Genomic DNA, 57,158 nt, shown 5'->3' with positions numbered 1-57,158 from the left:
GGTTCTTGTTTTGACGCGTTTTCTTTACGCGAACCGGTACCCACTTCGCTCGAAAACGCTCTAGACATGCTCAAAGACCGTCCGTCCGCTGACGATGGTCCGCACCACGCGGCCTGTAAAGCGGGCTTCGTCGAATGGCGTATTTTTGCAGGGCGATTTGAGATCGGCGGGATCTAGAATCCAAGGCGTGTCGGGATCGATCACGATGACATCCGCCGGGCTGCCGACGCGCAGGTTTCCCCCGGGCAGGCCCAGAATCTCGGCCGGCCGGGTCGACATCGCACCGATCAGGGTCTTCAGTTCCAGCTCGCCATTGTGCACCAGCCGCAAGCCCGCCGGCAGCATGGTCTCGAGCCCGACCGCGCCGGGGGCGGCTTCCGCGAACGGCAGGCGCTTGCCCTCCACGTCCTGTGGATTGTGGTCGGACATGATGACGTCGACGAGGCCGGAGGCGACGGCGGCGACCAAGGCGCGGCGGTCGTCCTCCGAGCGCAGCGGGGGCGACAGCTTCAGGAAGGTCCGGTAGGGGCCAATGTCGTTCTCGTTCAGCGCCAGATGGTTGATCGAGACCGAGGCGGTGACGGGAAGCCCAGCATCGCGGGCGCGTTTGAGGATGTCGAGCGAGTCGGTGCAGGACAGCGAGGCGGCGTGATAGCGGCCGCCGGTGAGCGCGACCAAGCGCATGTCGCGCTCCAGCATCACAGCCTCGGCAGCGTTCGGGATGCCCATCAGGCCGAGCCTGGTGGCGAACTCGCCCTCGTTCATGACGCCTTCGGCGACCAGCTTGGGGTCCTCGGTGTGATGCACGATCAGCGCGTCGAAATCGCGCGCATAGGTCAGCGCCCAGCGCATCACCTGTGCGTTGGTGACGCTTCTGTCGCCGTCGCTGAAGGCGACCGCGCCTGCGGCCTTCAACAGACCGAACTCGGTCATCTCCTCGCCGTGCATGCCCTTGGTGAGCGCCGCCATCGGCAAGATGTTGACGATTGCGGTGTCGCGGGCGCGGCGCATCACGAAGTCGACCGTTGCCGAATTGTCGATGACAGGCTCGGTCTCGGGCTGGCAGATGATGGTGGTGACGCCGCCGGTCGCCGCCGCCTGGCTCGCCGAGGCAAATGTCTCGCGATGGCTGAAGCCGGGCTCGCCGACAAAGGCGCGCATGTCGACCAGACCGGGGGCCACGATCTTGCCGGCGCAGTTGACGATGTCGGTGCCTTCCGGGACGCCGGCCGCGCCGATGCCGCGGCGGGTCTCGCGGATGGTACCGTCGGCGATCAGGACGTCGGCGATGCCGTCAAAATCCCGGGAGGGATCGACGACGCGGGCATTGGCAAGCAGGATGGGGCGTCGATCAATCAGCATGGCCATCACGCGTTCGGCAGGTTGCGGGCGAGCGCTTCGAGTACCGCCATGCGCACGGCGACCCCCATCTCCACCTGTTCACGGATCAGGGACTGCGCGCCGTCGGCGACCGCCGTATCGATCTCGACGCCGCGGTTCATGGGACCGGGATGCATCACCAGCGCGTCAGGCTTGGCGTAGGCGAGCTTCTTCTGGTCCAGCCCGAAATAATGGAAATATTCTGATGATGACGGCACGAAGGAGCCATTCATGCGCTCGCGCTGGAGCCGCAGCATCATGACGATGTCGGCGCCTTCCAGCCCTGCGCGCATGTCGCGGGTGACCTCGACACCCATCCGCTCGAGCCCGGGGGGCAGCAGCGTGGAGGGCCCGACGACGCGGACGCGCGCGCCCATGGTGTTGAGCAGGATGATGTTGGAGCGGGCGACGCGCGAATGCAGCACGTCGCCGCAGATCGCGACGACGAGGCCCTCGATGCGGCCCTTGTTGCGGCGGATGGTGAGTGCATCCAGCAGCGCCTGGGTCGGATGCTCGTGCGCGCCGTCGCCGGCATTGATCACGGAACCGTCAACCTTGCGGGCCAGCAGTTCCACCGCGCCGGACGCGTGATGCCTAACCACCAGGATATCCGGGTGCATGGCGTTCAGCGTCACCGCGGTGTCGATCAGCGTCTCGCCCTTTTTCATGGACGAGGAGGACACCGACATGTTCATGACGTCGGCGCCAAGGCGCTTGCCCGCAAGCTCGAACGAGGATTGGGTGCGGGTGGAGGCCTCGAAGAACAGGTTCACCTGCGTCCGTCCACGCAGGACGGTGCGCTTCTTGTCCACCTGGCGGTTGAGCTCGACATATTCTTCGGACAGGTCGAGCAGGCCGGCGATGTCGGCAGCGGAAAGGCCCTCGATGCCCAGCAAATGCCGGTGGCCGAGGACGAAGGTCGATTTCGATGTCATTAAAGCGAGAGCTATAGGCGGGGATGGCCGGGGGGGCAAGGGCCAAAGCCGGGGCGGTGAGTTATCCCCTGATCTGTCGGTGCGGGCTCATCCTCTCCGTCATGCCCGGATAGAAGCGCGAAGCGCGTCTTCGCGCTAGATGTCCCGGGCATCCACGATCTTCTATCGCATTTAGCATAAAAGGACGTGGATGGCCGGGACATAGGCGAGCGGGAGCGAAGCCGTCCTTCGGACGGCTATGCCCGGCCATGACGGTGTGGGGGCTTCCGTTGAAGACAACTCTGACAGCGTTCTTGGTCGCAGCATTTGTTGGCAGTGCCCACGCCCAGTCGCTCCCCGGCGGCTTCGTCTATTTGCGCGACATCGATCCCAGCATCATCCAGGATATCCGCTACGCCACCTCAAACAATTTCGTCGGCCGTCCGCTGAGCGGCTACGGCGCCGGCGAATGCGTGGTGACGCGGGAGGTGGGGATGCGGCTCAGGGCGGTGCAGCAGGAACTGGCGGCGCGGAACCTGTCGCTGAAAATGTTCGACTGCTACCGTCCGGCGCAGGCGTCGCGCGACATGGTCGCGTGGTCGCAGAACGGCCACGAGACCGCCGCCGAGCGGCGCTACAATCCAAAAATTCGTAAGACCGAGCTGTTTCGCCTCGGCTACATCGCGAGCCGCTCGCAGCATTCCACCGGTGCCGCGCTCGACCTGAGCCTGGTCGATCTCAAGGCCGACAATTCCGCCAAATACGATCCGGCGAAAGCCTATGCGGACTGTACGGCGCGGGTCGAGGCGCGGGCGCCGGAAGGCAGCGTCGACATGGGCACGGGCTATGACTGTACCGATGCGAAAGGGCATACCTCGGCACCGTCGATCACGCCGGATCAACGCGCCTGGCGCAGGCGGCTGGTGGCTGCAATGGCCAAGCAAGGCTTTGTGAACTATTCGAAGGAGTGGTGGCATTTTTCCCTGCCCGGAGCAGGTGGGGCGGCCTATGATTTCCCGATCCAGCCGCGGCGGAACTGATTCCGATCCGAGGAAGCAAGATGACGCAGCCCAGCTTCGCAACCCACGAGGTTTTTAACCAATCGCCGCCGTTCGAGGACGTTGACCTGTTCGCTCTGGATCGGCCGCTGGTCGAGGCGGTGAAGGCCAATGGCGGCGCGGCGGCGGAACGGGAGCTGTCCGACTTCGGGAAGCATTGGGGCTCGGCCGCGATGGCCGAGCGCGGTCGTCTGGCGAACGAGAACACGCCGAAGCTGCGGACCTTCGACTCCAAGGGTAACCGCCGCGATCAGGTCGAGTTTCATCCGGCCTATCACGAACTGATGGCGCACAGCGCCCATGCCGGCGTGCACAGTTCGACCTGGAGCGCCGACGGCAAGCCGGCGGGCGATGCCGCCGAGGTCATTCGCGCGACCAAGTTCTACATCGCCGCGCAGGTCGAGACCGGCCATCTCTGCCCGATCACCATGACGCGCGCCTCTGTCGCGGCGCTGGCGATGCAGCCGGACCTGCTCGCGCGCGTGATGCCGGTGCTGTCGACCAGGAGCTACGACCCCAACTTTGCGCCCTGGTGGGACAAGCGCGGCATGACACTCGGCATGGGCATGACCGAGAAGCAGGGCGGCACGGACGTGCGCGCCAACATGACGCGGGCGGTGCGCGATGGGGATGCCTATCGCATCACCGGACACAAATGGTTCATGTCGGCGCCGATGTGCGATGCGTTCCTGGTGCTGGCGCAGGCCGAGCAGGGGCTGACCTGCTTCTTCATGCCGCGCTTCGCGCCGGATGGTTCGGTCAACGCGATCCAGTTCCAGCGGCTGAAGGACAAGCTCGGCAATCGCTCCAATGCTTCATCGGAGGTCGAGTTCGTCGGCGCTTATGCCGAACGGGTCGGCGAGGAAGGCAAGGGCATCCGCACCATCATCCAGATGGTGCAGCTGACGCGGCAGGATTGCGCGATTGCCTCCAGCGGCCTGATGCGTTCGGGGCTTGCGCACGCGCTGCATCACGCTCGTCACCGCAGCGTGTTCCAGAAACATCTTGCCGATCAGCCCTTGATGCAGGCGGTGCTGTCCGACATGGCGCTGCACGTCGAGGCCAGCGTCGCGCTGGTGATGCGGCTCTGCCGCGCCTTCGACCGCACCCCGCACGATGCGGCTGAAGCGGCCTATATGCGGCTGCTGACGCCTGCGATCAAATACTGGACCTGCAAGAGTGCGCCGGCATTCCTGTACGAGGCAATGGAATGCCTCGGCGGCAACGGCTATGTCGAGGACGGCATTTTGGCGCGCCACTTCCGGGAGTCGCCGGTCAACGCGATCTGGGAAGGCTCCGGCAACGTCATGTGCCTCGACGTGCTCCGTGCGCTGGTGCGCGAGCCGGATGCGGCGATGGCGGTGCTGCAATCGCTTGCGACCGAGACGAAGGGCTTGCCCGGAGCGGGCGATGCCGCCGCGTTCATCGGCAAGAGCTTCCGTCGCGTCGACGGCGAGCGCGTCGCGCGGCTAGCGGTCGAGAAACTGGCCCTGCTTGCGGCAGCCGCCGCGCTCAACGGCGTGTCGCCCCGCCATGCCGAACTGTTCGCCGCCACGCGGCTCGCGGCCAACCACGCCGGCATGTATGGCGCGGTGGAGCTGGAGAGCGGTGAGATGCGTGCACTGCTGGAGCGGGCGCTGCCTTGATCGGGGTGTACTCTCACCACTCGTCGTGGCCGGGCTTGACCCGCCCATCCACGTCTTGCCGCGCGGCACGAAGAACGTGGATGCCCGGGACAAGCCCGGGCATGACGGCCTCTCGACAGTTTGCGCGCCTAACGAAAGCCATCTGATGGACACCCTCAATCCCGACCATCCGCCGCTGATCATGACGCCTGCGGACCACACGCCGGGCGTCTGGAAATTCTGGGGCACGGCGCTGTGGGGCCTGCTGATCTTCGCCGCGATGTTCGTCGGCCAGGTCGGCGCCATCCTGCTGCTGGTGGTACTTCGCGGCATTCCGATCAACATGGCCTCGATTCAAATTGTCGGCAGCGAGCCGCAGGCGCTCGCACTATCGGTGATCGCAGGCTTGCCCGCGACGCTGGCGATGGTGTGGCTCGCCATCCGCATCAAGCAGGCATCATTCGCCGACTATCTCGCGCTGTGCTGGCCATCCTGGAAGCAGCTCCTGCTCGGCGCCGTCGGTCTCATCCTGCTCGTGCTGGCCTGGGAGACGGTGTCGCGGAGCCTGGGCCGCGAGGCGACGCCGGGCTTCATGACCGATCTCTTGAAATCGGGCCGCGACAACGGCGCCGCGCTCCTGCTGCTGCTCGCCTTCAGCGTCGCGGCGCCGATGTCGGAAGAAGTCCTCGCCCGCGGCTTCCTCTTTCGCGGCTGGTCGGCAAGCTTCCTGCGCGTGCCTGGCGCGATCGTGCTGTCGTCGCTGGTGTGGACGGCCGTGCACCTGCAGTACGACATGTATTTCCTCGCCGAAGTCTTCACCATTGGCGTCTGGTTCGGCTACATGCGTTATCGGGCCAATTCGCTGTGGCTCACCATCGTGCTGCACGCGCTGAACAACATGACCGCGGTGGTGCTGACGATGTGGTTGGGCGGCTAGGCCAGCTATCATTACAATTGCCGCCCTAACGATCCTCCAATATGTTCAGCAGGAAACTTCACGTACCCTAAATCTGCCATCGCAAGTTCTTGGTGATCAGAATGACTCTGATTGTAGGGTATGCCAACGAGCACATCGGCTTCTTGCTGGGCGAAACTCTTTCTTACGCCTCTGCTGGAAGTAATGGGCAATCCAATAGGCCCTGTGAATGGCGAATTTCATGGGTTAAAGATCCAGATAATCGACGATAACAATGCCGTCGCCTTCGCCTCCTCTAACGCAGCTGATTTAGCGCTTAGGATCATAGCCGAGGTCGCGAAAGACCTTCAAGAAAATGCTCATTTGGATGTGGTTGCGAACGTACACGATCGCTATGTCGCGCACCGGAATGGAGCTCAATACGATCCGCCGGATTGTGACTTCCTCGTACTCAAAATAGAGGGCGGCAGGAAACGCTTGGCAGAGATAAGAGACGGCAGCGTGAGGTACGTCGAGCGGGCATACATTGGGGATCCAGCACAGTACAAAAGGCTCTTGGAACTTCGAAAGCCTTTCGAGGGTCCAAAGCAACAGACTGTAGTGAACCCTGACGGCTCGACGAAGATCGAGCCAATAGACTACGACAACGGTCTACGAGAATTTATCGAGCTGGGATTTGCTCTCCAATCTTTGGTGGAGCAGCGTAGAAGGGATGGTGTGGGCGCAATCGCGGGCAACATTATTCGGATCGTGGATGCCCGAATATCTCGCAAGTTGGAGTATCTTCAGACCCACGAGGCAAGCGTTACAGGGGCTGAAGGGGCAGGTGGATACTCGCTGTTGGCCTCCAATTCCGGGAAAAGGGGAATTGGCATCTATTACGTGGCAGGGAGGCTTGGGTTCGTCATGATCGCCGGAGATACGGAGAGTTGCCGCAAGCTTGACGCAGAGTCGCTGGACATGTTCAAGCAGTTGGCGGAAGACCAATTCGGGCTAAATCTCTCCTAACAAAAATTGCTGTATTGTGAATGGTAGTAAGGCCACAAGCGGCCATCATCTTTCTGAATGGTTGGGTCTTAGATTTAGGGACTGCTTGCCACTAGCGCGATCGCGATCGGCATCGTGATCGCCGCCAAAATCGTTTGCAGCGTGATGATCTGCGCTAGGAGCGGCGCGTCGCCGCCCATCTGGCGGGCCAGCACGTAGGCGCTGGGCGAAGTCGGCACCGCCGCGCAGATCGCGACGATCGCAAGGCTGTCGCCGGACAGGCCGAACCATGCGGCGAGCGCCAGCGCCAGCACCGGCATCAGCACCAGCTTGAACGCCACGCCGATCGACGCGCTCACGCTCGGGCGCAGCAGGCCGTTGAGCTGTAGTCCGGCGCCGGTGACGAGCAGGCCGATGGCCAGCGACGAGCGGCCGAGTGCGTCAGCGACCTCGTGCCAGATCTTCGGCAGCGGCAGGTGGACGATGTTGACGAAGAGGCCGATGGCGCAGGCCCAGATCAAGGGATTGCGGATCACCGTCATGACAATCGCGAGCGGAGATTGCTTCTTGGGCGATGCATAGTGCGCCAGCACTGCGACGCTGAACACGTTGACCAGCGGAATGATCGCGACCATCGCGACCGAGGCCAGCGCCAGGCCGACATTGCCGAACATGTTGGCGGACACCGAAAGCGCGACATAGGTCTGCCAGCGCGTCGCACCCTGGAAGATCGAGGTGAAGGCGGGGCCGTCGATGTCGAGCCGCGCCAGGGCAGGGCGGAGCGCGAGGCACAAGAGCGAGATCGCGAGCACCGACAGCAGCAGCGCGCCGCCGACGCCGGCGACCGGCACCCTGGACAGGTCCGCCTTCACCAGTGTCTGAATCAGCAGCATTGGGAACAGCACGAAATAAGTCAGCCGCTCCAGCCCGTGCCATTGCGTATCCAGCCGCATCAAGCTGCGCTTGAGCACGACGCCGAGCACGATGAGGATGAAGACCGGCAGCAGCGCCGCGATCACCACGGCCATGGGTCAGCCAGGCCCCGAAGTTGCGCGAAGATTGGCGAGCCGATCGAGCGCACCTTGTAGGATGAAGATCGCTGCGTGCTCGTCGATGACCTCGGCGCGCTTGGCGCGGCTGACGTCCATGCCGATCAATTCGCGCTCCACTGCGGCGGTCGACAGACGTTCGTCCCAGAGCCCGATCGGCAGTGTGGTGAGGCCGGCAAGATTGCGGGCGAAGGCGCGGGTCGATTGCGCGCGCGGGCCCTCGCTGCCGTCCATGTTGATGGGCAGGCCGAGCACGAAGCCGACGGCCTTGCGCTCGGCCGCAATCGCGAGCAGGCGGGCGGCATCCTGCTTGAAGGCCTTGCGCTGGATGGTCTCGACGCCGGTCGCCAGCCGTCGGTCCGGATTGGACACTGCGACGCCGATGGTCTTGGTGCCGAGGTCGAGGCCGACCAGCCCGCCGCGTTCGGGCCAGTGGGTTGCAGCATCGATCAGGGGCAGGATAAGAGCCGGCATGGCATCAGCGCATAGCATGCGCCGCGCTGCGGAGTGAACCAGAACAATGGATGCACTGACACTATTCGGCCTGGTTGCCGTGACCGCGATGCTGGTCTGCTATGCTTTGGAGGACCGCAGCCACTGGTTCGTGCTGCTGTTCGCCGGGTCCTGCGCGCTCGGCTCGGCCTACGGCTTCCTGCAGGGCGCCTGGCCGTTCGGCGTGGTCGAGGCGATCTGGGCCGTTGTGGCGCTGCGGCGATGGCATCTGAGAGGCTAGCGATGGGCCTCAAGACGTGTCCCTCGGGCGCGGCACTTGTGAAATCGCATTGCGCACACGCGAGAACATCGATCATTTGTTGCATACTTCACACAAGCGAAGTCGCATTCCATGACATGATGTCGCGCGCTCGGCAGCCGGCATCGGTTGACGCGTTGGTTGTAGAGCGATAAGCTTATCAGGCTAAGGTAGTTGGAGTGACGACCCCCGATTTTGAAGAATTATTGGCAGTGGACGGCTGATCAGGCCGCGCTGCAGTCTCGGCGCAATTTTTTAGGCGCCCGTACGTCCAGTACTCATCCGAATTTTCGAGAGGTCATTATGTTCATCAAGCCAAGCCTGATCGCGGGCTCAGAAAGGCGATTCAAGCAAGCCGAGTTTTCACCCGATGCATTGAACCGGAAATTGGGCGACGGTCCGATCGAGATGACCGTCGAAAAGAAGCGCTTGCGCCAGCGCCAGCTCTTCGCCGAGACACGGGACGTGCAGGCGGCCGAGATCGGCCTCGAGCGGATCATCGAGGGCAATGATCTCGACAGCATCAACTATCTCGCCAAGGGTACGGCCGCCTCACGTCCGGTTTGCCGTATTCAGCTCAGGGATCTCAAGTCAAATCTGATCGGCTATGGGTCGGGCTTTCTGATCGGGCCCGGCCTGCTGCTGACGAATCATCACGTCTTCGGCAAGCCGGCCGACGCAGCCAATTCGATCGCCGATTTCAACTACGAATTGGACATTTCGGGAGAAGAGCGTGTGCCGGTCAGATTCGCATTCGAGCCGGGCAAATTCTTCTACACCAACGACGGTCTCGATTTCTCGATCGTCGCGGTGGCGCCGACGTCGCTGTCGGGGAGCGGGCGGCTCGTAGATTGGGGATGGTTGCCGCTCAGCGGAGCGGCGGGCAAGGCGGATCCCGGCGAGTACCTGACCATCGTCCAGCATCCCAGCGGGCAGATGAAGCAGGTCTGCGTCCGCGAGAACAAGTTGCTCAAATACGTCGGTGACTTCCTCTGGTACAAAACCGACACCACTGCCGGGTCATCGGGCTCGCCGGCGTTCAACCGCTTCTGGCAGGTGGTCGCGCTACACCACAGCGGTGTTCCGAGGAAGGATGCGCAGGGCCGCACGTTGACCAAAGACGGCAAGGTCTGGGATGCGTCGATGGACGAAACCTCGATCGATTGGATCGCCAACGAGGGCATCCGGATCAGTTCGATCGTCGCCGATCTCAAGATTGCGGTTGGCTCTCATCCCTTCATCAGGCCAGTGCTCGATGAGGAAGAGCCGCCAACCCGGCACGAGGTCGAGAGAGTCCTGCCGCCGGCCGCCGCAACTCCGTACGGAGCCAATGTCTGGGTCGAGCAATCTGTCGACGGGACCTCGCTGGTGGTACCGATCCGCGTGCCATTGCCGATGTTCAGGAAGGAACTTCCGATGGCCGCGCTGGCGCCCGTGCCGAGCCCCGCGGGAAGCAATGGCGGGGCTTCGAACGGCGGCATGCAGAACGGCAGCATGCCCTTAATCGCTCCGCCGGCCGGCCTGCTGCCCCGCATCAGCGCGAAGAACGGCCTACCCATGGAGGCCGTTCACATCGATCAGGCGACGCTGAAATCGCGTCCCGGATACAAGGCGAATTTTCTCGGCAGCGGCAAATTCTCGGTCGCCTTGCCGAAGATTCCCGCCTCCCTCAAATCCAGGGTCGCGATGTTGAAGGGAAGATCCAAGCAGTCCGAATTGAATTATTTCAATTATAGCGTCGTTATGAACAAGGAGCGCAGGCTCGCCTTCTTCAGCTGCGTCAACATCGACGGCGGTAAGCAGCAGGACGTCGGCAAGCGCGAAGGCGATTCCTGGCTGCGCGATCCGCGCATCGATGACGATGCCCAGATCGGCGACGAGTTCTACCGCAAGCAGGCCACTTTCGAGGCGGATCGCAGCAAGAACCCGTTCGACCGCGGTCATCTCGTGCGCCGCCTGGATGCGACCTGGGGCGATACCGTCGCCGAGGCCAAACAACACGGCGACGATTCCTTCCATTTCACCAATTGCTCGCCGCAGTTCTTCTCATTCAACCAGGGCAAGCAGCTCTGGGCAGGACTTGAGGACTATACGCGCGACGTTCTGCTCGACGGCGAGGAAAAAGGCATCGTGATGAACGGGCCGGTCTTCGACGGTCCGGATGCCGATGGATCCGATTTGCCTAATCCGGCCGGCCGGCCGCACACGGATCCGAGCTTCGGCGGCGTTCAGATTCCGAAATATTTCTGGAAGATACTGGTCCGACGCGATGACGGCGGTCTCAAGGCGGCGGCATTCCTGATGAGCCAGACGAAGTTGGTCATGGAGATCGACCGGATCCAGGAGGCGGATCTGCTCAAGCGGATGTCCGAAGAGGATGTCAGCGTGTTTCAGGTCTCGATCGCGGACCTGGCGAAATTGACCAAGCTCGATTTCGGCAATCTCGCCGACGCGGATTCGCACGAGGCGACCTCGGTCGGCCCGCGTCGGATCGAATCCTATGAGGACATTCGAATCTAGGGCTTCGTCCTGATACGAATGACATAGGTTGCGGAGGCGCAGAGCGAGACCCGACGCGGTGTCCAGCGATCCGGGCGAGGGTCATGGTGTGCTCTGTCGAGACACACAGCAAGACCCTCACCCGCGTGTCGATGAATTTCGCGCGCTGGAATGCGGTGGTCAGGCCGCGATGACGTCGTCGTCTTTCTTCAGGCAGGAGATGAAACCACCGAGCGCGCTGAATTGATGTCCGGCACGGCGCTGGATGAAGAGCGTCTCGACGCGCGCGTGCGATGGGCTCAGCGTGTGGATCGACACGCTGCCGTTCATCGCGTTGCGTTCGACAACGGTGCGCGGCAGCAGCGTGACACCCATGTCGGCGGCAACGCAGCCGATCATCCCGTCAAGCGTGCCAAGTTCGAAGCGCGCGGCCGACGGCCAGCCGAACTCGACGAAGATCTGTTCGAGCCGCTGGCGGTAGGTGCAGCCGGTGCGGAACACCAGCGCGGTTGGACCGGACTCCGGCGTGCCGGCGCGCAGCTCGGCAAGCGAGCTCCAGCGCCGCGCGCTGACCAGAACCAGCTCCTCGCGGAATGCACTTGTCGCGGTGAGGTCGGCATGCGCGATCGGACCTGCGACGAAGGCGCCGTCGAATGTTCCTTCGAGCACGCCCGCGACGAGGTCGGCGGTGGTTGCCGTCCGCAGGCCCAGCCGCACGGCGGGAAAGCGGCGGTGGAAATCGGCGAGCAGGGGCGGCAACCGTACCGCTGCCGTGGTCTCCATCGAGCCGATCGCCAATGGTCCTTTGGGCTCGCCATCGTCACGGGCGGCGAGCACGGCTTCGCGCGACAACGCTGTCATCCGTTGCGCGTAAGGCAACAGCCTTTTGCCGGCGCCGGTCAGGGTCATGCCGCGGCTGTGACGCTCGAACAGCGGCGTGCCGATCTCCGCCTCCAGCGCTTTCACGCGCTGGGTGACGTTCGATTGCACCGTGTTGAGCTCTTCGGCGGCGCGGGTGATGCCGCCGGTGCGGGCCACCGCGGCGAAGGTCTGGATGTCGCTGAGTTCCATGGCATCGTTTCGCTTTAGAGATGGCAGCGTTCGCTAGAATTCAATTTCCGCGAATTCTAATCCGGCCTAACCTTGCTGTCGAGAGTGGAGGAGCCATGTCGATCACGACGCCTTTGACCCAGCTCCTGGGGATCAAGCATCCGATCCTGCTAGCGCCGATGGACATCGTTGCCGGCAGCCGGCTTGTGACGGCCGTCAGCCGCGCCGGCGGCTTTGGCATTCTGGGCGGTGGTTATGGCGAGAGGGAATGGCTGGAGCGAGAGACGGCGAAGCTCGCCAGCTTGTCAGCGCCGTTCGGGATCGGCTTCATCACCTGGAGTCTCGCCAAGCGGCCTGAGCTTCTCGACATCGCGCTCGCCGCAAAACCATCGGCGATCATGTTGTCGTTCGGCGATCCCGCACAGTTCGCATCAAGGATCAAGTCTGCAGGTGCGCGCCTGATCTGCCAGGTGCAGGACGAGGCGATGGCGCGGCAGGCGCTCGATGCCGGCGCCGACATCCTGATCGCGCAGGGGACGGAGGCGGGCGGTCACGGTGCCTCCCGCACAACCGTCGATCTCGTGCCCGCGATCGTCGATCTCGCGGCTGGCCATGTGCCGGTGGTCGCGGCGGGCGGCATTGCCGACGGGCGCGGGCTTGCCGCGATGATGATGCTGGGGGCAAGCGGCGTGCTGCTCGGCACGCGCTTCTATGCGAGCCAGGAGGCCGACGGCGCGGAGGAAGCCAAGCGGCGCATCTGCGCGGCCAATAGCGGCTCGACCGTGCGCGGCATCATCTTCGATCTCTCCCGCAACAATGTGTGGCCGGCGCCGTTCACCGGAAGATGCCTGGTCAACGACCATGCCAGGCGCTGGATCGGCCGCGAGGTCGAGCTGATGCAGAATGTCGCCGCGGTCGCAGCGGAGTATGCTGCGGCAAAAGCGGCGGGCAATTTCGCCGTCGCGGCGGTGATCGCGGGCGAGGCCGTCGGCCTGATCCATGATATTCCACCGGCGGCAGAGATTGTGGAGCGGATCACGGTTGAAGCTGAGCAGCTGCTTGAGGGATGGCGAAATTCAGTGGGTGTCTACCCTTTCTCCCCCTGTGGGAGAAGGTGGCGCGGATGCAATCCGCGCCGGATGAGGGGTCTGTCTCCGCGGACACAAACCCCTCACCCGTCTCGTCGCTGCGCGGCGAGCCACCCTCTCCCACAAGGGGAGAGGGATTTCAGCGAGCGAACAAGTGAGACGCAACCATGTGGCCTGACCATCGATTGATCGATCTCTTCAAGACCGAATTCCCGATCGTGCTGGCGCCGATGGCCGGCGTGATGGACGCGGAGCTGGTGATCGCCGTCGCGGAAGGCGGCGGACTCGGCTCGCTGCCGAGCGCGATGCTGTCGCCCGAGAAGGCGCGCGAGCAGGTCAACATCATCCGCCAGCGCGTCCGGGCGCCGGTCAACATGAACTTCTTCTGCCACACGCCGGTCGAGCTTGATGCGGCGGCGGAAGCGCGCTGGAAGGCGCGTCTTGCGGGCTACTACAAGGAGTACGGACTCGACCCGGCGGCGCCGATCAATGCGGCCAACCGCGCGCCGTTCGACGCCGGCTTCTGCGCGGTTGTCGAGGAGCTGAAGCCGGAGGTCGTGAGCTTCCATTTCGGACTGCCGGATCAGGCGCTGCTCAAGCGGGTCAAGGCGGCGGGCTGTCTCGTGATTTCCTCGGCGACGACCGTGAAGGAAGCGGTCTGGCTCGAGCAGCACGGCGCCGATGCCGTGATCGCGCAAGGCGCGGAGGCGGGCGGCCATCGCGCCATGTTCCTGACCGAGAACATAAGCGAGCAGCCCGGCACCTTCGCGCTGGTGCCGCAGGTGGTGGATGCGGTGAAGGTGCCCGTGATTGCAGCCGGCGGCGTCGCGGATGGGCGCGGCATCGCAGCCGCCTTCGCACTCGGCGCCGCCGGCGTGCAGATCGGCAGCGCCTACCTTCGCTGTCCGGAATCCAAGGTGAGCGCGACGGGGCGCGCCGCGCTTGCCGCGGGGCGCGATGATTCCACCGTCATCACCAATGTCATGACCGGGCGGCCGGCGCGCGGTGTCCAGAACCGCCTGATGCGCGAAGCCGGCCCGATCTCGCCGGATGCGCCGCCGTTTCCCCATGCCGCGACCGCGCTGGGGCCGCTGAAGGCTGCCGCGGAGAAGCAGGGCAGGGTTGATTTCACCAATCTCTGGGCCGGCCAGGCCATTGCCATGGGTCGCGAGCTGCCGGCGGCAGAATTGACCCGGGATCTCGCGAAATCGGCCCTGGCGCGCCTGCGCCAGATGGCAGGCTAGGGCGCGATGAGATTGAGAAGAGTGATCATCGCGCCTTAGGTTATTGTTTAAGCATGATCTTTTCGGAAAACCGCTGCGCACTTTTCCGATCATGCTCTAGAGCGCCGGTTGCGGCGCAAAACCGGCCTCTGCTATACGGCGGTTAGGTATTGCCGTGAGAGGCCTTATATGTCCGTCGACGCTGCTACCGTCCGCCGCATCGCGCATCTGGCGCGCATTGCGGTCTCCGAGGACGATGTTCCGCACCTGCAGGGCGAGCTCAACGCCATGCTCGCCTTTATCGAGCAGCTCTCGGAGGTCGATGTCGCGGGCGTCGAGCCGATGACGTCGGTCATCCCGATGCAGATGAAGAAGCGCGCCGATGTGGTCAATGACGGTGAGATCGCCGACGATATCGTTGCCAACGCGCCCACGACCGAAGGCCATTTCTTCCTGGTGCCGAAAGTCGTCGAGTAACTACCTCAATCAGGACCGTGTCCGATGTGCCTGCTATGCGACGATGAGAAGGCCTATCAGGCCTATATGAATTATCTCGACAAGATGGAGCGGCAGGGCAAGGCTGCCGACCCCAATGTGGCCGTCAATGCCATCCTCGACGAGATCGAGGCGGCTGCGAAAGCTTCGTCCAAGAAAGACGACCCGGCCAACGACAAGACCCTGTCTCCATTTTTCTGTAGCCCGATCAATAAATGACCGATTTGACATCACTGACGCTCGCCGAGGCCCGCAAGGGCCTCGCGGCCAAGACTTTCACGTCACTCGAGCTGACCGATGCGCATCTTTCCGCAATCGAAGCCGCGCGCGCGCTCAACGCCTTCATCCTGGAGACGCCGGACCAGGCCCGTGCCATGGCGCGCGAGGCCGATACCAAGATCGCCAAGGGCGGCGGCGGCCCGCTCGCCGGCATCCCGCTCGGCATCAAGGATCTGTTCGCGACGAGGGGCGTGCGCACCACAGCGTGCTCGAAGATCCTCGGCAATTTCGTGCCAACCTATGAGTCCACCGTCACCTCGCAGCTCTGGCGCGACGGCGCCGTGATGCTGGGCAAGCTGAACAACGACGAGTTCGCGATGGGCTCGTCGAACGAGACCTCCTGCTTCGGCCCGGTCGGCAATCCCTGGCGGCGCGACGGCTCCAACACGACGGTGGTGCCGGGCGGCTCGTCCGGCGGCTCGGCGTCGGCGGTGGCCGCACTGCTCTGCATGGGGGCGACCGCGACCGACACCGGCGGCTCGATCCGCCAGCCGGCCGCCTTCACCGCGACCGTCGGCATCAAGCCGACCTATGGTCGCTGCTCGCGCTGGGGCATCGTCGCCTTTGCCTCCTCGCTCGACCAGGCCGGTCCGATCGCGCGCAGCGTGCGCGATGCCGCGATGCTGCTGCGCTCGATGGCCGGTCACGATCCGAAGGACACGACATCCGTGGACATTGCCGTGCCGGATTACGAGGCCGCGATCGGCAAGTCCCTGAAGGGCATGAAGATCGGCATCCCCAGGGAGTATCGCCTCGACGGCATGCCCGCCGAGATCGAAAAGCTTTGGGAAGCGGGCGCGGCCTGGCTCAAGAGCGCCGGTGCCGAGCTCGTCGAGGTGTCGCTGCCGCACACCAAATACGCGCTGCCGGCCTATTACATCGTGGCGCCGGCGGAAGCCTCCTCCAACCTCGCGCGTTATGATGGTGTGCGCTACGGCTTGCGCGAGCAGGGCAGGAACATCACCGAGCTGTACGAGAACACCCGCGCCGAGGGTTTTGGCGCCGAGGTCAAGCGGCGGGTCATGATCGGCACCTACGTGCTGTCGGCCGGCTACTACGACGCCTATTATCTGCGCGCCCAAAAGGTGCGCACGCTGATCAAGAAGGATTTTGAGGATTGCTTCGCCAAGGGCGTCGACGCGATCCTTACCCCGGCGACGCCGTCGGCCGCCTTCGGCATCGGCGAGAAGGGCGGCGCCGACCCTGTCGAGATGTACCTGAACGATATCTTCACGGTGACGGTGAACATGGCGGGCCTGCCGGGCATTGCGGTGCCCGCCGGCAAGGACGCACAAGGCCTGCCGCTTGGCCTGCAGCTGATCGGCCGCCCGTTCGACGAGGAGACGCTGTTCTCGCTCGGCGAGGTGATCGAGCAGGCCGCAGGTCGCTTCACGCCCGCGAGGTGGTGGTGACGCTGGCGGCCTACATCGCCAGCCTCGACGGCGCTTCGTCTGCGCCGGATCTCAGCGCGCCGCTTGCCGGTCTCTGGTGGGCCGCCAAGGGCGACTGGGACCAAGCGCACAAGATCGTCCAGGACGACAACAGCAGCGAGGCGGCCTGGGTGCACGCTTACTTGCACCGCGTCGAAGGCGATCTCGGCAATGCTGGCTACTGGTATCGCCAGGCCGGCCAGCCCACGGCAAAGGATTCATTGCAGGTGGAGTGGAAGCGGATCGCTGCCACGCTGCTCGGGAGCAAGACATGAGCACGGCCACGCACAAGCTTCTCAAGGGCGCCACCGGCGACTGGGAGATGGTCATCGGCATGGAGATCCATGCCCAGGTGACCTCGAACTCAAAGCTGTTCTCCGGTGCCTCCACCGCGTTCGGCGGCGAGCCGAACAGCCACGTGTCGCTGGTCGACGCGGCGATGCCCGGCATGTTGCCGGTCATCAACGAGGAATGCGTCAGACAAGCTGTCCGGACCGGGTTGGGGCTGAACGCACAGATCAACCTGCGCTCGGTGTTCGATCGCAAGAACTATTTCTATCCGGACTCGCCGCAGGGCTACCAGATCAGTCAGTACAAGTCGCCGGTCGTCGGGGAGGGCGAGGTCGAGGTCGAACTGGACGGCGGCAGGACCGCGACCATCGGGATCGAGCGGCTGCATCTGGAGCAGGATGCCGGCAAGTTGCTGCACGATCAGTCGCCGAACATGTCCTATGTCGACCTCAACCGCTGCGGCGTGGCGCTGATGGAGATTGTCTCCAAGCCCGACATCCGCGACGCCGAGCAGGCCAAGGCCTATGTGACCAAGCTGCGCTCGATCCTACGCTATCTCGGCACCTGCGACGGCGACATGGAGAAGGGAAGCTTGCGCGCCGACGTCAACGTCTCCGTGCGCAAGCCCGGCGCGCCGCTCGGCACCCGCTGCGAGATCAAGAACATGAACTCGATCAACTTCATCGGGCAGGCGATCGAGTACGAGGCGCGGCGCCAGATCGAAATCCTCGAGGACGGCGGCCAGATCGATCAGGAGACCCGCCTCTACGACCCCAACAAGGGCGAGACGCGCTCGATGCGGTCCAAGGAAGAGGCGCATGACTACCGCTACTTCCCCGATCCCGATCTGTTGCCGCTGGAGTTTTCGCAAAGCTTCGTCGACGAGTTGAAGGGGAAGCTGCCCGAGCTGCCGGACCAGAAGAAGACGCGCTTTGTCGCCGACTTCGGCCTGTCGGCCTACGATGCGAGCGTGCTGGTCGCCGAGCGCGAGAGCGCTGTGTTCTACGAGACCGTGCTGGACAGGCTCGCCAACCGCGCCCGCGATGGCAAGATGGCGGCGAACTGGGTGATCAACGAGCTGTTCGGCCGCCTCAACAAGGAAGGCCGGGATATTACGGGCTCTCCGGTTAGCGCCGAGCAGTTAGCTGCGATCGTCGATCTGATCGGCGAGGGCACGATCTCCGGCAAGATCGCCAAGGATCTGTTCGAGATCGTGTGGCAGGAGGGCGGCGATCCCCGCGCGCTCGTCGAAAGCCGCGGCATGAAGCAGGTCACCGATCTCTCGGCGATCGAAAAGGTGGTCGACGACATCATCGCGGCCAATCCCGACAAGGTCGCGCAGGTCAAGGACAAGCCGCAGTCGCTCGGCTGGTTCGTCGGCCAGGTCATGAAGTCGTCGGGCGGGAAGGCCAACCCGCAGAGCGTCAACGACCTGCTCAAGTCCAAGCTCGGCATCTGACGTCGCGCGTTCGAACGAGGTGACGGATACTCCGTCACCTCGCTTTCAGTTCGAGATGCGACGCTCGCGCGCGTCGCCGACGGCCAACACCATCCCGCTCCAACCGTGAAGTCGCGACCGAATCGCCGCGACGCGATTCGCGCAAAAAGGTGACTTGGACGCGCTCCGGCCAGCGTTCGCGCCGTTGTGCACGAAAATATTTTCGTTGCCAAAATTCGCGACTCAGAGTCCGCGGAACGCCCTTGCGGCACGATCAAACGAACGGCGATGCGCATCATCGCGTCGATCATGCGCAATGCATATGCGCAGAATAATACTTGCAGCATAGAGTTTTCTCGCAATCGCTGCCTTCGCTAACGTTGACGCGACGGCGCTGTTTGCGATCACAGGCATGCGCCACCTCGCGCACTTCCATCGAGCGCGCGAGGCGCAAGCCCTTTGCGTCGTCAACACTTCCTTAAGCGAGACGCTGTTTTTTTCGTTGTGTTGGTGTATTCGGGATGTAGTGCATCTCGATCCCCGAGTGCACGCAGCGATTAAAGCCATCTCACACATCGGAGGGCAACATGGCCAAGAAAGCGAAGAAGGCGAAGAAGGCGAAGAGCGCAGTGAAGAAGACTGCGAAGAAGACCCGCAAGGTCGCGAAGAAGAAGAAGTAACTTCGACTTCTGAAGTTGCCGGCTCCTAGAGAGCCGGCACGTCATCAGCGCCTCCTAGAAAGGTTCTGGTCGACGATAGAGGGTGTCGGCGAGACATCAGGTCAACGGTCGGATCGTCCTCTTCCGCGGGTTCGCTCGCCGAAGTCCGGTCCGGCAGAAGAAACGAGTTTTCTTCGTTCGGTGCGGGTGTCCTTCACGGGGCTCCGCAATTTCACCGGCGGCCTACAGGCCAACGTGGAATCTGATCCTGACGTGTTCGCCGACGCCCTCGTTCCTTGAGGCCGGGGCATTGCCGGCATTTCCTTTCCCGACATTGCTGATCTGACCGTGACGTGGCAGCGCTGGCCCTGGGGCAGGCGAGAGCCGCGGCTTTGTCGTACGCGACGTCGTGCACCGTTTCGCCATTTGCGGTGTCATCGCCCGGCTCCGACCGGGCGATCCAGTCCGCCGCGGCGGTCGTTATCAATCCCGGAGCCTCTGGAATACTGGATTCCCCGCCTGCCGCCTTCGCTAAAGCTTCGGCGCCCCTGGATCTCAACCCCGGCGAAGCCTTGGCGTAGCCGGGTCGTGGGGGGACGGAGTGGGGTGCGGCCACGGCCGTGCGCATCTGACCATGCACGATGGTTATCGTTGTCCGAAAATCACAAGGTAAACCGACTCTGACGAATCGCAGAAGTGCCCGTCAATTGCGGACTTCTTGCATTCCGCTTTCGCGCGTGGAACTCGCGCGTTTACGTTGCCTTCATCGCGATGCTTAAACTGCCATTCAAATTTGCCCGCCATCATCGCTGCCAACAAGCCGGCAAACGGCATGGGGATGAGTTGAACAGCGCATGATCCCGGAAAACTGGTTTTGCGGTTTTTCGGGACGGATCATGCACCAATCAGAGTTGGACGGGAGCCGCGCTCGGGGGAACGAGGCGGCACAAGAAAAAGGGGATGCGTGATGTTTCAGGGTACTTTCGATCTGGAGACGGCGACGCCGATCGACGGGAGCGCGCTGTCGGACGTGCTGTTCGAGCGCGGGATCTATTGGGCGAGCGGCCGCTCCGGTCTCGTCGATCTCGTCGCCGCGCACAAATGGTTCAATCTCGCCGCGCTGAAGGGCCGCAAGGACGCCGTGGAGCTGCGCCAGGAAATCGCCGGGCAGATGTCGGACATCGAAATCTCGGCCGCGCAGCGCGAGGCGAGGGCGTGGGTCTGCGCGCATTGAGCGGAGAAACGCATCGGCCCCGTGCTTTTGACGGGTGGGCCTGGTCGCGCCGAAACAAGTTCGTTCACGGTGCTGCCGCCCAGCCCAACGCGGCATGGGTGGCCCAGACAGGTCCGACAGGACTGGCCAGTGGGTGCCGATTCAGGTCGTGCCCGACGAATGCGATCTGGAACTCGGACGGCCGCACAAGGCTGGCGTCGTGCCCCAGAGCGTTCCGACGGCGCAAGTTGGGCGTCTGATTCAAGGTCTGGCGGCGAAGCGGTGCTGATTTTGCCCCCGCATTGGCGGATTGGTCGATCCCGCCTCTCTACGGGCGCGCACATATGCACATATGCACATATGCACATATAGAGAGGGCGCGAATCGGGCTGCGCTCGCGACCCGCAGATGCTTTGGCCAGGCTTGCGCGTCCGGTCAATGGCGGCTTTTAGGTGAAAGAACGCTCCGACCTCAATTCTGCCGCTTGCGGGTCGCCGCCGGGTCGGGCATACCCCGCATATTGGAGACGTGGCCGAGTGGCTGAAGGCGGCGGTTTGCTAAACCGTTATAGGCTTGTAAAGGCCTATCGAGGGTTCGAATCCCTCCGTCTCCGCCAAAAATCTCAAATAAGTAATTGATTTATCTGGCTTTGTGCCGGTTTGGCTTGAGCCCGTCCTCGGCCGCCTCAAGCCGGCGATGGCGCATGTGCTGCGTTTGCCGCCGATGCTGCCGGGAGCGATCGGGGAAAGGGGTCTCTACTCCACGCTGGCGGTACCGCGGCGCAGGTCGGCCTCAATCTGCAACCGCGTGCCGCCGCCGAAGCGGGCGCGGTACACCTGCAGATTCTCCATGATCCGCTGCACATAGTTGCGTGTCTCGGAGAACGGGATCAGCTCGACCCAGTCGACCGCATCGACCTTCGGGTCGCGCGGGTCGCCGTAGCGGTCGACCCACTTCTTCACGCTGCCGCGCCCGGCATTGTAGGCGGCAAACGTCATGATGTAGGAGCCGCGGTAGTCTTCCAGCAGACCGCCGAGTTCGGCCGAGCCGAGCGTGGCGTTGTAGGCCGAGTCGTTCTTCAGCCGCGACAGATCGTAGGTGCCACCGTGCCGCTTGCAGACATAGCGCGCCGCGTCCGGCGTCACCTGCATCAGGCCATAGGCCTGCGCCGGCGAGACCACTGAGGGGTTGAACGCGCTCTCCTGCCGCGCGATGGCGTAGATGATGCTGCGCTCGACCTGCGGGCCGATCGGTGTGAACTGCGGAATGCCGTTGACGGGGTAGGCATAGAAGTCGAACGGCAAACCGCGATTGAGCGCGGCCTTGCCGAGCAGCAGCATCCCGCGCGCATCGCTGTAGCGTTGGGTGAGCTCGCCGAGGCCGGTGAGGGCTTCGGGATCGCCGTTCTCGCCCATGTCGGCGAGAACAGGCACGGCCATCTCGCGCTCGTCGAGCTCGTAGAGCAACTGCGCGGCGCGCACGATCTCGAGACGTTCGGCGCCGCGCCCGCGCGGCTGGCTGTTGAGCTCGATCTGCGGCAGGCCGAGTTTTGCGCGTGCGAGCTGGCCGTAATAGCTCGTGGATTGTTCGGCTGCCCGCGCATAAGCGTTGCGCGCCTCCTGCTGGCGACCAGCCGCTTCCGCCGCGCGGCCCTGCCAATAGCCAGCACGCGCCAGCGTGGTCGGATTGACGCTGCCGACCCCGATGCGGGCGAAATGCTGGGTAGCCAGCGCGGGATCGTTGAGAAAGCGCAGCGCGATCCAGCCCGCCGTGAATTCCTGCTCGGTCTTGTAGATATCGCGCGAGGGCAGCGCCGCATCGCGTGCGATCAGATAGGCGCTGCGGAATTCCTCGGTGTCGATCATCTTGCGCGCCAACAGACGCCGCTCGATCCACCATTCGTCGAGATTGTAGAGCCGGTTTGGATCCTTCGGCGCCGACAGCATGAGCTGGGCTGCCTCGGCAAACTTCTCCTCGCGGCGCAGCAGCTGGATCTTGCTGAAGATGAAGCCGGGATCATTGTGCAGTTCGCGCGGCACGGCCTCCAGCAGCGCACGCGCGTTCGGCGCTTTCTTGAGGGAGGCGATGCGGGCCTTGGCGAGCGCGACATAGCCGGCGCCGAGGCGCTTGGCCGCGCGCAGCGCCGCCTCGTTTTCGCTGCCATAGAGCAGCGTGTCCATCCGCGCCTTCTGGTCGCCCGGCGTCAGCAGCGCACCAAACTGATCGAGCGCGTTGTTCTCGGTGTCTTCTGACATCGGATCGCTGCGCCAGGCTTGGCGCACCAGCCGCTCGGCATTGGCGCGGTCGCCGCGCGCCAGCATCGCCTTGGCGAGCGTGAAGCGGCCCTTGGCCGACACCGGGGATTCGTTCTCGAACCACGACCACGCGACCTGGTCGTCGCGCCGGTCGTCCCACATCGCGGCCTCGAGCCGCCGGCGCAGGAAGGTCTGCGACGGCCAGCTCGGATTGGCGGAGAGGAAGGCGCGGTAGCGCTCAACGGTTGCGCCATTGTCCTCGCTGCGCAGGATGATCCATTCCGCAAGTTTTCGGGCGACGGGATCCGAGATGGTGGCTGCAGCGTTTGTGGCGTCGCCCGCTTTGCGCTTGCGCACGAGCTCGATGACGGTCTCCAGCGTGTCCTTGTCGGCTTGCGAGGTCGATGAGGTCGCGGCCACCGCGGCCGGTGTGACCGGCTTGTGCGGCGCTGCGTGCTGGCGGGTCGCAGGAGCCAGCACGGGAGCTGCGACGGGTTTGGCGGGGACCGGGGCAGTCGGTCTGATGGCGGACGTCACGGCCGGCGCGGTTGCCGTCACCGGGGCCGAACCGTTCGCGGTCGGCCGTGTTTTTGGCGCGGGGGCCGCTGCCGCGGGCTTTTGTTTGTCCTTCGCGGGTTCCTTGCTGCCATTCTTGCCGGCATCCTTGGCAGGCTTCTTCGCTGCATCCTTGGCCGAGGCGGGAGCGGCTCCCTTAGTCGACCCTTTGGCTGCTTCCTTGCCCGTTCCCTTATCTGTCCCTTTGGCCGGTCCCTTGGCGGCTCCCTTCGCGGCATCCTTGGCAGCCGGCCTCGGGGCGTCCTTGGCCGTTTCCGCGGTCGTCTCATTGGATTTGGCCAAGGCGGCGCAGCCGATCGACAGCCCTGCCATCAGGCACACGGCCAGACCGGTGGATCGCCATGCGGCACGAGGAAAGAAGGTCACGGCGTTACGTCGCCCCGAATCAGTCAAGTGGCTCAAGACCTGGTTGTACAAGACTTGGCTGTATTTGATTGAATATGCGGATAAAATACCAACAGCCGCTTACCGCGGCCGGCTTTGCACCACCACCGCGGCAAAATCGCGGCCTAAACGGTGCGTCGCTCGGCAGCGGCCCTTTTATGGGCGGTATAGACCCGATAAGAAGGGGCCTTGCTCTCAAGCTAGCCGCGTACGGAGGAAGTCCATGGCAGCCAAGACGAAATTCCGGGGATCGTTCACCGCCTTGGTCACGCCGTTCAAGAACGGCTCGCTCGACGAGGCCGCGTTCCGCTCGCTGGTCAACTGGCAGATTTCCGAGGGCACGAACGGCCTGGTCCCGGTCGGCACCACCGGCGAGAGCCCGACGCTCAGCCACGACGAGCACAAGAAGGTGGTCGAGTGGTGCATCGGTGAAGCCAAGGGGCGGGTGCCGGTTATCGCCGGGGCGGGCTCCAATTCGACCAAGGAAGCGGTCGAGCTGGCCCAGCACGCCGAAAAGGCCGGCGCGAACGCCGTACTGGTGGTGACGCCCTATTACAACAAGCCGACCCAGGAAGGGCTGTACCAGCACTTCAAGGCGATCAACGATGCGATCGGAATTCCGATCATCATCTACAACATCCCGCCGCGCTCGGTGATCGACATGTCGGTCGACACCATGACGCGGCTATGGGAGTTGAAGAACATCGCCGGCGTCAAGGACGCAACAGCCAGCATGGTCCGCGTGTCGCAGCAGCGCGCGGCGATGGGCGAGGATTTCAACCAGCTGTCCGGCGAAGATGCGACCATCCTCGGCTACATGGCGCATGGCGGCCACGGCTGCATCTCGGTGACGTCGAACGTCGCGCCGCGCCTATGCTCGGAGTTCCACGCCGCCTGGCAGAAGGGCGACCACGCCACGGCGTTGAAGCTGCATGACAAGCTGATGCCGCTGCACAATAACCTCTTCATCGAGAGCAATCCGGCACCGATCAAGTACGCGCTATCGCTGCTCGGCAAGATGAACGAGACGCTGCGGCTGCCGATGGTTCCGGTGTCCGAGCCAACGCGGGTTGCCGTGCGCAGCGCCATGGTCCACGCCGGCCTGATCAACTGACGCGTGAGCGTTTCCGGGGGCCTGTCATGAACGCGGTCGACGAAAAGGGCGTGCAGATGCTCAAGGAGTTCCGCGAGTTCGCCATGAAAGGCAACGTCGTCGATCTCGCGGTCGGCGTGATCATCGGCGCCGCCTTCGGCGCCATCGTCAATTCGCTGGTTGGCGACGTGATCATGCCGATGATCGGCGCGGTCACCGGCGGCCTCGACTTTTCGAACTACTTCACCCCCTTGTCGAAGGCGGTCACCGCCACCAACTTAGCCGATGCGAAAAGGCAAGGCGCCGTGCTGGCTTGGGGCAGCTTCCTCACGCTGACGATCAACTTCATCATCGTCGCCTTCGTGCTGTTCCTGGTGATCCGTGCCATGAACACGTTGAAGCGAAAGGAAGAAGCCGCGCCGTCGAAGCCGTCGGCAGAAGTCGAACTGCTGACCGAGATCCGCGACCTCCTCAAGAAGTCTTGACGCGAGCGCTTCGTCCAAACTGTTAGCATTTTCGCTCATCTTGATCAGGATTTTCCGATGGCCGACAAGAACGAACGCCCGATCAAGGTCATGGCGGAAAATCGCAAGGCCCGCTTCAACTATGCGATCGAGGACACGGTCGAGGCCGGCATTGCGCTGACAGGCACTGAGGTCAAGTCGATCCGCAACGGCAAGAGCACGATCGCGGAATCCTATGCCGATTCGAAGGACGGTGAGATCTGGCTGATCAACGCCACGATTCCCGAATATCTCCAGGGCAACCGCTTCAACCACGAGCCCAAGCGGCCGCGAAAGCTGCTTCTGCACCGCAAGCAGATCAACAAGCTGATGGGGGCGGTCGACCGTGAGGGCATGACTCTGATCCCGCTCAAGCTCTATTTCAACGAGCGCGGCCGCGCCAAATTGCAGCTCGCGGTAGCAAAGGGCAAGAAGCTGCACGATAAGCGCGAGAGCGAGAAGAAGCGCGACTGGAGCCGGGAGAAGGGCCGTCTGCTGCGGGCGAGGGGATAGTGCGATGAATCAGAGAAACCTGCTCGAGGTCGATTGGAGCCGGATTCCCGCGCCGACCGACGATGGCGGCGCCGCGCATCTGAAAGGCATGACGCTGCCTTCGATCAGCCTGCTCGCGACCGACGATACGTCAGTGATGCTGTCGGCACTATCCGGGCGGACTGTGGTATTCGCCTATCCCCGCACCGGCGAGCCGGGCAAGATTTCCCTGGTGGATGATTGGGACATGATACCGGGCGCGCGAGGCTGCACGCTGCAGACCTGCGCCTTCCGCGATCTCTTCGCCGAGCTCAAGGCGGCCGGCGTCTCACACGTGTTCGGCCTCTCGACCCAGAGCAACGAATACCAGACCGAGATGGCGTCGCGGTTGCATCTGCCGTTCCCGGTGCTCTCCGACGAGAACCTGGAGCTCACCCGCGCCCTCAACCTGCCGACCATGGAGGTTGCCGGGCTCACGCTGATCAAACGCCTAGCGCTGATCGTCGACGACGCGCGCATCACGCACGTGTTCTATCCGGTCTTCCCGCCCGACCGGAATGCCGGCGACGTGCTGGACTGGCTGAAGGCCAATCCCGCCATGGACTAGTCGAGGCCGGCCTTCACCTTGGCAAACACCGACCGGAACATCTCTGGCGTCAGGACCCCGGTGTTCGTGTTGTAGCGCGAGCAGTGATAGCTGTCGTACAGCCTGAACGCGCCGGCCTGATGCACCGCGCCGTGGCCGAAAGGGGCTTGCGAGGCCTTCAGTTTCAGCGGCTTGAGCACGCTATCGTGCGCAATCCGCCCCAGCGCGACGATGGCGCGCAGATTCGGCATGGTCTCGAGATTCGCCTCGAGAAACTGGCGGCACGTGTTGATCTCTATCGGCAACGGCTTGTTCTGCGGTGGCACGCAGTGCACCGCATTGGCGATCCTGCAGTCGACCAATTTCATGCCGTCATCGGGCCGCGCCTGATAGGTCCCCTTGGCGAAGCCGTATTCGAGCAGCGTGGCGTAGAGCAAGTCGCCGGCATAGTCGCCGGTGAAGGGACGGCCGGTACGGTTGGCGCCTTGCATCCCTGGCGCAAGGCCGACGATCAAAAGGCGCGCCTCAATGTCGCCAAATGGGGCTACCGGAGCATTGTGCCAGAGCGGCTCGCGCGCGCGGTTCGCCTCGCGAAAGGCGACCAGGCGCGGGCAGAGCGGACAGTCACAGTCAGGTACGAGGACGGGGGCCCGGCGGATTGCCCGGGCTGCCTCACTCCTCGAAGTCGTCATCGCCCCTCGGCGCCATCGTGGTTGCGCGCTGGAGGAATTGCGGGGCGTGGTGGCGCGCCTCGCGCTCGCCGCGATCGCGCGGGGCCGGGCGTTCGGATGGATCGCGGCCGAGCTTGGATTGCAGCTCGACGAGATCGGTGAAGACGTCGGCCTGGCGGCGCAGCTCGTCGGCGATCATCGGCGGCTGGCTGGCGATCGTGGAGATCACGGTGACCCGCACGCCGCGGCGCTGCACAGCCTCGACCAGGGAACGGAAGTCGCCGTCACCCGAGAACAGCACCATCTGGTCGATGTGCTCGGCGAGCTCCATGGCGTCGACGGCAAGCTCGATGTCCATGTTGCCCTTGACCTTGCGGCGGCCGGAGGCGTCGATGAATTCCTTGGTCGCCTTGGTGACGACGGTGTAGCCGTTGTAATCGAGCCAGTCGATCAGCGGGCGGATCGAGGAGTATTCCTGATCCTCGATGATCGCGGTGTAGTAGAACGCCCGCAACAGCGTTCCGCGGCTCTGAAATTCCTTCAGCAGGCGCTTGTAATCGATGTCGAAGCCGAGAGTTTTGGCCGTCGCATAGAGATTGGCTCCATCGATGAAGAGCGCGATCTTGTCGGTAGAGGAAGGTGACATTCAGTTTGCTCGCGTAGTGTTCGTGATTGATCGTTTATTGTTGGCGCCGCGGCAGCAAGCGCGCCCTTCAGAGTGCTGCCGAAACCCGTCGAAACCGCAATCCGGAGAAGTCGGGGCAATCAAGGTATAGTTATGGCAACCCTGCAGATACCCGGCGCCGCCCTCAATGGCAGCCCGGGATACCGGCCATCCCAGCTCCAATGTGGGGTTATCAGAGCCGTTTGGCGAGGCCAAATCACAAAATGGTCTTGCGAAACCGTCCTGGCCCCTATAACTAGCCCAGATCATCCACATAATTCGTCCCACCCACAACGGAGCGACAGTCCATGGCTCGCGTCACCGTAGAAGATTGTATCGACAAGGTCGACAACCGGTTTGACCTGGTCCTGCTGGCCGCCCACCGCGCCCGCATGATTTCGTCAGGTTCACAACTAACGGTTGACCGCGATAACGACAAGAACCCTGTTGTGTCTTTGCGTGAAATTGCCGAGACGACCATTTCGCCGGAGGACCTCCGCGAGGAGCTGGTGCACTCGCTCCAGAAGTTCGTCGAGGTCGACGAGCCCGAGCCCGATACGGTGCCGCTGATCGGTTCCGCTGGCGCGAGCGTCGATGCGGACGATACCGAAGTTGCCGTCGAACGTATGACCGAAGAAGAGCTCCTGAAGGGCCTCGAAGGCCTCGCGCCGCCCGAAGAGCAGCCCGAGGAGGACGAGTAATTCGTCCCGTCGCAGTCGTCGACTTCTTGTGATCCTATCGAAGGCCCGAACCCGCGTTCGGGCCTTTGCTTTTGTTGGCGTTTTCGTGGTTACCATAGCGTCGTCGGATAGCTCCGCGCGCTGGCACCGAATTGATCGGACGCGCGCGCGATCGGGGCTAAGATGTATACAACGGGCTGTCTCGTGGCCCGTTTGAAGGCAGGACGGAATGGTGTATCGGCGCCGCAGACCAATGCAGATGCAGGCCGCAACCGAAACGGTTGCCGTGGCCCCGACTGCGCCGGTGACGCGCCCGGCGAAGCCGCGCGCGCGCATGATGCGTCAATATGACCTCGTCGAGCGTGTCAGGTCCTACAATCCCAACACCGACGAAGATCTTCTGAACCGCGCCTATGTCTACGCCATGAAGGCGCACGGTTCGCAGACCCGCGCCTCGGGCGACCCGTATTTCTCGCACCCCCTCGAGGTGGCGGCGATTCTCACCGACCTGAAGCTGGATGATGCGACCATCGTGGCCGCGCTGCTTCACGACACGATCGAGGACACCGAAGCGACGCGGGCCGAGATCGACCAGATCTTCGGGCCCGAGATCGGCGCCCTGGTCGAGGGCCTGACCAAGCTGAAGCGGCTGGAGCTGGTGTCGCGCGAGGCCAAGCAGGCCGAGAATTTGCGCAAACTGTTGCTGGCCATTGCTGACGACGTCCGCGTTCTCCTGGTGAAGCTCGCCGACCGCCTGCACAACATGCGGACGCTGGATTTCGTGCCGCCGGAATCGCGCCGGCGAATCGCCGAGGAGACGCTCGACATCTATGCGCCGCTCGCGGGCCGCATGGGCATGCAGGAAATGCGCGAGGAGCTGGAGGACTTGTCCTTCCGCACCCTCGATCCCGAGGCCTATTCGGTGGTGATGCAGCGGCTCGACGCGCTCGCCGAGCGCAACCGCAACCTGATCGGCGAGATCGAGTCTCAGCTCTCCAACAATTTGCGCCACCGCGGCCTCGGTGCGCGGGTTTATGGCCGCCGCAAGAAGCCGTTCTCGATCTGGACCAAGATGGAGCGCAAGTCCATCGGCTTCGAGCAACTGTCCGACATCTTCGGTTTCCGCGTTGTCGTGAACGATATCGAAGCCTGCTATCGTGCGCTCGGCATCGTCCATACCACCTGGCCGGTCGTGCCCGGGCGCTTCAAGGACTACATCTCGACGCCCAAGCAGAACGACTACCGCTCGATCCACACCACCGTGATCGGCCCGGGCAACCAGCGCGTCGAGCTTCAGATCCGCACCGAGGCGATGGACCAGATCGCCGAGCGCGGCATCGCCGCGCACGTCTTCTACAAGGAAGGGGCGGGCTCGCCGACCGAGTTCCTCAAGCGCGAGTCGAATGCTTTCGCATGGCTACGCCACACCATCGGCATCCTCTCGGAGAGCGCCAACCCCGAGGAATTCCTCGAGCACACCAAGCTCGAGCTGTTCCACGACCAGGTGTTCTGTTTCACTCCGAAGGGCAAGCTGATCGCGCTGCCGCGCCATGCCAACGTGATCGATTTCGCCTATGCCGTGCATACCGATGTCGGCAACAGCGCGGTAGGCTGCAAGATCAACGGCAAGTTCGCTCCGTTGTCTTCGGAGCTCCAGAACGGCGACGAGGTCGAGGTCCTGACCTCGGAAGCGCAATCGGCGCCGCCGTCGGCCTGGGAATCGCTCGCGGTCACCGGCAAGGCGCGCGCCGCGATCCGTCGCGCCACGCGCACCGCCGTGCGCGATCAATATGCCGGTCTCGGCCGGCGCATCGTCGAGCGCCTGTTCGAGCGCGCCAAGATGGAATACGCCGACGACAAGCTCAAGGGCGCGCTGCCGCGGCTCGCGCGCGCCTCGATCGAGGACGTCATGGCGGCGGTCGGGCGCGGCGAGATCAAGGCCTCCGACGTCGCGCGCGCAATGTATCCCGACTACAAGGAGGAGCGCGTCGCCCGCTACGGCATCAAGAAGGGGCTCGCTGCCAAGCTCAAGGAGAGGGTGGCGCCGACGCCGCGCAGCCGGGTCGCCATTCCGATCCGCGGCATCAATTCGGACCTGCCGGTCAAGTTCGCGCCGAATGGCGGCGCCGTGCCCGGCGACCGCATCGTCGGCATCGTCACGCCAGGCGAGGGGATCACCATCTATCCGATCCAGTCGCCGGCCCTGAAGGATTTCGAGGAGGAGCCGGAGCGCTGGCTCGACGTGCGCTGGGACATCGAGGATTCGATGCCGCAGCGCTTCCCGGCCCGCATCAAGGTCGAGAACGTCAACGAGCCCGGCGCGCTGGCGCAGATCGCGACCGTGATCGCCGAGCACGACGGCAACATCGACAATATCAGCATGCAGCGCCGTTCGCCCGACTTCACCGAGACGACGATCGATCTCGAAGTCTACGATCTGAAGCATCTGAGCGCGATCCTGGCTCAGTTGCGTGCCAAGGCGGTCGTCGCCCGCGTCGAACGTGTTAACGGATAGACGTGTTTCGTATTCGTCTGTCCCTGTGATTTCGTGAGGCCCAGAATGCCTGCACTTCCGCTTCGTCTCGGTGTCAATGTCGATCATGTCGCGACCCTGCGCAACGCCCGCGGCGGCCGCAATCCCGATCCGGTGCGCGCCGCGCTGCTTGCGATCGAAGCCGGCGCCGACGGCATCACGGCGCATCTGCGCGAGGATCGCCGGCATATCCGCGACGAGGACATGGCGCGGTTGAAAGCCGAGATCTCCAAGCCGCTCAATTTCGAGATGGCGGCGACCGACGAGATGATGCGGATCTCGCTCGCCACCAGGCCGCATGCGGTGTGCCTGGTGCCTGAGCGACGCCAGGAGGTGACGACCGAAGGCGGGCTCGACGTGGTCGGACAGTACAACGCGCTCGCGCCCTATATTGCGCGGCTGAACGATGCCGGCATTCGGGTGTCGCTGTTCATCGCCGCGGATCCCGCGCAGATCGAGATGGCGGCGCGGCTGCGCGCCCCCGTGATCGAGATCCACACCGGCGCCTGGTGCGATGCCGTAGTCGACGGCCACACGGATAAGGCCGAAACCGAATGGCAGCGGATCGTGGCGGGGGTCAAGCTCGCGAAGGCGGCGGGGCTGGAGGTGCACGCCGGGCACGGGCTGGACTACGTGACGGCGGAGAAAATCGCAGGCCTGCCGGAGATCATGGAGCTCAACATCGGTTACTACATGATCGGCGAAGCCCTGTTCGTCGGGCTTGCCGAGACCGTGCGCAGCATGCGCGCGGCGATGGACCGCGGCCGGAGCCGGGTATGATCATCGGCATCGGCTCCGACCTGATCGACATCACCCGCGTCGCCAAGGTGATCGAGCGGCACGGCGAGCGTTTCCTAGACCGCATCTTCACGGAAGCCGAGCGGGCCAAGGCGGAGCGCCGCTCGAAGAACGAGAGGATGGTGGTCGCAACCTATGCCAAGCGCTTCGCCGCCAAGGAGGCCTGCTCCAAGGCGCTCGGCACTGGTATCCGGCGCGGCGTCTGGTGGCGCGACATGGGAGTGGTCAACCTGCCGGGTGGGAGACCGACCATGCGGCTGACCGGGGGCGCTTTGGCCCGGCTCCAGGCCCTGACGCCGGAGGGGTGCGAGGCGCAGATCGACCTTTCGATCACCGATGACTGGCCGTTGGCGCAGGCCTTTGTCATCATTTCCGCCGTCCCCTTGGCCAAGCCCTGACGGATTGGCATTTATTTTATAATTCTCGTGAAAAATCAGTGTCTTATTGGTTTTTGATGCGATCCTTGATTGCGTGGCCTCCGACAACCGTTTAAAAGTCCGCGAACGCAAATCAGGCTGGGCGAATTCGGCTTTACGCCGGAATTGGCCCTCATTATCAGAATCAGGACAATCTCCTTGGGCTGCGTAGCGATGGGCTGTTCGCGGCAGGAGGGCGCTCTGTGATCGCCGGCCGGAAATTGAGAGAGCAATGAGCGTGACTTCGGGAACGAAAACTGAGAGCGGCGTCGGCGAAACGATCCGCGTCGTGATCCATGCTCTCTTGATCGCGCTGGTGATCCGCACCTTCCTGTTCCAGCCGTTCAACATCCCGTCTGGTTCGATGAAGGCGACCCTATTGGTCGGCGACTACCTCTTCGTCTCGAAATATTCCTACGGCTATAGCCACTACTCGATCCCGTTCTCGCCGCCGCTGTTCTCGGGACGGATCTGGGGCTCGGATCCGAATCGCGGCGACATCGTCGTGTTTCGCCTGCCGAAGGACGATTCGACCGATTACATCAAGCGCGTGATCGGCCTTCCCGGCGATCGCGTCCAGATGAGAGACGGGCTGCTCTACATCAATGACACCCCGGTCGAGCGGCAGCGCATGAGCGAATATGTCGGCGAAGATCCTTGCGGCTCCGAAGGCGGCGGCGGCGTCTCTCGGGTGAAGCGCTGGAAGGAGACGCTGCCCAACGGCGTGTCCTATGAAACGCTGGACTGCGCCGACAACGGCTACATGGACAACACCAACGTCTATAACGTGCCGCCTGGCCACTTCTTCATGATGGGCGACAACCGCGATAATTCGACGGACAGCCGTTTCCTCGGCCAGGTCGGTTATGTGCCGCAGGAAAATCTGATCGGCCGCGCCCAGATGATCTTCTTCTCGATCGCCGAAGGCGAGCATGCCTGGATGTTCTGGCGCTGGCCGTGGGCGGTGCGCTGGAACCGCTTCTTCAATATCGTCCGATGAAAGACGAAGCCAAGGACATCACGATCCAACCGATCGAGGCGCAAGCGGGCCCTGACGGCGAAGCTGCGACCAAGACGCTTACGACCAAGACGCCTGCGAAGAAGCGGGCGCGGGGCGGCAAGGCCAAGGTGGCGGACGCGAATGCGGCGCTCGAGGCGCGTATCGGGCACGGATTTGCCGATCCGAACCTGCTGATGCAGGCCATCACGCACGTCTCGGCGCTGAAGTCCGGGCGCAAGCGCGGCGACAGCTATCAGCGGCTGGAATTTCTCGGCGACCACGTGCTCGGTCTGGTCGTCTCCGACATGCTCTATCACGCCTTTCCGAACGCCGATGAGGGCGAGCTGTCCAAGCGCCTTGCCGAACTCGTGCGCAAGGAGAGCTGCGCCGACGTTGCCAAGTCGCTCGGTCTGCTCGACGACATCAAACTGGGCTCGGTCGGCCCCAGCGCCGATGGCCGCCTGCGCAAGTCCATACTCGGCGACGTCTGCGAGGCCGTGATCGGCGCCGTCTTCCTTGACGGCGGCTACGCGGCGGCGTCCGAATTCGTCAAGCGCAACTGGACCGAGCGCATGCACAAGCCGCGGCGGCCGCTGCGCGATCCCAAGACCGTGCTGCAGGAATGGGCGCAGGGCAAGGGACTGCCGACGCCGGTCTACCGCGAGGTCGAGCGTACAGGTCCGCATCACGATCCGCAGTTTCGCGTCGCAGTCGACTTGCCGGGGCTTGCGCCGGCCGAAGGCATCGGCGGCAGCAAGCGGGCGGCGGAAAAGGTGGCGGCCTCCGTCATGATCGAACGCGAAGGTGTTGGCGGCAGCAATGACGATTGAAGCAAGCAGCGAGACGCCTGCCGCAACGCGCTGCGGCTTCGTGGCGCTGATCGGTGCGCCCAATGTCGGCAAGTCCACGCTGGTCAATGCGCTGGTCGGGGCGAAGGTGACGATCGTCTCGCGCAAGGTGCAGACCACGCGCGCGCTGATCCGCGGCATTGTCATCGAGAACAACGCGCAGATCATCCTGGTCGACACGCCCGGTATCTTCCTGCCCAAGCGCCGTCTCGACCGCGCCATGGTCTCGACCGCCTGGAGCGGCGCGCATGATGCCGATCTCGTCTGCGTGCTGCTCGACGCCAAGTCCGGAATCGACGAGGAGGCCGAGGCGATCTTCGCCAAGGCCGCGAGCGTCAATCACGAGAAGATCTTGGTGCTGAACAAGGTCGACCTGGTTCAACGCGAGAAGCTGCTCGCGCTGGCACAGGCCGCCAACGAGCGCATGCCGTTTGTGAAGACCTTCATGGTCTCGGCGATCTCGGGCGATGGTGTCGACGACATCCGCACGACGCTCGCCGAAATGGTGCCACCGGGGCCATTCCTCTATCCCGAAGACCAGATGTCGGACGCGCCAATGCGGCATCTTGCGGCCGAGATCACCCGGGAAAAGATCTATCGCAAGCTGCACCAGGAATTGCCCTACCAGTCCACGGTCGAGACCGACAAGTGGGAGGAGCGCAAGGACAAATCTGTGCGTATCGAACAGACGATCTTCGTGGAGCGCGAAAGCCAGCGCAAGATCGTGCTCGGCAAGGGCGGCGCCACCATCAAGTCGATCGGCGCGGACTCGCGCAAGGAGATCGCCGAGATCCTCGGCGTGCCGGTGCATCTGTTCCTGTTCGTCAAGGTGCGCGAGAACTGGGGCGACGATCCCGATCGCTATCGCGAAATGGGCCTTGAATTCCCCAAGGGCTAGCCAAGAAAAGATCGGTATCTGATGAGCGTACCCAGCAACGTCCAGCGCTTCGAAGCGCTGCTCTATGCATCGCTGATGCTGGACGCCTTGTCGGTCGCGGTCCAGGACCGCACGCCCACGACTGAAATGACCGACCAGATGATCATGACGGCGACGCTGCTCGCCGGCGGGATGATTTTGCTGCTGGTCTATTTCGTCCGGCTCGCGGCGCACTGGCGCAAGAACTGGCCGCGCTGGGTGCTGGCGGCGGCGCTGGTGTTGTCGGTGATTTCGCTCAGTCAGATCATCGGCGAAAAGGGCATGGAACTCGACAGCGCCATCGAGATCGTCTCCTGCGTGCTGACGGCGATGGGATTGTATTTCTCCTTCACCGGAAACGCCCGGGGCTGGTTCAACGCGTGAGGCCGCGTGACGCCGTGGGGTGGGCAAAGGCGCGTCTTGCGCGCCGTGCCCACCGCAACCGCCGGCGCGCAGTGGATCAAAACTGGTGGGCACGCTTCGCTTTTGCCCACCCTGCGATCCGTCGAAATGCGCTACACTCCACCCATGGAATGGACCGACGAAGGCATCGTGCTGGGGGTGCGGCGGCATGGCGAAAGCAGCGCCATCGTCGAGCTGCTGACGCGCGCGCACGGCCGGCATCTCGGCCTCGTCCGCGGCGGCGCCGGCTCGCGGATGCGGCCGCTCTTGCAGCCAGGCAACAGCGTCACTGCGGTTTGGCGGGCGCGGCTTGACGAGCATCTCGGCACCTATGCGATTGAGGGCCTGAAGCTGCGCGCGGCGATGCTGCTGGAATCCTCCCACGGCGTCTACGGCGTTACCCATCTCAGCTCGATCGCGCGGCTGTTGCCGGAACGCGATCCGCACGAAGAGATATATGCGATACTCGAGCATTCGCTCGACGATTTCGACGACATCGGCAGTGCGGCTGTGCACGTGATCCATTTCGAACTGGCGATGCTCTCTGAGCTCGGCTTCCGGCTGGGGCTGGAGAGCTGCGCCGTCACCGGCGAGACCAGGGACCTGATCTATGTCTCGCCGAAATCCGGCGGTGCAGTGTCGCGTACCGCCGGCGAGCCGTGGCGCGACCGGCTGTTGCGGCTACCACCGTTCCTGCGCCAGGGCGAAACCACGAGCGAGCTCACGGACCAGGATCTCCAGGACGGCTTTCGACTGACCGGCCTGTTCCTGCTGCGCTATGTGCTGGAGCCGCGTGGGCAGGGGCATTCTGATGCGCGGGCCGGCTTTATCAACGCGCTGACGCGGCAACAGGCGAGAGCGGCAATTCCGGCGCCATGACCTCATTGCGCCGCTGCATTGCTTAATAAGATGGCACTTTTCCTGGAACCAAACCGGGTTTCGCGGACTTGCCCTCGGGTTCCATCCCGGGGATAACCTGATGATCAAAGGACTTATCGTATCGGCAGCGCTGGTCGCGCTGGCGCCCGACGCAATCGCCGGCGAACAGCCAGGACTGGTTCGCCGCGCCTCCTGCACCGTCGTCAGGTTCTATGTCGCCAAATATTCGGCTGCAGCGGCCGAGGCATGGGCACGGTCGAAGGGCGCGACGGAAGCCGAGATCGAGACAGCCCGGCGCTGCTTGACCAATGCTCCGAGCACCGCGCAGGCCCAAAAGCCGCAGACTCAAGCGGTGACCGCGGGCTGGGCTGGCCAGTAGCCGCCCACAGGGAACCAATCGATCCTTGCCCGATTCGCTTCCACGGTTTAACCGGGCGGCATGGGAAAACGATTGATTCCGCCGGAGGAGCCGGCTGAAATTCACGAGGTGCAACTGCGCGACGCGCTGGAAGAGCGCTATCTCGCCTATGCACTCTCCACCATCATGCACCGCGCCCTGCCGGATGCGCGCGACGGCCTCAAGCCGGTGCACCGGCGCATCCTCTACGGCATGCGCCTGCTCAGGCTCGACCCGGGCACGGCCTTCAAGAAATCCGCCAAGATCGTCGGCGACGTGATGGGCTCGTTCCATCCGCACGGCGACCAGGCGATCTACGACGCCATGGTGCGTCTGGCGCAGGATTTCTCCTCGCGTTATCCACTGGTCGACGGTCAGGGCAATTTCGGCAATATCGACGGCGATAACCCCGCCGCCTACCGCTACACCGAAGCGCGCATGACCGATGTCGCGCGGCTGCTGCTCGACGGCATCGACGAAGACGGGGTCGAATTCCGCCCCAATTACGACGGTCAGTCGAAGGAGCCTATCGTTCTGCCGGGCGGCTTCCCGAACCTGCTCGCCAACGGCGCGCAAGGCATCGCAGTCGGCATGGCGACGTCGATTCCGCCGCACAATGCGGCCGAACTCTGCGACGCAGCGCTGCATCTGATCGAGAAGCCCGACGCGAAATCCAAGGCCTTGCTCAAATGGGTCAAGGGGCCGGATTTCCCGACCGGCGGCATCATCGTCGATTCCAAGCAGGCGATAGCGGAGGCCTACACCACCGGCCGCGGCTCGTTCCGGGTGCGCGCCAGATGGGAGCAGGAGGAGGGCGCCCGCAACACCTGGGTGGTGGTGATCACCGAGATTCCGTTCCTGGTGCAGAAGTCGCGGCTGGTCGAGAAGATCGCCGAGCTTTTGGACCAGAAGAAGCTGCCGCTGGTCGGCGATGTCAGGGACGAGTCGGCCGAGGACGTTCGTCTCGTGATCGAGCCGAAGTCGAAAAATGTCGATCCCGCCTTGATGATGGAATCGCTGTTCCGGCTGACCGAGCTCGAAAACAAGATCCCGCTGAACCTCAACGTGCTGATGAAAGGCCGCATCCCCAGGGTGGTCGGCCTTGCCGAAGCCCTGCGCGAATGGCTCGACCATCTGCGCGACGTGCTGATCCGCCGGACCAATTATCGCAAGGTCCAGATCGAGAACCGGCTGGAAGTTCTCGGCGGCCTTCTGATCGCCTATCTCAATATCGACGAGGTGATCAGGATCATTCGCACCGCGGACGAGCCGAAGCCGGCGCTGATCAAGGCGTTCAAGCTGACGGAGGTGCAGGCCGAGGCGATCCTCAACATGCGGCTGCGCTCGCTGCGCAAGCTCGAGGAAATGGAGATCCGCACCGAGGACAAGAACCTCCGCAACGAGCTCAAGGGCGTCAACGCGCTCCTCGCCTCGGAAGGCGAGCAGTGGAAGAAGGTCGGGGAGCAGGTCGGCAAGGTCCGCGACCTGTTCGGACCCAAGACCCCGCTCGGCAAGCGCCGCACCACCTTTGCCGATGCGCCCGAGCACGATCTCGCGGCGATCGAGGAAGCCTTCGTCGAACGCGAGCCGGTCACCGTCGTCGTCTCCGACAAGGGCTGGATCCGCACCATGAAGGGACACATGGAGGACCTGTCGGGGCTCGCCTTCAAGACCGACGACAAGCTCGGGTTCGCCTTCTTTGCCGAGACCACTTCGAAGTTGCTGCTGTTTGCCACCAACGGCAAGTTCTACTCGCTCGATGTCGCCAAACTGCCGGGCGGGCGTGGTCACGGTGAGCCGATCCGCATGTTCATCGACATGGAGCAGGAAGCCGCGCCGGTCGCGCTGTTCGTCAACAAGGGCAGCCGCAAATTCCTGGTCGCGAGCCACGAAGGCCAGGGCTTCGTCGTCAACGAGGACGATTGCGTCGGCACCACCAAGAAGGGCAAGCAGGTCCTCAACGTCGACATGCCGAACGAGGCGCGCGCGATCACCGAGGTTCTCGGCGATACCGTCGCGGTCATCGGCGAGAACCGCAAGATGCTGGTCTTCCCGCTCGACCAGGTGCCGGAGATGGCCCGCGGCCGCGGCGTGCGCTTGCAGAAATACAAGGACGGCGGCCTCTCCGACATCGCGGTGTTCGATGCCAAGGCGGGTCTCACCTGGAAAGACTCCGCCGGCCGCGAATTCAGCGCGACCATGAAGGATCTCGCCGAGTGGCAAGGCACGCGCGCCGACGCCGGCCGCCTGCCGCCGAAGGGTTTCCCGAAGTCGAACAAGTTCGGACGGGAGATCGGGTAGAGCCCGGCAATTCGGCGGGCGCGCTGACGAGCTTTTTTGGTTATGGCCGCGCTCCTGCCACGTGCACCGCAGCATGTCCCGCGACCCGGCGAAGCCTTGCTGTAGCCGGCTCGGGCGGTTGACGGCGTGAGAGTGAGGCGAGAAACGCTAGTCGCCGACAAAAGCTTTCGATCTGTTCAGCTGGGACTGTCGCAGGGTCTTCCTTTCGCCGTCGAGCTCGGCCGCGCGTTCGGCCGCGGCCGTTATGGCGGTCGCGGCGCGGTTGTAGCCGTCTGCCGTGGACTGAAAGGGAAAGACGAGCTGACCGTTCGTGACCTTGTAGATTCCGAAGTCGCGGAGCAGGAGTGCGACGCATTTTTGGTAGGCGTTATAATAGTCCCCGCGCGCGGCGAGCATTTTGGAGGTGAGCGCAATCCAGGCCCCATGCTGTTCGTCGATTATCGCCATAAAACCCGACAGCCGGTCGTCCCCGACGCCGAGTGATCTGGCGTCCTTCTCCGCCTGGTCCCGTGTGGTCTTGATCTGCGCGGCATAGCGCGGTGCGACGCTTGCGGCATTGCTTTCCGCACTCTTGAGATCGCGGCGCAGCCCATCAAGATCGCTGCGGCTCAGTGTGCCGAGAGCACCGAGGTTCGGAAGGGGCTTTGGTTCGAGTTCGTTCAGCAACCTCTGGGCGGCTGCATCGATTTCGTTTGCGTCCTTACTTGCCAAAGCGAGGAGTCTGAGGAGCTTGTTCGAAGGATGGAGTTTGACCGCCTGATCGAGCTGTTCGGGATCAGCGACATCGCGCAAGACGCTGTGCGTCTCCTGCGCAGAAATATCGCGCTGAAGTCTCGACAGATCGCCCGCGTAGTACATGGCGCCGAAGCAAATGGTCAGGATCAGAAAGACAAGCAAGAGGACAACGACGGCTCGTCGGCCCGGCCCGGCGTTGTGATCCGACTGCGCTTCCACAGCTCCTCCACCCCCGGAACGCATCTTAGCGTCTTTCATGCGGGCTGGGGAGTCCAGGCAAGCCGGGCACGATGCTTGTTGGGATCGAAACCGAGCGGACAAAGTTGGCACGAGCACAGGAGTCCGCCCCGTTGCGGCCATTCGCATCGTCGGCGCGGTGATCGGCGAGAACCGCAAGATGCTGGTCTTCCCGCTCGACCTGGTGCCGGCGTTGGGGCGCGGGCTGCGGGCAACCCCCGGCAAATCGCATCCAGCAAAACGCGCGGCAGGTAGTCGTCACGAGATGAGGGATTCCGCAGTATGCGGCACGAACATTGCTTTTTGCTGTCCGTCAGCAAACGAATTCCCCAAATCGCAAAAAGGCACCAATGTCCAAACTGAAGGCTTTCATTCCGGCGTTGTTCGGGCTCGCGCTGGTAGCGGCTCCTGCGCTCGCGCCGGCGCATGCGGCAGGCAACCTCGTCGCGGTGCTTGAAGCGGAAATCGTCACGCTCGATCCGCATTTTTCCACGGCCTACATTTCGCGCACGTTTGGCTACATGGTGTTCGACACCCTGTTCGCGAAGGACTCCAGGGGCAAGCCGCAGATGGTGCAGGACTGGAAAGTGTCGCCGGACGGGCTGACCTACAGTTTTACGCTGCGCGACGGTTTGAAGTGGCATGACGGCCAGCCGGTCACGGCCGCCGATTGCGTCGCGTCGCTGAGGCGATGGGGCACCCGCAGCGCGCTCGGCCGCCGCATCTTCGCTATCACGGCGTCGCTTGAGCCGAGCGATGCCAAGACGTTCGTGCTGACGCTGAAGCAGCCGTCTGGCCTCGTCATCGACGCGCTCGGCAATCCCGTCAGCCCAGTCGCCTTCATGATGCCCGAGCGTATTGCCACAACGCCCGGCGACCAGCGCATCACCGAGATCGTCGGCTCCGGCCCGTTTGTCTACTACAAGGCCGATCATCGCACCGGCGACCGCATGGTCTTGAAGAAGTTCGCCGACTATATGCCTCGCTCCGAACCTGCTGATTTTCTTGCAGGCGGCAAACGCGTCAATATCGACACGCTCGAAATCCGCGTCATTCCCGATGGCTCGACCGCCGCCTCGGCATTGCAGAGCGGCGAAGTCGACTTCATGCAGTACGCACCGTTCGATCTGTTGCCGGTGCTCGAAAAGAACCCGCGCGTGAAACTCGTCAATTTCACCGGCGGCAACATGTTTGCAGGCGCTTATCGCCTCAACGCCGCGTCGAAGCCGTTCGACGATCCCGCGATCAGGCGGGTGCTGTGGAAGCTGGTCGATCAGCGCGAAGTGCTGGACGCGCTCGGCTTAGGGGCCAAATACGCCACGCCGTGCCCGACTTACTTCACCTGCGGCACAACCTATGACAGCAAGGCCGGCATCGAAGCTGCGGCCAATCCCTCGGTCGAAGCGGCGCGTGCCGCGCTGAAGGCGACGAAATATGCCGGCGAACCGGTCGTCGTCATGCAGGCCAACGATCTCGAAGCCCCGCGCGTCTCGGCGCAGGTGCTGGCCGAGCGGCTGAAGCTTGCCGGGTTCAATGTCGATCTCCAGGTGATGGACTGGGCCACCGTGCTGGCGCGCCGCGCCAAGAAGGAGGGCTGGAGCGTGTATGGCGTTCACGCCGGCGGCTACGATCTGGGCTCGCCGCTGACCAACGTCATGGTTGCGTTCAATTGCGCCGACTTCACCGGCTGGCAGTGCGATCCACGCATCACGCCATTGATGGAGGCCTTCGCCAAGGCGCCTGCCGAAGAGAACCGCAAGAAGATCGCCGCTGAAATCCAGGCCGTGATGTACGATCAGGCGCCGGCGATTCCGTGGGGCCAGTTCGCCCAGCCGGCCGCCTATCGCGCCAATTGGCGTAATCTGATTCCGTCCGCCATCCCGGTTTTCTGGAACGTTGAGAAGTAACGCGATGTACGATGTCATTATTGTCGGCGGCGGCTCCGCCGGCGCCGTTGTTGCGGCACGGCTTTCCGAGGATCCCGCAAGGCGCGTCCTGTTGCTCGAAGCGGGGCTAGACTGGCGCGCCGACGAGGCGCCCTGGGAAGTGATGACGCCGAATCCCATACCGATCATCCACAAGCGCGAGTTCCAGGAAAAATGGCAGTGGCCCGATCTGCTGACGTGCCGGGTGGCGGGGCAGGAGCCGCGCTTTTATTGGCGCGGCAAGGGGCTGGGCGGCAGTTCGATGATGAACGGCCAGATCGCCATCCGCGGCGTCGCCGATGCGTTCGACGAATGGGCCGCCAATGGATGTACCGGCTGGTCGGCCAGGGACGTGATGCCGCTGTTCTCGGTGATCGAGGATGATCTGGAGTTCGGCGACGTCCAAGGCCACGGACGCGGCGGACCGCTACCGGTCTACCGCGCGCCGCCGGAAAACTGGGGCCCGATCGATCGGGCCTTGCGCGATGCGGCGCTGGCGAGCGGCTATCCCTGGTGCGCCGACCTCAATGGTCCGGACGGCGAGGGCGTGGCCTGTTATCCCATCAACAGTCGCGATAGCCGCCGCATCACCACCAATGAGGGCTATCTGGAGCCCGCACGCGGCCGTGCCAATCTGGAGATCCGCGGCAAGGCGCTGGTCGACCGCGTGATCATCAAGGACGGCCGGGCGACCGGAGTCCGGATCCATGTCGATGGTCAGGGCACGAGCGAGATCAGCGCACGCCAGATCGTGCTGTGCGCCGGCGCCATCCACAGTCCGGCGATCCTGCTGCGTTCGGGCATCGGACCGGCCGGCGAGCTGAAGGCGATGGGGATCGCGGTCGAGCAGGACCTGCCGGTCGGCCGGCACTTCTTCGACCACCCGCTGTTTCGCGCAACGATCCAGCTCCGCGAGGATCTCCGCCCCACCGACCCAGATACCCGCCATACCAATTGCTGTGTGACCTATTCCTCCGGCCTGGCCGGCGGCGGCAAGCGCGACATGATCCTGATCGCCTTCAACCACCGTGGCATCGGTGTGCCCGGAGCGATCGGCGCCGGGCTGTTCAACGCGTTTTCTCGTGGAACGCTTAGATTGGCCTCGATCGACCCCGAGGTCGATCCGGTCGTCGAGGAGAACATGCTGGCTGATCCCCGCGACATGCTGCGGATGATGGATGCGGTGAAGCGACTGGCCGCGCTCACGGTCCAACCTGCGCCGGCCGGCATCGCCGACTGGATAAGGCTGGCTGACACCGATCTGACGCTGCCGCAGGCTGCGGCACTGCCTGATCACGAGCTCGATGCGGTGCTGCGCCGTGAAACCGGCGACATCCAGCACGCCGCCGGCAGCTGCCGCATGGCCGGCTTTGGCAATGCGGAGGGCGTCGTCAATCCCGACGGCACGGTGAAAGGCATCGCCGGCTTGCGCGTTGCCGACGCGTCGATCATGCCGTCGGACTGCCGCGCCAACACCCACTTCACGACGGTGGTGATCGGCGAGGCGATCGCGCGGATGATGATGCGGTAGTGCTGCAACGGTATCATGCCCCGCGACCGGGCTACGCCAAGGCTTCGCCGGGGTAGAGGTCCAGGGGCGCCGAAGCTTTAGCGAAGGCGGCAGGCGGGGCATCCACTACTCCGAGGCCTCTCCGCATCTCACAATCGTCTCGGAGTACAGCGCCGCCTTGTACTTGATGCTCGGTGCAGCCTCGAGAAAGCGCAACCTCCTCGGGGCTCAAAACAATCGGCACCTTGCGCGGCTCGTGCATGAACGCCAGCTGCTTGGCGAGGTCGGGACGATCAAGCGTCACATTGAACAAGAACCGCAGCGCCGAGACGGTGGCGTTGATCTTCGGCGTGCCCGCGCCACACGATGCCAGATGCAGCCGGAAGCCGCGCACGTACTCTGCTTTGGCCACGTCGGGAGAGCGGCCGAGAAACGCGGCGAACTCCTTGACCCTTTGCACGTAGTCATGTTGGGTCTTCGGCGCGAACTTGCGGATCGTCATGTCTTCGATCATGCGCCGGCGTAACGGGCTCACGGCCTAGTCGGTCATGGAGGTGCTCCTGTCTTGAGTGAGGTTGGCAGTTCCTCGATCTCAAGACAGGACGCTTCCGCACGCTACGCCCTTGATAATTGCTAGAAGCCGCCCCAGGGCCCTACTGCGCGAGCGGTTTAGTCCATTGACCCTTAGCCGTCATTCGTGTGGTAGTTGAGTTGACAGAGCGAGCTGCGAAATCAGCTGCCGAGCACCATCCACCAATTCGTGGACGACATCCGCTGCGGGCTTAATCGCATTGACTAAACCGACGCCCTGTCCCGCAAGAAAATCCATCGAGTCAAGGTCGCCCGAGGCATCTGGCGTCGGTGGAAAGCCCATGAAGCGCAGGAGTGGCGTTGCCCGGCCGCCGATCTTGGTTTCGCCAATCTGCGGCTCATCGGCGCGCTGTTCACTGCCACGCGCCTCATGTGGTAGCCAGCGCTCGACAAAGGACGTGCGCAGGGTGCGATGCGGCGCATTGGGCCAGCCATGACCGAAAAGTGTCGTCCGCACCGTGTGATCTTCAGCCGCGTCGATAACCTTCTGCTTATAGACCGGATGTGCGTAGGCTTCTGTCGTGGCAATCAGCCTCGTTCCGATCATCACCCCCTGCGCTCCGAGGGCGAGAGCGGCGGCGAAGCCGCGCGCATCGGCGATACCTCCGGCTGCAATCACGGGAACTGGAGCTACCGCGTCCACGACCCGCGGTACCAGCGCCATTGTTGAGATTTCGCCAGCGAGGTGGCCGCCGGCTTCCACACCTTGAGCAACGATGGCATCGACCCCGGCACGTGCCGCTCTCTGGGCGTCGGCAACTGAGCCAATTTGGTCGATCACCTTCACCCCTGCCGCATGGGCCGGAGCTACAAAGGGTGTCGGATCGCCCCAAAATGTCAAAAGCACTGAAACCCGCTCCTCGAGGCACACGTCGATGATCGCCTCGATGGGAAATGGCAAATGCGGCCCGCCCAGCAATACACCGACCCCGAACGGTTTGTCCGTGAGCGACCGCAGGCGGCCAATCTCCTCGCGCAGCACCGGCGGCGGGTTGCCGCTAAATGATATGATGCCGAACCCGCCAGCATTGCTCACCGCTGCCGCAAGCTCGGGCCCGCTGATAAACCCCATCGGGGCGGCAAAGACGGGCACGTCAATGGCCAACAGATCAGAGAGCGGGGTGCGCAACACGACAGCCTCCCGTACATATCCGACATTGCCCTGCCGCTGCAGCGGAAGTAAACATCGCCGACCGCGCAGACGCAAGGCGGCACGCTCTGAAGGTCCGGAGTTGGCCAAGGCCGCCATAGAAGCCTGTGGGATTCAACATTGCCTTCCGACAGCAAGCCGGACGCGACGAACCGATGAGTCCACGTCCTAGATCATCCCCGCCAGCCGCAGCACTACGCCGGCCGCGCAACTGCCGGCCAGCACGGTGAGCATGCCAAGCTTGAGCCGGAAGATCGCGGCTGCGGCCGCGATCGACAGCACGAGCGCCGGCACATCGACGCTGGCCAGCACCGGCATGTCGAAGGCAAACGGGAAGGCCTGCACCGGCACGGTCGCGCGAAACAGCGTGTGCAGCGCGAACCAGATCGAGAGGTTGAGGATCACGCCGACGACGGCGGCCGTGATCGCGCTGAGCGCACCGGCAAGGCCCGTATTGCCGCGCAGCCGCTCGATATAGGGGGCGCCGACGAAGATCCAGAGGAAGCAGGGCGTGAAGGTGATCCAGGTTGCGAGCAATCCGCCGAACGTCGCCGCGAGCGTCGGTGACAGCCCGCTTGGATCGCGATAGGCCGCCATGAAGCCCACGAACTGGAGCACCATGATCACCGGGCCGGGCGTGGTCTCGGCCATGCCGAGGCCATCGAGCATCTCGTGCGGCTTGAGCCAGTGATAATGCTCGACAGCCTGCTGGGCGACGTAAGACAGCACCGCATAGGCGCCGCCTGATGGCCGTGCCGAGGCCGACGGCGTAAGGTTCAGGCTTCCGCTTGGAGCGGGACCGGCGACAGAACGGCGACACTGTCAATGGAGAGTCGCGCCAGCATCTCGCGCAGCAGCAGGGCAGCCTCCTGTCGCTCGTCGTCGGACATCAACTTGAAATTGGCATCGAGCTTGAAGTGGGGCATCTCCGCGCGAACCTCGTGCTTTTCTTTCAAATTCTCGTGGAGGTCGATCACCCGGTAGGTATGAATGAGATGGCTGAAGCCCTTCACCTTGATCGGCTCGCACTCCTCGCAGTAGACCTCATCCTTGACGTGGGCGAAGGGGATCTCGCCCGGCGTGGCGGCGGACTCCAGTCGAGCCGCAAGATTCACGCCGCTGCCGATGATGGTGTATTCCATTCGATCCTCGCTGCCAAAGTTGCCGACGGTGCAGTAGCCCGTGTTGATTCCGATCCGGCACTCCAGCGGCTTTTCGATGCCCGCATCCCGCCAGATGTGCCTCAGGTCGTGCAGCCTCTCTCGCATGGCGATGGCCATCTTGACACAGGCGAGGGCGTCTTCCTTGATGCCCTGCGTCTCCGGGTCACCGAAGAATGCGACAATGGCGTCTCCAACGTACTTGTCGACGGTCGCACCGAAGGACAGCGCGATCCGGGACATCTCTGTCAGATAATGGTTGAGAAGCTGCGTAAGATCCTCGGATTCGAGCCTCTCCGACGTCTCGGTGAAGCCGGCGATGTCCGAGAAGAAGACCGTTAGCCGCTTGCGATCGCTCGTAATTCTAACTTCCTGCTTGCCGGAGAAGATCGAATCATAGACCTGCGGCGATAGGTATTTGGCGAGCTTGCTCGATAGCGACTCGAGCCTCTTGTTCTTGAGCGCGATCTCCTCGGATGCCAGCCGCACCCGCTCGTTGGCCTCCGACAGTTCCTGCGAGCTGAGTTCGAGCGAGCGCTCGAGCAGTGCACGTTGATTGTCCGCACTGATATAGCCGGCATCGACGGCAGCGATGAACGCCTTCAGCTCCTCCGGAACTTCGTCCTTGATCCCGAGATGCTTCCGAAGCTGGCGACTGAGGAGGCTATGCATTCCGAACTCCCCGTAGAAGCGGGACGCCGGCTCTGCAGAGCTGTCATCCCGTTGTACAGTTCGTGCCTGAGTAGGATCGTTCCTCGAAATTGCTACGCTTTCTTGAACCCTGCTCTATGCTTTGACGGGTTTTCTTCACGCGAACCGACGTCCCATTTCGCTCGAAAACGCGCTCTAGTACTTCCTTTTCTTAAAGCGTGAGTCGCAATTCAAGATCGGAGGCCTACCGAAGCGAGAGAAGTCCACCTTTCGTCCAAAGGCCGCCGTATCACTGAGCTCTGATTCCGGGTACTAGTGCTCCGAAAACACAGTTATGGTCATCGTCTGATTATGCAGCCGGCAGGCTTCGCCCTGGCTGAACGGCGCGAGTTCACCGTAGGAGTAGAACCCCGCGATCGTGGCATCGTCGCCGAGCACCTCCCGTACGGCCTCGGTCTCTTCCTCGGTGCGCTGATCCATCACGAGCTTTCGCCCGACGCAGCTGACCAGCAGCGCCAGATCCGGCTTCTGCCCTCCGAGTCCCTTCATGCTCGTCTCGGCCGCGGCCCTGGCGCCCTCAACGAGATCGTCAACATTGGTCTTCATTAGCTGAGCAGTTCCGCCCTGGGGGATGTCACCGGCGAAGGTCATGGACTTGTTTGGCTCGTCGATCGACAGGATGGTGCGCACCACGCTCACCTTGGAGTTGGCCTCGGTGACTGCGATGGGAAACAGAAGTGCGGATGCCGGCAGCTTCTCGGCGTGCGGCCCCAGATACGTCTTGTAGAGATCGAGCGCGTTCCGTCCGTCGAGCTCGTAGAGCACGTTTCCTTCGGCTCGCGTGATCTCGCGGATCGGCCCGAACGACTCCCAGCCTCCCATCGAACCATACCCAATCTTGAGATGGTCACCGTAGAAGCCGATGGCGGCCGCGCGTTGCGGGCTGGCGCCGCTTTCGTCGACCACCAGGGTTTCGGCGAAGTTGGCGCCGTCTCCTGACAGCCCTCCGGTCACCGACACGGTCGAGGCGACGCCGCCGGCGATTCCCTTCGCGAGTTCGGATCCGTTGACCTTCAAGCCGTCCGACATGACGAACACGTGGCGCAGCGTGTCGTCGTTCAGCTGTCGGGCAAGCTCCTTTCCAACCTCAAAACTGGTCTGTCCCTCGCCAATCGTGGCGTGGGCTGCCCGGAAGTTCGTGTGATCGAAACCTATAACGGTCGCCACCAACGAGTCGTCCGTCACTTCATCCCCGGCAATCTCGCCGGAGGTCGAGCCCCCGATCAGCATCGTGATCCTGAAGCTCGCCCGTCAGCGCTCTGTCCTTCAGCAACTGCTTTGCACCGAATGTAAATATGAGCCTCTGCGGGCCGGCCTTGGCAGCCGGCAATTCCGGAGTCCAGCCGCGGCTTTGAATCCATTGGTATTGCGCATGTTGCATGACCTTCTTCCTCCTGCAAGAAAGGTGATCATGCCGAGTAAAATGTCTAACGAGTCAGGGTCTCTGCACGACCACCTTCACCAATGACCGTTTGCGGCGCATCTGAAATACGACTTCGCCACATGGAAGTCATTTAGCCTACACTGAAGTGGTTTGATTTAAAAGGACTACTCGTTTTTCCTCTTTACTCGACCACGAATAGGACGGCTGGGCGCTTATCAGGCGATCGACTGGCGCAACCCGCAGCATACGTGGATCGCTCATCCGAAGCCGCAGATCGAAACCGCTTTCAACCCAACTCGGACCCTGCATCCTAGTGAATTCCTGTGAACCTCTGCGGCCACTCCCAGACCTAATCAGTGGGGGCTCAACGGAGGGATTAGGTCATGGCCATTGTACAATTTACACGCTTCAAGAGCGACAAGCCTGAGGAGATGATTAAGACCGCGAAGCAGGCGAAGGCAATCTTCGAAAAACATGGCGCAGAATTTCTTCGGCTTTCTCGGTTTCACACTGGTACGTGGGCCGGGGAGTTTCTTATCGCTACGCGCTATTCCAGTTGGGAAGTGTACGGAAAGGTACAGGAGGCATTGGCAAAGGACGAGGCATTCGCAAAGCTGTACGCGCACACAGCTACCTTTGCCGAATTGACGGGCCGTAACATCGCGGTCGGCATCGATCTCTGAGGATCCGCTGCAAGTTGCGGCGTTGCTTTCGAGTATTGAGGTTCTGTGAGCCGCATCGGCCGCGGGGTGCTCTCTTTCAGTTTACGATCCCCACTGACTGAGGCGCCATCCGTGATCCATGTCGCCTGTTGGCCCCGAAGACGAAGATCGCCATCGTGTCCGGCACGTCGGCAGTCGGGGCCAGACTGGACATCAGGAAGGCGCGGGCAAATTGGCGCGAATGGGCCCAAAGCGGGCATCGCGCTGACGTGACCCAGGAGCCGTCCTGCGCCGATGCGATTGCAGCGCGCACAGCATTGCCCACGTCTATACTCAAGCGCGCCCTTGCCTCGAACGGGTCCGGAACTTGCGCAACGCCCCCAGTGCGCAAGTGCGCACAAGGCGGGCGATGACGGTGAGAGTGGGGCTAGACTTACCGTCGCGCCGATACACGTTTCAAACAGCGGGCGAGAGTTCACATTCTCGCGGCGCGTTTCGCCCGAGTTTTGCTCCGTCGCGTCGCCCGTATGAAGTCGTGTCGTTCGCGCGAAGGCAGTTGCTCACGGCCAAAGCCGCCCTGCAATGCCATTCGCGCCCGCCGCCGTCGCGTCCATCGCACCCCCAGCCCGCGGTTCGTGACGATCGTGATCCGCCCCTTGTCTCGGGCCAGGATGTTTCGCTTCTACGACAAATCCGAATTTCGGTAAAGTGGAATATTTTTGGAGGGGAGCTTGAGAAGCGATGGGACGGTGGCGGTCGTGGCTGTTTTGCCCGATGAGCGTAGATGCCGAGCTTTGGCCTAGCTAGGGCGTGGTTGAAAAAGACGGCAACCGCCCACAAGCTTCGACCTTTTCCAGCTCCGCGACTGGCCAAGGCCGCCATGCAGCCTCCTGTCGGATTTAACGTTGCCTTCCGATAGCAAACCGGACGCGCGACGAACCTATAAGTCTACGTCCTAGATCACCCCTACCAGCCGCAGCACCACGCCCCCCGCGCAACTGCCCGCGAGCACGGTGAGCATGCCAAGCTTGAGCCGGAAGATCGCGGTCGCCGCCGCGATCGACAGCACCAGCGCAGGAACGTCGACGCTCGTCAGCACCGGCTGGTCGAAGGCGAACGGAAAGGCCTGCACCGGCACGGTCTTGCGGAACAGGGTGTGCAGCGCGAACCAGATCGAGAGGTTGAGGATCACGCCGACGACCGCGGCCGTGATCGCGCTGAGCGCACCGGCAAGGCCGGTGTTGCCGCGCAGCCGCTCGATATAGGGGGCGCCGACGAAGATCCAGAGGAAGCAAGGCGTGAAGGTGACCCAGGTCGCGAGCAGGCCGCCGAGCGTTGCGGCGAGCATCGGTGACAGGCCGCTCGCGTCGCGGTAGGCCGCCATGAAGCCCACGAACTGGAGCACCATGATCAGCGGACCGGGCGTGGTCTCGGCCATGCCGAGGCCGTCGAGCATCTCGTGCGGCTTGAGCCAGTGATAATGCTCGACCGCTTGCTGGGCGACGTAGGCCAGCACCGCATAGGCGCCGCCGAACGTGACCAGCGCCATCTTGGAGAAAAACAGTGCGATCTGGCTGAACACGTTGGCCTGTCCGAGCACCAGAAGCAGCGCGATCACCGGCATGAGCCAGAGCGCCAGCCACAACGCGCCGACGCGGATCGTGCGGCCTGTGTCGGGGCGGACGTGATCGGGCACGGCTTCGCCGAGCATGCTGTCGATCAAGGCGCCGTTGCCGCCGCCGCCGTGGCCGGCCGGCGCGAACTCGGGACGGCCATGTTTGGCACCGACATAGCCGATCACGCCGGCGGCGATGATGATGATCGGGAAGGGAACGGCGAAGAAGAAGATGGCGACGAAGGCGATCGCGGCCAGCGCAATCATGATGCGGTTCTTCAGCGCGCGCTTGCCGACACGCACCACGGCCTCGACGACGATGGCGAGCACGGCGGCCTTCAGCCCGAAGAATAGCGCCTCGACGAAGCTGACATTGCCGAAGGCGGCGTAGACGTAGCTCAGGCCCATGATGGCGATGATGCCGGGCAGGATGAACAGCCCGCCCGCCATCAGGCCGCCGGCGGTGCGGTGCATCAGCCAGCCGATATAGGTCGCAAGCTGCTGCGCCTCCGGTCCCGGCAGAAGCATGCAGTAGTTCAGCGCATGCAGGAACCGGCCTTCGGAGATCCAGTTCTTCTCCTCGACCAGGATGCGGTGCATCACCGCGATCTGGCCCGCGGGCCCGCCGAAACTCAGGCAGGCGACGCGGAGCCAGACGCGAAACGCTTCCCTGAAGCTGATGCCGTGACCGGCATCAGCTCCTGTTTCGACAGTACGGGTATCCATTACGCCTTCGCCTTGTTGGTCGGCCAGTTGTGGGTCTCGGTGGTGGCGTCGCGGCACCAGCGGTAGAAGGCGTCGTAGAGCAGCATGCCGGCTTCGAGCTGTTCGAGATCGTCGTCATACATCCGTGACAGCCCGAGCGAGGCTGCGAGCAGGCCGGGGGCCTCCGGCGCAAGGTCGGGCCGCGCGGTGTCGGCGCCGCGCACCAGCGTGGCCAGCCGGAGCAGCGGCGGCGCGGCAATCCCGAACTCCTCGATCATCACGTCGAAGGTGCAGAGCTCGCCGCGGTGGCTCCAGAACACGTTCTCGATGTCGAAGGGCGCCGCGTTGAAGCGTTCGCCGACGGCCACCACTTCGGAAGGTGCCACGAACAGGAATACCGCATTGGGATCGACGAAGCGCCGGATCAGCCAGGGGCAGGCGATGCGATCGACCTTGGGCCGCGCCCGGGTGACCCAGACGGTGCGTCCCTTGGCGTCGCGTGGCGGCAGCTTGCGGGTGTCGACCAGCGGCAGTTTTGCCGCCTTCCAGCCCTCGAAGCCGCCTTCCAGCGTCTCGGCGCGGACTCCGAGTTGCCTGAGCCAGGCCGCAGTACCTTGCGCGAGCTTTTCGCCACGCAGGCATGAGACGATCGCGGAGCGGCCGGCGAAGTCGGCGCCCCAGTCCGAGACTTTCTCGTGGCTGAGCTTGATCGAACCGGGGATCAGCCGCCGGTCGGCGGCAAAATCCTCGTCCGTGCGCACGTCAATCAGGGCAGGGGCGTTCGCCGTGCCGATCAGCCGTACCAGTTTGTCAGATGATATCGTCGTGTAGGAAGACATGATGCGCCCTCGTAAAATTAAACGGGACGCGATACTTGGGCATGTCGCCTCGTGGGGAGATCGCTCAAATCCCCATAACCTTAATTACACCGAAACGGCACCGACCTGTCAATCGGCTCGTTTCGCCGATTTTACCCGGAAGACCCGCAGGTCTATATTGCGGGTCAATGAGCCGGACCTATCGGAGAATTTTCGATGCATTCCCATTCCATCGAACAATGGACCCATGACCATGCTTTCCTGGGCGAGAAGCACGACGAGAACGAGCGGCGCACCTGGCTGGTCGTCGTCCTGACGCTGGTCATGATGGTCGGCGAGATCGTCGCCGGCTCGTTGTTCGGCTCGATGGCGCTGCTCGCCGACGGCTGGCACATGGGAACCCATGCGGCGGCGCTCGGCATCGCCGCGTTCGCCTACCGCTTTGCGCGCCGGCATCTGGGAAACGCGCATTTCACCTTCGGCACCGGCAAGTTCGGCGATCTCGCCGCCTTCGCCAGTGCGATCATTCTGGGCTTGATCGCGGTCGAGATCGCCTATGAGAGCGTGCTGCGGCTGATCACGCCGGTGCCGATCGTCTATGGCGAGGCGATCGCGGTGGCCGTGCTCGGCCTGTGCGTCAACCTCGCGAGCGCGTGGCTATTGCGCGACAGCCATGATCATCACCACGGGCATGATCACGGGCATGCACATGATGAGCATCACGATCATCACCATGATCACCACCATCCTCATCACGACAACAATCTCCGCGCGGCCTACGTCCATGTCATGGCGGATGCCGCGACTTCCGTGCTGGCGATCGCGGCACTCGCCGTCGCGATGTATTCGGGGTGGGCCTGGGCCGATCCCGCCGTGGGACTGATCGGCAGCGCGGTGATCGCGAGCTGGGCGTTCGGGCTGATCAAGAGCTCCGGCGCGGTACTGCTCGACGTGCGCACCGACGAGAAGCTCGAGCGCACCATTCGCGCACGCATGGAGGTCGGAGACGACCGCGTCACCGATCTGCATCTCTGGCAGGTTGGCCCCAGCCATTGTGCCGTGCTGGTCTCGGTGGTGTCGGACAAGCCGAAGCAACCGGCCGTCTACAAGAAGCGGCTCGCCGGCCTGAGGGGCCTCAGCCACGTCACAGTCGAAGTCGAGACCTGCGCGCATTGAGACTGTCGGGAATTCTGCGGACCAAGCGGGGTTGATCCTCAGTCTTCGTCGCGCATCGCTGTAACAGGGGAACAAGAACAATGTCCCGGATCAAGCTCGCTTTCGCCGTCGTCATACTCGCTCTGTCCGGCCACGGGGCCATCGCGCAGTCGGAAAAGACCGGCGTCGAAAAGCTCTATGTCCTCAATTGCGGGGAGGGCACCGCCGGCGACATCTCGCGCTGGACGCCCGGCCTGAACGAGGGCAAGACGATGGACTTCGTCGACACCTGCTATCTCATCAAGCACAGCAAGGGCTGGTTCCTGTGGGACACCGGGATCGCCGATGCGGTCGCCGCGATGCCGAACGGGCTTGTGCCCGCCGATCCCAAGGCCGTGACCTGGCGCCGGCCGAAGACGCTGCAAGCCCAGCTCGAGCAACTCGGCCTCAAACCGGATGACGTCAAGGCGCTGGGCATCTCGCACACGCATCCGGACCACACCGGCAATGTCGAGCTGTTCCCGCAGGCTGTCCTTTTCGTGCAGAAGACCGAATATGACTGGCCCGGCGCCAACAACGAGCCGCGCTTCAAGCCTTCGCACCCAGTCGAGCTGTTGTCGGGCGACAAGGACCTGTTCGGCGACGGCAGCGTAACAGTGCTGTCGACGCCGGGTCACACGCCGGGACACCAGTCGTTGCTGGTGAAATTGCCGAAGACCGGCGCGGTGGTGCTGTCAGGCGATGCCGTTCATTTCAAGGATAACTGGGACAACCGCCGTGTGCCCAGCATGAACGTCAGCAAGGACCAGACGACGGCCTCGATGCAGAAGATCGCCGACACGCTCGACAAGGAGAAGGCGCAGCTCTGGATCAACCACGATAAGGCCCAGCGCGACAGCCAGAAGACGTCGCCGGAGTTTTACGACTGAGGCGTTGATCAGCCTTTGGGCGCCGTGATCGGCGGCGGTTCGCCTTGCGGTGTCTTCTTCGGCTTCAGCGTGCCGGCGTAGAACGAGAGCAGCCAGACCAGAATGATGGCGAGGAGATAGACGCCCCAGGCCTGCGGCGGCGTGGTTGCCCAGCGCAGCAGGCCTTTGAATGTACGGGGTGGGCCGGTGTCGTCGTTCCTCATGGCCGGCTTGTGCGCGAAAGCGGCAGCGCGGTCAATCCGGTCGCCGATCCGCTCGGACGAGAAACAACGCGGCCAGCGCCGAGAGGCTGAGCGCGGACGAGACGATCAGCACCTTGGCTCCCATGACGTCGATGAGCAGGCCGAAGGCCAGCGGTGCCACAGCCTGCGCCATCCGCGCCGGCGCGCCGATGACGCCGAGGCGATAGCCGAAATCCTTCGGGCCGAAGATCGACAGCGGCAGCGTGCCGCGCGCAATGGTCAGGATGCCGTTGCCCGAGCCGTGGAACAGCGCGAACGCGCTAGCCGCGGCGCCCCCGAAGATCGCGACGACCACCGCGCCGATCGGGTGGGTGAGGCATGCGAGGCGCGTCGACCACAGCGGATGGAAGCGGCTCAGGAAGCCCGCTTCGAGAATGCGCGCGCCCACTTGCGCCGGGCCGATCAACGCGCCGGCTGCGATCGCTTCGACCGGCGTCGCGCCCGTTACCTCCAGGATGCGCGGGAAATGCGCCGCCATCGCGCCGGTGACGGTCCAGACCGCGGCGAAGATGAAGGCGAGCAGGATCATGGTGCGGTCGAGCGGCAAGTGCGGCTTTTCCGCAGTCGCCACGGCCTGCCTGGCCCCCTTGATTGTCGGCAGCACGAAGAAGTTGAGGGGAAGCCCGATCAGGATGTTGGCGCCGGCCCAGGCAAAACAGGTGTCGCGCCAGCCGATATGCGACAGGCCCCAGGCGGTGAGCGGCCAGCCGATTGTCGAGGCGAAGCCCGCCATCAGCGTGATGCCGGTGATCGAGCGGCGCGCCTCGGTGCCGTAGATGCGGCCGAGGGCGGCGAAGGCGGCATCGTAGAGGCCCATCGCCATGCCGATGCCGAGCACCAGCCAGGCGATCGCCATCACGGCCACCGATTGCGAGAGGCCGAGCAGCACGAGGCCGGTCGCGATCGTCAAATTGGAGGCCGACAGCACCTGCCGGCCGCCGACGAGATCGATCTGCCGGCCGATGCGCGGGCCGAGCATCGCGGAGATCACGAGCGAGGCCGAGAACGCGCCAAAGATCCAGTTCGAGGAGACGCCGAGGTCGCGCGCCATGGGGTCGGCAAGCAGCGCCGGCAGATAGTAGCTGGAGGCCCAGGCCAGTGTCTGCGTGGTGCCGAGCGCCAGGATGATCGGAAGCTGGCGCTGGCTCATGTCCTCGTATTTCTGCTCGATGGTGTCATCGGTTCCATTTGCAGCCGCGGCGAGAGCACGTCAACAGCGTCCGCGGCATACACGACCTGCCGCGGCCGGGAGCCTTGGTTGCGCTCTGTCCGTGCGGCCTTTCGTTCGTCACGAATGCACGCCATAATGGCGTATGCAATTGTCCTCGCGCCTGGCGTTGATGAACTGGCTGGCGAGCCAGGGGCTCACGGGCCTGCCTGAACCCGAACTGCTCCGCGGCTTCTGTGAGCGCTGCCGTGCCGAAGGGCTCGATCTGTCGCGTGGGCTGGTCTTCATCGATACGCTGCATCCGATCTATGAAGGCCGAGGGTTCCGCTGGTCCGATCGTTCCAGTAACGAGAGCGACAATTTCGAGTACGGCTCGACCGCGGAGGGCGATCCGAACAAAAACTGGCGCCGTTCGGTGTTCTTCCATCTGCTCGAGCACGGCCAGGACGAGATGGTGATCGACCTGGCCGACGTCGCTTCGCTCGATTTTTCGCAAATCGGCGAGCTCGCCGAGAAGGGGCATCGGCATTTTCTCGCCTTCGTGCATCGCTTCGGCGAGAATGGCGCGCTCGGGCAGATGGACTGCCTCTATTCCTATTGGACGACGCGGCGCGCCGACGGCTTTAGGGAGGCCGAGCTCGCGGCGCTGCGCGATCTCGTACCGGTGCTGGGGCTCGCGATCAAGTCGGCGCAGCAGGTCGACATCGCTCGCACGCTCGGCCGCGTCTATCTCGGGCGCGATGCCTCCGAGCAGGTGCTCCGCGGACGCATCTCACGCGGCGTCACCGAGCGCATCAACGCCGTGCTGTGGTACTCGGATCTGCGCGGCTCAACCGGCATCAGCGAGAGCATCGGTCCCGACGAGATCATCCCGTTCCTGAACGACTATGCGCAGGCGGTGATCGACCCGATCCACGATGCCGGCGGCGACGTGCTGAAGCTGATCGGCGACGGCGTGCTCGCGATGTTCTGGGGCGAGGATATGGCGGATGCGCGGCGCGCTGCGCTGCGCGCCGAGCATCTGTTCCGCAAGAACGTTGCGGCGCTGAACGCACGGCGGAAGGCCGATGGACGTCCGACCACGTCGGCCTATATCGGCCTGCATGTCGGCGAGGTCTTTTACGGCAATATCGGCAGCGCGGACCGGCTCGACTTCACGGTGGTGGGGCCGACCGTGAACGAGGTCAGCCGCATTGCCTCGATGAGCCGCTCGGTCGATCGCGAACTGCTGGCATCGGCCGAGTTCTACAAGGGCCTCGATGCCGCCGGCCGCCGCTATCTCGTCTCGACCGGCCGCTACGCGCTCCGCGGCATCGGCCGCGCGCAGGATCTCTACACGCTCGATCCGGACGTCGACAGCAACGAGCCGGTGACGGGGAGCTACGAGCGGTATCTGGCAAATTAGGCTCGTGGCCTCAACAAGCTCCGTCATTGCGAGCGAAGCGAAGCAATCCAGAGTCTTTCTGCGGAGCGATTTCTGGATTGCTTGTGCGCCAGGCAAGCTGGCGCGGTCCAACCGGTGGAAGTCCGGTCCGGGTAAGCCGTAGCGGGCGCCCGGTAGTGAGTGTTGCGGTGTCGTCGGCGACGGCGGCAGCGAAGCGTACACAACGATGCTGTGGGGTGGGCTATTGAGCCGCGAAAGACAGAAACTCGCAGAGGCCGAGGCGGTAAGCAACGTCGAAGGCAACATGTGCGGTCCCGTTATGCGAGGGGCTGACGCTC

At 63.6% G+C, this 57,158-nt stretch carries 50 protein-coding genes, 1 tRNA gene and 3 pseudogenes; 36 read left to right on the top strand and 18 right to left on the bottom strand.

What is annotated here, in order from left to right:
* Positions 1-60 precede the first annotated feature (60 nt).
* Both IVA82_RS04935 and IVA82_RS04930 read right to left on the bottom strand, forming a co-directional pair.
* On the bottom strand, positions 61-1,368 hold the full coding sequence (locus IVA82_RS04935) for a dihydroorotase (RefSeq protein WP_247387864.1): 1,308 nt from the start codon (positions 1,366-1,368) through the stop codon (positions 61-63).
* Positions 1,368-2,315: an aspartate carbamoyltransferase catalytic subunit gene (locus tag IVA82_RS04930; RefSeq protein ID WP_247387865.1), complete on the bottom strand. Its 948-nt coding sequence runs from the start codon at positions 2,313-2,315 to the stop codon at positions 1,368-1,370. Before IVA82_RS04930 ends, IVA82_RS04935 begins: the two co-directional genes overlap by 1 nt.
* Before the next feature lie 269 nt (positions 2,316-2,584).
* On the opposite strand from IVA82_RS04930, the gene IVA82_RS04925 reads away from it, so the two are divergent.
* The 4 genes from IVA82_RS04925 to IVA82_RS04910 all read left to right on the top strand — a co-directional run bounded on the left by IVA82_RS04925 (position 2,585) and on the right by IVA82_RS04910 (position 6,901).
* The gene (locus tag IVA82_RS04925; RefSeq protein ID WP_247387866.1) at positions 2,585-3,334 is read left to right on the top strand and encodes a M15 family metallopeptidase; all 750 of its coding nucleotides are present in this window, start codon (positions 2,585-2,587) and stop codon (positions 3,332-3,334) included.
* Positions 3,335-3,354: 20 nt separating this feature from the next.
* A complete protein-coding gene (locus IVA82_RS04920) occupies positions 3,355-4,998 on the top strand; it encodes an acyl-CoA dehydrogenase family protein (RefSeq protein WP_247387867.1) in 1,644 nt (547 codons plus the stop codon).
* Between the two features lie 145 nt (positions 4,999-5,143).
* Positions 5,144-5,914, top strand: coding sequence for a type II CAAX endopeptidase family protein (locus IVA82_RS04915; protein WP_247387868.1), 771 nt, complete (start codon positions 5,144-5,146; stop codon positions 5,912-5,914).
* 183 nt (positions 5,915-6,097) lie between these two features.
* Positions 6,098-6,901: a hypothetical protein gene (locus IVA82_RS04910; RefSeq protein WP_247387869.1), complete on the top strand. Its 804-nt coding sequence runs from the start codon at positions 6,098-6,100 to the stop codon at positions 6,899-6,901.
* A gap of 74 nt (positions 6,902-6,975) precedes the next feature.
* Here the strand turns inward: IVA82_RS04910 and IVA82_RS04905 are convergent, their stop codons facing one another.
* Entirely contained in the window at positions 6,976-7,908 is a 933-nt protein-coding gene (locus tag IVA82_RS04905) for an AEC family transporter (RefSeq protein ID WP_247387871.1), read from the bottom strand.
* A gap of 3 nt (positions 7,909-7,911) precedes the next feature.
* Positions 7,912-8,403 (bottom strand): Holliday junction resolvase RuvX, encoded by a 492-nt coding sequence (gene ruvX / locus IVA82_RS04900; RefSeq protein ID WP_247387873.1) that lies wholly within the window; start codon positions 8,401-8,403, stop codon positions 7,912-7,914.
* Between the two features lie 46 nt (positions 8,404-8,449).
* Here ruvX and IVA82_RS04895 point away from each other — a divergent pair, with 46 nt between their 5' ends.
* Positions 8,450-8,662, top strand: a complete 213-nt coding sequence (locus IVA82_RS04895) for a hypothetical protein (RefSeq protein WP_247387874.1) — start codon at positions 8,450-8,452, stop codon at positions 8,660-8,662.
* A 321-nt stretch (positions 8,663-8,983) separates the two neighbouring features.
* Positions 8,984-11,200, top strand: a complete 2,217-nt coding sequence (locus tag IVA82_RS04890) for a DNA/RNA non-specific endonuclease (RefSeq protein ID WP_247387876.1) — start codon at positions 8,984-8,986, stop codon at positions 11,198-11,200.
* Between the two features lie 159 nt (positions 11,201-11,359).
* Here the strand turns inward: IVA82_RS04890 and IVA82_RS04885 are convergent, their stop codons facing one another.
* On the bottom strand, positions 11,360-12,250 hold the full coding sequence (locus IVA82_RS04885) for a LysR family transcriptional regulator (protein ID WP_247387878.1): 891 nt from the start codon (positions 12,248-12,250) through the stop codon (positions 11,360-11,362).
* Positions 12,251-12,270: 20 nt separating this feature from the next.
* Between IVA82_RS04885 and IVA82_RS04880 the strand changes: the two are divergent.
* The 9 genes and pseudogenes from IVA82_RS04880 to IVA82_RS04840 form a co-directional block, all read left to right on the top strand.
* A pseudogene (locus IVA82_RS04880) lies at positions 12,271-13,308 on the top strand (nitronate monooxygenase); the annotation flags it as partial.
* Positions 13,309-13,484: 176 nt separating this feature from the next.
* Entirely contained in the window at positions 13,485-14,561 is a 1,077-nt protein-coding gene (locus IVA82_RS04875; protein ID WP_247387880.1) for a nitronate monooxygenase family protein, read from the top strand.
* A gap of 168 nt (positions 14,562-14,729) precedes the next feature.
* Positions 14,730-15,017 carry an Asp-tRNA(Asn)/Glu-tRNA(Gln) amidotransferase subunit GatC gene (gene gatC, locus IVA82_RS04870; protein ID WP_247387882.1) on the top strand — a complete coding sequence of 96 codons (288 nt, stop codon included), beginning with the start codon at positions 14,730-14,732 and terminating at the stop codon, positions 15,015-15,017.
* A gap of 24 nt (positions 15,018-15,041) precedes the next feature.
* A complete protein-coding gene (locus IVA82_RS04865; RefSeq protein ID WP_247387884.1) occupies positions 15,042-15,254 on the top strand; it encodes a hypothetical protein in 213 nt (70 codons plus the stop codon).
* Complete coding sequence (gene gatA, locus IVA82_RS04860; protein ID WP_247387885.1) at positions 15,251-16,726, top strand: Asp-tRNA(Asn)/Glu-tRNA(Gln) amidotransferase subunit GatA; 1,476 nt, start codon at positions 15,251-15,253, stop codon at positions 16,724-16,726. The genes IVA82_RS04865 and gatA overlap by 4 nt, the downstream gene beginning before the upstream one ends.
* Positions 16,717-17,019 (top strand): hypothetical protein, encoded by a 303-nt coding sequence (locus IVA82_RS04855; RefSeq protein WP_247387886.1) that lies wholly within the window; start codon positions 16,717-16,719, stop codon positions 17,017-17,019. Before gatA ends, IVA82_RS04855 begins: the two co-directional genes overlap by 10 nt.
* Positions 17,016-18,494 (top strand): Asp-tRNA(Asn)/Glu-tRNA(Gln) amidotransferase subunit GatB, encoded by a 1,479-nt coding sequence (gene gatB, locus IVA82_RS04850; RefSeq protein WP_247387887.1) that lies wholly within the window; start codon positions 17,016-17,018, stop codon positions 18,492-18,494. Before IVA82_RS04855 ends, gatB begins: the two co-directional genes overlap by 4 nt.
* A 1,605-nt stretch (positions 18,495-20,099) precedes the next feature.
* Positions 20,100-20,366: a hypothetical protein gene (locus IVA82_RS04845; RefSeq protein ID WP_247387889.1), complete on the top strand. Its 267-nt coding sequence runs from the start codon at positions 20,100-20,102 to the stop codon at positions 20,364-20,366.
* Between the two features lie 501 nt (positions 20,367-20,867).
* Positions 20,868-20,961 (top strand) — tRNA-Ser (locus IVA82_RS04840).
* 139 nt (positions 20,962-21,100) lie between these two features.
* On the opposite strand, the gene IVA82_RS04835 is transcribed toward IVA82_RS04840, so the two are convergent.
* On the bottom strand, positions 21,101-23,488 hold the full coding sequence (locus IVA82_RS04835) for a lytic transglycosylase domain-containing protein (RefSeq protein ID WP_247387940.1): 2,388 nt from the start codon (positions 23,486-23,488) through the stop codon (positions 21,101-21,103).
* Between the two features lie 295 nt (positions 23,489-23,783).
* Between IVA82_RS04835 and dapA the strand changes: the two genes are divergently transcribed.
* The 4 genes from dapA to IVA82_RS04815 are packed head-to-tail and all read left to right on the top strand — an operon-like array spanning position 23,784 to position 26,255.
* Positions 23,784-24,674, top strand: coding sequence for a 4-hydroxy-tetrahydrodipicolinate synthase (dapA, locus tag IVA82_RS04830; RefSeq protein ID WP_247387890.1), 891 nt, complete (start codon positions 23,784-23,786; stop codon positions 24,672-24,674).
* 56 nt (positions 24,675-24,730) lie between these two features.
* Complete coding sequence (gene mscL / locus IVA82_RS04825; protein ID WP_247387941.1) at positions 24,731-25,138, top strand: large conductance mechanosensitive channel protein MscL; 408 nt, start codon at positions 24,731-24,733, stop codon at positions 25,136-25,138.
* A gap of 57 nt (positions 25,139-25,195) precedes the next feature.
* The gene (smpB, locus tag IVA82_RS04820) at positions 25,196-25,669 is read left to right on the top strand and encodes an SsrA-binding protein SmpB (RefSeq protein ID WP_247387893.1); all 474 of its coding nucleotides are present in this window, start codon (positions 25,196-25,198) and stop codon (positions 25,667-25,669) included.
* Between the two features lie 4 nt (positions 25,670-25,673).
* Positions 25,674-26,255, top strand: coding sequence for a peroxiredoxin (locus IVA82_RS04815; protein WP_247387896.1), 582 nt, complete (start codon positions 25,674-25,676; stop codon positions 26,253-26,255).
* Here the strand turns inward: IVA82_RS04815 and IVA82_RS04810 are convergent.
* Both IVA82_RS04810 and IVA82_RS04805 read right to left on the bottom strand, forming a co-directional pair.
* Positions 26,252-26,926 carry a uracil-DNA glycosylase gene (locus tag IVA82_RS04810; RefSeq protein WP_247387899.1) on the bottom strand — a complete coding sequence of 225 codons (675 nt, stop codon included), beginning with the start codon at positions 26,924-26,926 and terminating at the stop codon, positions 26,252-26,254. The two genes, IVA82_RS04815 and IVA82_RS04810, sit on opposite strands and share 4 nt — an antisense overlap.
* A complete protein-coding gene (locus IVA82_RS04805; protein ID WP_045008001.1) occupies positions 26,907-27,551 on the bottom strand; it encodes an NYN domain-containing protein in 645 nt (214 codons plus the stop codon). The genes IVA82_RS04810 and IVA82_RS04805 overlap by 20 nt, the downstream gene beginning before the upstream one ends.
* A 326-nt stretch (positions 27,552-27,877) precedes the next feature.
* Between IVA82_RS04805 and rpoZ the strand changes: the two genes are divergently transcribed.
* The 11 genes from rpoZ to parC all read left to right on the top strand — a co-directional run bounded on the left by rpoZ (position 27,878) and on the right by parC (position 38,739).
* On the top strand, positions 27,878-28,270 hold the full coding sequence (rpoZ, locus tag IVA82_RS04800) for a DNA-directed RNA polymerase subunit omega (protein ID WP_007603391.1): 393 nt from the start codon (positions 27,878-27,880) through the stop codon (positions 28,268-28,270).
* Between the two features lie 208 nt (positions 28,271-28,478).
* Complete coding sequence (locus IVA82_RS04795) at positions 28,479-30,764, top strand: bifunctional (p)ppGpp synthetase/guanosine-3',5'-bis(diphosphate) 3'-pyrophosphohydrolase (protein WP_247387901.1); 2,286 nt, start codon at positions 28,479-28,481, stop codon at positions 30,762-30,764.
* Between the two features lie 45 nt (positions 30,765-30,809).
* Positions 30,810-31,562: a pyridoxine 5'-phosphate synthase gene (locus IVA82_RS04790; RefSeq protein WP_247387903.1), complete on the top strand. Its 753-nt coding sequence runs from the start codon at positions 30,810-30,812 to the stop codon at positions 31,560-31,562.
* Complete coding sequence (gene acpS / locus IVA82_RS04785) at positions 31,559-31,978, top strand: holo-ACP synthase (protein ID WP_247387904.1); 420 nt, start codon at positions 31,559-31,561, stop codon at positions 31,976-31,978. The genes IVA82_RS04790 and acpS overlap by 4 nt, the downstream gene beginning before the upstream one ends.
* A gap of 250 nt (positions 31,979-32,228) precedes the next feature.
* Entirely contained in the window at positions 32,229-32,996 is a 768-nt protein-coding gene (gene lepB, locus IVA82_RS04780) for a signal peptidase I (RefSeq protein ID WP_247387906.1), read from the top strand.
* Positions 32,993-33,826, top strand: a complete 834-nt coding sequence (rnc, locus tag IVA82_RS04775; RefSeq protein ID WP_247387908.1) for a ribonuclease III — start codon at positions 32,993-32,995, stop codon at positions 33,824-33,826. Before lepB ends, rnc begins: the two co-directional genes overlap by 4 nt.
* Complete coding sequence (era, locus tag IVA82_RS04770; RefSeq protein ID WP_247387910.1) at positions 33,816-34,742, top strand: GTPase Era; 927 nt, start codon at positions 33,816-33,818, stop codon at positions 34,740-34,742. The genes rnc and era overlap by 11 nt, the downstream gene beginning before the upstream one ends.
* Positions 34,743-34,763: 21 nt before the next feature.
* Positions 34,764-35,144, top strand: coding sequence for a hypothetical protein (locus tag IVA82_RS04765; protein WP_148743727.1), 381 nt, complete (start codon positions 34,764-34,766; stop codon positions 35,142-35,144).
* A 144-nt stretch (positions 35,145-35,288) separates the two neighbouring features.
* On the top strand, positions 35,289-36,041 hold the full coding sequence (gene recO, locus IVA82_RS04760) for a DNA repair protein RecO (protein ID WP_247387942.1): 753 nt from the start codon (positions 35,289-35,291) through the stop codon (positions 36,039-36,041).
* Between the two features lie 97 nt (positions 36,042-36,138).
* Complete coding sequence (locus IVA82_RS04755) at positions 36,139-36,420, top strand: hypothetical protein (protein ID WP_247387943.1); 282 nt, start codon at positions 36,139-36,141, stop codon at positions 36,418-36,420.
* A gap of 60 nt (positions 36,421-36,480) precedes the next feature.
* A complete protein-coding gene (gene parC, locus IVA82_RS04750) occupies positions 36,481-38,739 on the top strand; it encodes a DNA topoisomerase IV subunit A (RefSeq protein ID WP_247387912.1) in 2,259 nt (752 codons plus the stop codon).
* Between the two features lie 147 nt (positions 38,740-38,886).
* On the opposite strand, the gene IVA82_RS04745 is transcribed toward parC, so the two are convergent.
* Positions 38,887-39,693, bottom strand: a complete 807-nt coding sequence (locus IVA82_RS04745; RefSeq protein WP_247387914.1) for a hypothetical protein — start codon at positions 39,691-39,693, stop codon at positions 38,887-38,889.
* Positions 39,694-40,061: 368 nt separating this feature from the next.
* Here IVA82_RS04745 and IVA82_RS04740 point away from each other — a divergent pair, with 368 nt between their 5' ends.
* Complete coding sequence (locus IVA82_RS04740; RefSeq protein WP_247387916.1) at positions 40,062-41,618, top strand: ABC transporter substrate-binding protein; 1,557 nt, start codon at positions 40,062-40,064, stop codon at positions 41,616-41,618.
* 4 nt (positions 41,619-41,622) lie between these two features.
* Positions 41,623-43,167, top strand: a complete 1,545-nt coding sequence (locus IVA82_RS04735) for a GMC family oxidoreductase (protein ID WP_247387917.1) — start codon at positions 41,623-41,625, stop codon at positions 43,165-43,167.
* A 31-nt stretch (positions 43,168-43,198) separates the two neighbouring features.
* Here IVA82_RS04735 and IVA82_RS04730 read toward each other — a convergent pair whose 3' ends face one another.
* The 5 genes and pseudogenes from IVA82_RS04730 to IVA82_RS04710 form a co-directional block, all read right to left on the bottom strand.
* The gene (locus IVA82_RS04730; RefSeq protein WP_247387918.1) at positions 43,199-43,660 is read right to left on the bottom strand and encodes a phage integrase N-terminal SAM-like domain-containing protein; all 462 of its coding nucleotides are present in this window, start codon (positions 43,658-43,660) and stop codon (positions 43,199-43,201) included.
* Positions 43,661-43,837: 177 nt separating this feature from the next.
* On the bottom strand, positions 43,838-44,869 hold the full coding sequence (locus tag IVA82_RS04725) for a nitronate monooxygenase (RefSeq protein WP_247387920.1): 1,032 nt from the start codon (positions 44,867-44,869) through the stop codon (positions 43,838-43,840).
* Positions 44,870-45,055: 186 nt separating this feature from the next.
* Positions 45,056-45,631 (bottom strand): annotated as a pseudogene (locus IVA82_RS04720) (chromate transporter); the annotation flags it as partial.
* 32 nt (positions 45,632-45,663) lie between these two features.
* Positions 45,664-46,521 (bottom strand): annotated as a pseudogene (locus tag IVA82_RS04715) (adenylate/guanylate cyclase domain-containing protein); the annotation flags it as partial.
* A gap of 489 nt (positions 46,522-47,010) precedes the next feature.
* Positions 47,011-47,988 carry an FIST N-terminal domain-containing protein gene (locus IVA82_RS04710; protein ID WP_247387922.1) on the bottom strand — a complete coding sequence of 326 codons (978 nt, stop codon included), beginning with the start codon at positions 47,986-47,988 and terminating at the stop codon, positions 47,011-47,013.
* 537 nt (positions 47,989-48,525) lie between these two features.
* Between IVA82_RS04710 and IVA82_RS04705 the strand changes: the two genes are divergently transcribed.
* Complete coding sequence (locus IVA82_RS04705) at positions 48,526-48,825, top strand: hypothetical protein (protein WP_091967377.1); 300 nt, start codon at positions 48,526-48,528, stop codon at positions 48,823-48,825.
* Positions 48,826-49,759: 934 nt separating this feature from the next.
* On the opposite strand, the gene chrA is transcribed toward IVA82_RS04705, so the two are convergent.
* Positions 49,760-51,145 carry a chromate efflux transporter gene (chrA, locus tag IVA82_RS04700; protein WP_247387924.1) on the bottom strand — a complete coding sequence of 462 codons (1,386 nt, stop codon included), beginning with the start codon at positions 51,143-51,145 and terminating at the stop codon, positions 49,760-49,762.
* A complete protein-coding gene (locus tag IVA82_RS04695) occupies positions 51,145-51,963 on the bottom strand; it encodes a chromate resistance protein ChrB domain-containing protein (protein WP_247387926.1) in 819 nt (272 codons plus the stop codon). The genes chrA and IVA82_RS04695 overlap by 1 nt, the downstream gene beginning before the upstream one ends.
* A gap of 195 nt (positions 51,964-52,158) precedes the next feature.
* Here IVA82_RS04695 and dmeF point away from each other — a divergent pair, with 195 nt between their 5' ends.
* Both dmeF and IVA82_RS04685 read left to right on the top strand, forming a co-directional pair.
* Positions 52,159-53,118: a CDF family Co(II)/Ni(II) efflux transporter DmeF gene (dmeF, locus tag IVA82_RS04690; protein ID WP_247387929.1), complete on the top strand. Its 960-nt coding sequence runs from the start codon at positions 52,159-52,161 to the stop codon at positions 53,116-53,118.
* Between the two features lie 80 nt (positions 53,119-53,198).
* The gene (locus IVA82_RS04685) at positions 53,199-54,026 is read left to right on the top strand and encodes an N-acyl homoserine lactonase family protein (RefSeq protein ID WP_247387930.1); all 828 of its coding nucleotides are present in this window, start codon (positions 53,199-53,201) and stop codon (positions 54,024-54,026) included.
* 8 nt (positions 54,027-54,034) lie between these two features.
* Here IVA82_RS04685 and IVA82_RS04680 read toward each other — a convergent pair whose 3' ends face one another.
* Together IVA82_RS04680 and IVA82_RS04675 are read right to left on the bottom strand one after the other, a co-directional pair.
* Positions 54,035-54,229, bottom strand: coding sequence for a hypothetical protein (locus tag IVA82_RS04680; protein ID WP_247387932.1), 195 nt, complete (start codon positions 54,227-54,229; stop codon positions 54,035-54,037).
* Positions 54,230-54,260: 31 nt separating this feature from the next.
* The gene (locus IVA82_RS04675; protein ID WP_247387934.1) at positions 54,261-55,418 is read right to left on the bottom strand and encodes an MFS transporter; all 1,158 of its coding nucleotides are present in this window, start codon (positions 55,416-55,418) and stop codon (positions 54,261-54,263) included.
* 163 nt (positions 55,419-55,581) lie between these two features.
* Here IVA82_RS04675 and IVA82_RS04670 point away from each other — a divergent pair, with 163 nt between their 5' ends.
* Positions 55,582-56,841: an adenylate/guanylate cyclase domain-containing protein gene (locus IVA82_RS04670; protein WP_247387935.1), complete on the top strand. Its 1,260-nt coding sequence runs from the start codon at positions 55,582-55,584 to the stop codon at positions 56,839-56,841.
* Positions 56,842-57,158 lie beyond the last annotated feature (317 nt).

It is taken from the genome of Bradyrhizobium sp. 142 (assembly GCF_023074015.1).
Lineage (GTDB): Bacteria > Pseudomonadota > Alphaproteobacteria > Rhizobiales > Xanthobacteraceae > Bradyrhizobium.
Note: the sequence above shows the minus strand (reverse complement) of the source record. Positions and strands in the feature narration are given on the sequence as shown.

Bases quoted from the DNA above. Each gene is read 5' to 3' on its own strand.
- IVA82_RS04875 (WP_247387880.1), top strand. From the start codon at position 13,485: ATGTGGCCTGACCATCGATTGATCGATCTCTTCAAGACCGAATTCCCG.
- IVA82_RS04670 (WP_247387935.1), top strand. From the start codon at position 55,582: ATGCAATTGTCCTCGCGCCTGGCGTTGATGAACTGGCTGGCGAGCCAG.
- chrA (WP_247387924.1), bottom strand. From the start codon at position 51,145: ATGGATACCCGTACTGTCGAAACAGGAGCTGATGCCGGTCACGGCATC.
- acpS (WP_247387904.1), top strand. From the start codon at position 31,559: ATGATCATCGGCATCGGCTCCGACCTGATCGACATCACCCGCGTCGCC.
- era (WP_247387910.1), top strand. From the start codon at position 33,816: ATGACGATTGAAGCAAGCAGCGAGACGCCTGCCGCAACGCGCTGCGGC.
- IVA82_RS04885 (WP_247387878.1), bottom strand. From the start codon at position 12,250: ATGGAACTCAGCGACATCCAGACCTTCGCCGCGGTGGCCCGCACCGGC.
- parC (WP_247387912.1), top strand. From the start codon at position 36,481: ATGGGAAAACGATTGATTCCGCCGGAGGAGCCGGCTGAAATTCACGAG.
- IVA82_RS04920 (WP_247387867.1), top strand. From the start codon at position 3,355: ATGACGCAGCCCAGCTTCGCAACCCACGAGGTTTTTAACCAATCGCCG.
- IVA82_RS04915 (WP_247387868.1), top strand. From the start codon at position 5,144: ATGGACACCCTCAATCCCGACCATCCGCCGCTGATCATGACGCCTGCG.
- gatA (WP_247387885.1), top strand. From the start codon at position 15,251: ATGACCGATTTGACATCACTGACGCTCGCCGAGGCCCGCAAGGGCCTC.
- gatB (WP_247387887.1), top strand. From the start codon at position 17,016: ATGAGCACGGCCACGCACAAGCTTCTCAAGGGCGCCACCGGCGACTGG.
- IVA82_RS04895 (WP_247387874.1), top strand. From the start codon at position 8,450: ATGGATGCACTGACACTATTCGGCCTGGTTGCCGTGACCGCGATGCTG.
- IVA82_RS04765 (WP_148743727.1), top strand. From the start codon at position 34,764: ATGAGCGTACCCAGCAACGTCCAGCGCTTCGAAGCGCTGCTCTATGCA.
- IVA82_RS04795 (WP_247387901.1), top strand. From the start codon at position 28,479: ATGGTGTATCGGCGCCGCAGACCAATGCAGATGCAGGCCGCAACCGAA.
- IVA82_RS04680 (WP_247387932.1), bottom strand. From the start codon at position 54,229: ATGAGGAACGACGACACCGGCCCACCCCGTACATTCAAAGGCCTGCTG.
- gatC (WP_247387882.1), top strand. From the start codon at position 14,730: ATGTCCGTCGACGCTGCTACCGTCCGCCGCATCGCGCATCTGGCGCGC.
- IVA82_RS04890 (WP_247387876.1), top strand. From the start codon at position 8,984: ATGTTCATCAAGCCAAGCCTGATCGCGGGCTCAGAAAGGCGATTCAAG.
- IVA82_RS04810 (WP_247387899.1), bottom strand. From the start codon at position 26,926: ATGACGACTTCGAGGAGTGAGGCAGCCCGGGCAATCCGCCGGGCCCCC.
- IVA82_RS04710 (WP_247387922.1), bottom strand. From the start codon at position 47,988: ATGCTGATCGGGGGCTCGACCTCCGGCGAGATTGCCGGGGATGAAGTG.
- IVA82_RS04845 (WP_247387889.1), top strand. From the start codon at position 20,100: ATGTTTCAGGGTACTTTCGATCTGGAGACGGCGACGCCGATCGACGGG.
- smpB (WP_247387893.1), top strand. From the start codon at position 25,196: ATGGCCGACAAGAACGAACGCCCGATCAAGGTCATGGCGGAAAATCGC.
- rnc (WP_247387908.1), top strand. From the start codon at position 32,993: ATGAAAGACGAAGCCAAGGACATCACGATCCAACCGATCGAGGCGCAA.
- IVA82_RS04805 (WP_045008001.1), bottom strand. From the start codon at position 27,551: ATGTCACCTTCCTCTACCGACAAGATCGCGCTCTTCATCGATGGAGCC.
- recO (WP_247387942.1), top strand. From the start codon at position 35,289: ATGGAATGGACCGACGAAGGCATCGTGCTGGGGGTGCGGCGGCATGGC.
- dmeF (WP_247387929.1), top strand. From the start codon at position 52,159: ATGCATTCCCATTCCATCGAACAATGGACCCATGACCATGCTTTCCTG.
- IVA82_RS04815 (WP_247387896.1), top strand. From the start codon at position 25,674: ATGAATCAGAGAAACCTGCTCGAGGTCGATTGGAGCCGGATTCCCGCG.
- IVA82_RS04935 (WP_247387864.1), bottom strand. From the start codon at position 1,368: ATGGCCATGCTGATTGATCGACGCCCCATCCTGCTTGCCAATGCCCGC.
- lepB (WP_247387906.1), top strand. From the start codon at position 32,229: ATGAGCGTGACTTCGGGAACGAAAACTGAGAGCGGCGTCGGCGAAACG.
- rpoZ (WP_007603391.1), top strand. From the start codon at position 27,878: ATGGCTCGCGTCACCGTAGAAGATTGTATCGACAAGGTCGACAACCGG.
- ruvX (WP_247387873.1), bottom strand. From the start codon at position 8,403: ATGCCGGCTCTTATCCTGCCCCTGATCGATGCTGCAACCCACTGGCCC.
- IVA82_RS04735 (WP_247387917.1), top strand. From the start codon at position 41,623: ATGTACGATGTCATTATTGTCGGCGGCGGCTCCGCCGGCGCCGTTGTT.
- IVA82_RS04730 (WP_247387918.1), bottom strand. From the start codon at position 43,660: ATGATCGAAGACATGACGATCCGCAAGTTCGCGCCGAAGACCCAACAT.
- IVA82_RS04740 (WP_247387916.1), top strand. From the start codon at position 40,062: ATGTCCAAACTGAAGGCTTTCATTCCGGCGTTGTTCGGGCTCGCGCTG.
- IVA82_RS04790 (WP_247387903.1), top strand. From the start codon at position 30,810: ATGCCTGCACTTCCGCTTCGTCTCGGTGTCAATGTCGATCATGTCGCG.
- IVA82_RS04835 (WP_247387940.1), bottom strand. From the start codon at position 23,488: ATGGCAGGGCTGTCGATCGGCTGCGCCGCCTTGGCCAAATCCAATGAG.
- IVA82_RS04695 (WP_247387926.1), bottom strand. From the start codon at position 51,963: ATGTCTTCCTACACGACGATATCATCTGACAAACTGGTACGGCTGATC.
- IVA82_RS04910 (WP_247387869.1), top strand. From the start codon at position 6,098: ATGGGCAATCCAATAGGCCCTGTGAATGGCGAATTTCATGGGTTAAAG.
- IVA82_RS04865 (WP_247387884.1), top strand. From the start codon at position 15,042: ATGTGCCTGCTATGCGACGATGAGAAGGCCTATCAGGCCTATATGAAT.
- IVA82_RS04685 (WP_247387930.1), top strand. From the start codon at position 53,199: ATGTCCCGGATCAAGCTCGCTTTCGCCGTCGTCATACTCGCTCTGTCC.
- IVA82_RS04905 (WP_247387871.1), bottom strand. From the start codon at position 7,908: ATGGCCGTGGTGATCGCGGCGCTGCTGCCGGTCTTCATCCTCATCGTG.
- dapA (WP_247387890.1), top strand. From the start codon at position 23,784: ATGGCAGCCAAGACGAAATTCCGGGGATCGTTCACCGCCTTGGTCACG.
- IVA82_RS04675 (WP_247387934.1), bottom strand. From the start codon at position 55,418: ATGAGCCAGCGCCAGCTTCCGATCATCCTGGCGCTCGGCACCACGCAG.
- mscL (WP_247387941.1), top strand. From the start codon at position 24,731: ATGCTCAAGGAGTTCCGCGAGTTCGCCATGAAAGGCAACGTCGTCGAT.
- IVA82_RS04705 (WP_091967377.1), top strand. From the start codon at position 48,526: ATGGCCATTGTACAATTTACACGCTTCAAGAGCGACAAGCCTGAGGAG.
- IVA82_RS04930 (WP_247387865.1), bottom strand. From the start codon at position 2,315: ATGACATCGAAATCGACCTTCGTCCTCGGCCACCGGCATTTGCTGGGC.